This is a genomic window from Streptomyces sp. NPDC091289 (genome assembly GCF_044757365.1).
Taxonomy (GTDB): domain Bacteria; phylum Actinomycetota; class Actinomycetes; order Streptomycetales; family Streptomycetaceae; genus Streptomyces.
This window is the reverse complement of record NZ_JBIVUT010000017.1, coordinates 113234-167976: the sequence shown is the minus strand read 5'-3', so window position 1 is coordinate 167976 and position 54743 is coordinate 113234. Positions and strand designations below refer to the sequence as shown.

The window sequence follows — 54743 nt, the reverse complement described above, 5'->3', positions numbered from 1 at the left end:
GCGGCACCGTGAGGCCGACGACCGCTGCGAGCGCCGCCTGTACGACGATCGGCATCCCGGTCAGGGCCGACGCGATGAAGAGGGCGATGGCCGTGGCATTGGCGAGGGAGGCGGCCAGGATGACCGGCCGGTGGCCGCGGCGGTCGGCGTAACGACCGAGGAACGGTCCGCCCACGGCCTGCCCCGTCCACAGCATCCCGGCGGCGATGCCCGCTGTGCCGATGCTGTTGAGTTCCGTCAGCATCAGGAGGGTGGCGATGGGGCATATCGCGGCGGGCAGGCGTGCCGCGAACGAGATCGCGGGCAGTGCGGGACCCGCTATCCGCGTAACTGTCGTGAGGCTTGCGAACGCTGACACCTGATCGTTTCCTGTCATCGTGCGACATGCGCCGCTCAGTGGTGGTCCATCGCATCGGTCAGGGGCTGGTCCTGCTGCTTCCGGACGTCGTTTCCGGGTGCGGAGTCGCCCAGTGCGGAGTCGCCCAGGCTCAGCACCAGCGGCACCGCGAGCAGGTTCACCGCGCCCAGGGCCACCCAGGGCCAGGCAGGCCCGTGTCCCAGGAGCATGGTGAGCACGGCGGGGGCAACGGCGTTCCCGAGACTCCAGGAGAGCTGGAAGACGCCGAGATAGCGGCCCCGGATGTGATCCGGCGCCAGGGAGGCGCTGAGTTCGCTGCTCGACGGCATGCTGAGCATTTCGGCCACCGTGAAGACCGCCATCGCCAGCAGCAGGCCGCCGGCCACCAGCCAGCCGGGGACCGCGAGCAGCAGGCCGAAGACGGCGAAGGCGACCGCGTTGACCACGCCCGCCAAGGCCAGGACGCGGGCCGGGCGGCGGCGTTCGATCAGGCGGGAGACCAGCGTCTGGACCAGGGCGACGAGGACCATGTTGCCGACCATGCACGCGCCCACCAGCCAGGTGGCGGCGTGCAGGACCTTGGTGATGTAGAGGGCGAGAAGGACCGGCAGCATGCTCGCGGCCAGCACGAAGGCCAGGTTCGCCAGGACCAGCCGCAGGTAGCGCATATCGCGCAGCACCGCGCCGTAGCCCCCGCTCTCAGCCGTGCGGACGGGTCGGGGCGCGTCCTCCTCGGCTGCGGGGCGCCAGCCGGCGAGCAGACAGGCCGCGATCACGAAGCTCAGCGCATTGGCCAGAATCAGCGCCCGTACCCAGTCGCTTCCCCAGGCGATCGCGAGGGAGGCGACCGCGGCTCCGAAGCCCCCGCCGATGTTGCGCAAGGCACTGACGAAGCCGAACCAGCGGGCGTGGTCCCGGCGGCGGGCCGCGAGGAGGACGAGGCTGCGGCTGGAGGTCCAGTAGATGCTCGCCCCGGCCTGGACGACGAACTGGACCACCACGATCTTCCACACGCTGTCCGCGGCCAGGAAGGCACAGAAGCCGATGGCCGACAGGACATTGGCGGCGATGACCACCGTGCGGGAGCCGAACCGGTCGATCAGCAGGCCGGCCACGACGGGAGTGGGCAGGGCGAGGAGCTGTCCGAGCGAGAGTGCGGCACCGATGGAGCCGAGGGACAGCGAGGTCGTGGTGGTGAAGTAGAGGACGGTGAAGGCCAGGACCAGTCCGTTGCCGAGGCTGTCCATGACGTTCGCGGAGACGAAGCGGCCGTTCCCCGTCAGGTCGGGCAGCCCCCACTTGTCCAGGAGATCGCGCCCTGTCATCGCGGATCGGGACAGCGGTGGGACCCCGCCCCGGCATCGCGGGGGAAGAAGTCGACCAGCATCATGTCCCGGACCCCCACGGGCATGCCGTCGGCGACCTCCACGGCCGACACACCGTGGAACACCCGCCGGTCGTCGATGACGACCGTCTCGAACGGCTCGGTGAGCAGGGTGCGGAACAACGGGGTCATCTCCCGGTCGTACAGCTGGGAGACCCCGCCCTCGACGTTCTCGCGGCGCATCAGCACCTGGGCCACGAAGTGGTGGCCGTCCTCGTGGATGCCTTCCGGGGCCGGCAGGCCCTCCGCGCCGCGGGAGGCGATGACGCGTATCTGGTGGACCCCGATGGCGCCGGTGGAGACGTCGAAGCTGCCGGGGAGGCGTTCGAGGAGCGTCCGGACGAGTGCGTCGAGGACCGGCGAGTCGGCCACCCCCTGCTCGATGGGGGCGAATTCCCGGGCCGCTCCGCCGTGCAGGGGGTTGATCTCCGCCGCCTGCCGGAAAGCTCCGTGCGGGACGCGCTCCAGGCCGGTGCGCGTCACATGGAACTCGCTGTAGCGGCGTCGGCGATAGCCCGCGCCGTCCTTCAGGTAGCGATCGGCCTGCAGGCCGTCCCAGGACTCGCGCAGGTGCTTGACAGCGATCTCGTCGTGTTCGGCGAGGGCTTCGCGGATCTCGGCGGCGGGCACGTGGACGTACGGCTCGGGCATGGCGAAGGGGCCTTTCGTGCGGGGCGGTGCGGGAGGTGCTGGTTCCGCCTGTCAGCGGACGGCCTGCGCGGCAGGGCTGGTGAGCAGCTTCTCGAGCTGCGCGAGCATGTCCGGCGAGAGAACGTCATGGTCGGCGTCCAGGGCCGTGATCACCTGGAGGAAGCCGGCCTCGGCGCCGTACTCGCAGGTGGCGATCATCAGGCCGCCGTACTCGCGCCCGTCGACCACGAGCTTCGGGGTGATCTGGACGACGTCCAGGGCCTGCTCGGCCTCCTTGACGAAGGCGTCGGTCACGTTGTTGACGGGGAATTCCAGGGACCAGCGGCGCCGGGGCAGCACCGGTTCGGCCGGGGCCTTCCACCGGCCGAGAAGGATCTCGGTCATGATCAGGTAGCTGTTGAGGCCCGAGGCGGCCACACCGAGGGCGGTGGCGCCGGAGACGCGGGGGTTGATCTCCAGGACGTAGTAGGTGCCACGGCTGTAGATGATGTCCAGGTTGATCACACCGGTGATGCCCAGGGTGGTGCACAGCTTCTTCAGCTTCTCCGCCACCGGTGCGAAGGCGGCGTCGTCCGCGGCCCTGGGGGCGGACGACCGCAGCTCCCAGAAGGCGAAGGTCGGCTCGCCGCCGGTCGGGCCGGTGAAGCAGAGCGGCTGAACGGCGTACTCGCCTTCGGCGCCGACGAGTTCGACCGTGCACAGCTCGCCGGTGATGCACCGCTCCAGGACGAAGTTCCCCTCGTCGGGGGTGGCCAGATACTGCTCCAGGTCCGCCCTGTCGCGGATGAAGCGGATGCCGTTGCCCGAGCTGCCCCACACGGCCTTGGTCAGCAGCGGGTAACCGATCTCCTCCGCCTTGAGGCGGATGATGTCCGCGTAGACCGGCACCTCGGCCGCGCCGTTCTTCAGCAGCGTGCCGTCGATGAGCATGCCGTGCGGGGTGTCCAGGCCGTGGTCGGCCAGGATCTTCTTGGTCTCCCACTTGTCGGCGAGGAGCCGGGAGGGATCCAGCCCGTTGGAGACCATCGGTATGCCGTGCCGGGCCAGCTTCTCCTTCACCACGGCGTCCCGCAGACCGGCCTCGTCGGGGAAGGACAGCGAGACGACGCCGTCGGCTCCCCAGGCGCGGACACGCTCGACGATCTGGTCGGGGGTGGCATCCTCCGGCAGCTTCTCCCCTGTTCCGCCGGGGAAGTCCTCGGCACCGCAGTCACCGTCGGTGTAGAAGATGCGGGCTTCGCGACCGGTGCCGGTCACGGTCCGGGCCAGCTCCGGAATGTAGGGGCCGGCCCGCGAGATCGGGATCGATCGGATGTAGGCGATGCGCTTGATGTCCGACGCGGTCAAGGGGTTACTCCAGTTCGATCGGGCGATTCCTGGCGGCGGCGAAGGAATGGCCCTCGGCTCAGGGTTCCGCAGGTGACGGTCGTGTTCGGGCCACCTCTCCGTCAACTGTGCTGCTGTTCAGCGCTGTCAGGCTTTTCAGCACTCAACTCGCCTTCTTCTGCAGCAATCTTCAGCACCTCGCGGATCAACTCAGATGTGCTGCAGGTCAATTCGGCCCGGCGACCGTAACCATGCCGGGCCCCTCACGACCCCTCCGATATTCGCGATCTCACAGTGCGGACACATTTGGGAGGAGCTGACGAATCCCGCCCGGCGATCGTCGTAGGTTCTGTTCCTGTCGCGCACCTCGCGGCCGCCTGTCTACTGGCACCACCTCCGCCAACCGGCATACGTATAGGTCAACAGGCCTTTCATGCACGGTAGTTGGCAGGGAGTACGGCCTCCGGGGGGAGGCTTGCGGGGAAGCGGAACCGCCCCGCCCATCTCCAGGCGTGTCCTTGGACCACGCCTCTTCACTCCATGTCTCTTTCTGTGCCGCACGGATCTGCGGCACCGCTCCCCGTTGGCAGGCAGTTCGAAGTTGAACCTCCACAGGTAAGGAACAGGAACGTTGAGCGCTATTCGCGACGACCTCGCCCGGCACATCGAGCAGGGCGTGATTCCGCCCTTCAACTACGCGTACCCTTCCCGCTCCGCCTACCGCCCCCTGAACGGAACCCGGAACATCCAGGACATCTGGGCCGAGGATCTGCGGCGACACCCCGTTCCTGAGCTCAACCTGTATCTGCATGTGCCGTTCTGCAGGTACAAGTGCGGGTTCTGCAATCTGTACACCGTCATCTCCGAGGACATGGACGTCTACGACGCGTACATGGACGCCCTGTGTACCCAGATTCGCGACCACACGGAGATCATCCAGAGCCGCCGCCTGCGCACCATCTACATCGGTGGCGGAACGCCGAGCCTGCTGAACCTGCGCCACTTCGAGCAGCTCTTCGCCACCCTCGACGAGGTGTACCCCAACTGGCGGAGCACGGTGGAGGAGGTGGCCATCGAGGCCACTCCGGACTCCATCGTCAAGGAGCCCGGCACGCTGGAAGGCCTCATCGCGATGGGCCTCACCCGGGCCAATATCGGCATCCAGTCACTGGTGCCGTCGGAGATCCGGGAGGCCGGCCGCGGTCAGGCGGGCGAGAGCGTCATCCGCCGGGCCATCGAGATCACCCGCGAGAAACAACTGCCCAACCTCAGCACCGACCTGATCATGGGCTTCGCCGGTCAGACCGCGGAGAGCTGGCGGCACTCGGTCGACGAACTGGCGGCTCTCTCCCCTGAGACGATCAGCACCTATTTCCTGACCGTCAGGCCGGACGCGTGGTTCTCCAAGACCGGCGCGTACCAGTACATGATGAGCCCCGACCTGTACGAGCGGTACGACTACGCGAACGCCACGTTCCGTGCGGCCGGTTATGTGCAGGAGTCGAACGTCCGCTACAAGAAACTCGGACGCGGCGGCTATCAGCAGAAGGTCCTGACCTTCCACGGCGTTCCGCTGCTGGGACTGGGGGCCGGCGCCCGCAGCTACACCAGTTCGGTCGACTACATGGTCGGGAGCGTGAAGCCGAGCCTCACCGAGGTGGCGGACTACATCACCAAGGCCCGCAACCACGAGCTGACCCCTCTCACGGGGTTCGTCCTCAACGACGAAGAGATCATCCGGAAGCGGCTGGTCCTCGACTCCTTCGACCTGGACCTCAATGAACTCAACCGCTTCGGGTACCAGGAGATGGCGCATCTCTTCGAGCCGGTGCTCCAGGCGGCCGAGGACGTCGGCCTCCTTCGCCGGCTTCCCACGAACCGTATTCAGCTCACGCCGTCCGGCTTCAAGCACCGCGACACCCTGTCGTGGATGCTCTTCTCCAAGAACGTCATCGACCTGGACCGCGAGTACTACGCGGGCCTGCACAAGAGCAATAAGCGCGCTCAGAAGCACATGGGCAGCGAGCCCCTCAGCATTTCGGGCCTGAAGACCGCCCGGGCCTGACGGCTTTCACCGGCACGGAATTCCCCGGTGCGGCCGTCGAAAGGGTTTCGGCGGCCGCCCCGGGCGCCCGGCCGCACCCGTGAACCGGCCGCGTCCGTGAATCGGCCGCATCCGTGAACCGGCCGCGCTCTTGAACAAGCCACGCTCGTGAACCCGGAATAGAGAGCTCCATGACTCAGCTTCTTGTCGCCGCGGGCGGCGGCGGCGATGTGATCGGCACGACTCTGGTGCACCACGCACTCCACGGCGACGAGCCGGCGGTGGTGCTCAGCTACTCGTGGGAGCGGCTGACCGTCGACCCGATCCCCGGTCCGCGTTCCGAGCGGGACTTCACGGGGCTGCGGCCGCTCACCCCGCAAGTGTTCCAGATCACCGGGACCTCGTCCGCCATCGCGCCCGCCGGCTCCACGCTTCCGCGTCTGGCCGCCGAACTCCCGATCACTCTGGGCCTGTTGAATCCCTACGGGGGCGTCCCGCACCTGGCCCGGCAGATCGCCGAAGTAGCCGAGAAGTACGCCGTCGACGAAGTCCACGTGGTCGACGTCGGTGGGGACGTCTTCGCCCGCGGTGACGAGCCGACCCTGCTCAGCCCCCTGCCGGACGCCCTGGTGATCGCCGCCTGCGCCACCGCGGGTGTGCCGGCTCACCTCTTCCTCGCAGGCCCGGGTCTCGACTGCGAGATCCCCGAGCACGACCTGCTGCCTGCCCTGGGCACCGACTTCTTCACCCTCACCGAGCCCGACACCCGCCGGGTGGAGCACCTCTTCGACTGGCACCCCTCGGAGGCCAGCGCCCTGCTGGTCGCCGCTGCCCGTGGGCGACGCGGCGGCTGCCTCGTACGGGACACCGGCAGGCCGGTGGTCCTGAGTGACGCCAGTGCCCGGGTCCACCGGATCGCCCTCGACCGGGTACTGGCCCGCAACCGGCTGGCCCACGCGCTGCACACCCGTGGGGCCGACACCCTCGACGACGCCGAACAGACCGGTCGGGACGTCTGCGGCTTCTCCGAACTGCAACGCGAGCGCGACCGGTCGCTCCGGCTCCGCGATGAGGCTTCCCCCGAAGGTTCGGTGACCGAGGCCCTGGGCGCCCTCGACCCGTGGCTGGAGCAGTTGCGGGCCGCCCACCCCGGGACCCGGTACGCCACCTTCCGCTGCGTGGCCGAGGGGCTCGGCCTCACCGGCGCCGCGGCCCGGTCCCTGCGCACCCGCCTCATACGTCACCGTCCGCACCAGTACGCGGCGCCCCTGTTCGCCCTGTGATTCCCTCCGTCCTCCTCTCCCTTCCTCATCGCCCTCCGCCTTCACAGAACGGTCGCCACACCATGCCCAAACTGCTCCTGCTCGAAGCCATGGGGAACACCGCGGAATACGTCCTCGACGCCGCCCGGGACCTGAAGGTCGAGGTCATCGTCGTCACTCACGAGGACGTCCACGAGGACTGGTACTCCCCGGCGGTCAAACGCAAGATCGAGGAGAACGGGAAGCTCGTCTTCACCGACTTCTCCGACAGCGAAGGCGCCCTGCGGCAGCTCACGGAACTGGCCCGGGCCGAGGACGTCGGCGGCGTGGTCGCCTGCTGGGAGTTCCTCACTCCGCTGGTCGCCCGGCTCACCGCCGACCTCGGGCTGCCCGGCAACGACCCGTCGCGGGCGATCAGTTGCCGTAACAAGCGCATCATGGCGCGCGCCTTCGCCGAGCACGGCGTCCCGGCCCCCACGACCGTCACCCCGCGGACTCTCGAAGAGGCGTACGACTTGGTGGAGGCGGCGGGCCTGTCCTACCCCGTCGTCGTGAAGCCCGCCGAGCAGTCCGGCTCCTGGGGCGTATCGGTCGTCCACAGTGACGAAGAGCTGGCGACGGCCTTCGCGGCGGCCCAGTCCCACCTGTTCCAGATGCCGCACGGCATCCCGCTGGACCCTCATGTGATCGTCCAGGAGTACATCGGCGGTACCGAGTTCAGCATCGAGACGGTGGCGGTGCGCGGCGTGGTGACCCCGCTGTTCCCGTACGACAAGTTCACCACCGGGGGCGCCAGGCGGGCCGAGTTCGGACACACCGTCCCCGCGGAGCTGGACGACGCGTCGGTCGACACCCTGCAGCGGGCCGCGGTGTCGGCCGCGCAGGCCCTCGGCGTCACCGACGGCATCGCCCACATAGAACTCAAACTGCTCGCGGACGGCACCACCCGGGTCATCGAGCTCGGCGCCCGGCTGCCCGGTGACCACATCGTCGCGCTGATGCGGCAGGCGCGGGGCATCGATGAGGCGAGGATCTACGTCCAGGTCGCGCTCGGCCTGGAGCCCTCCCTCACCGCCACCGCGAACACAGCGGCGGGGATCCGCTTCCTGACCCCGTCGCGCGGCGGGGTCCTGCGCTCGGTCAGCGGGATCGGCAACGCGGGCGCGGTGGCCCTGAGCAGGCTCACCGTTCAGCCGGGCGGCTCGGTGCGCGCACCGGGGGACAACGACGCGCGGGTCGGTTACGTGATCCTGCACGCCGACACCGCCGCCGAGGTGAACGCGGCCGCGGCAGAGGTGCTCGCGGACGTCACGGTCGAAGTCGCCTGATGCGCACCGCCGCCCGGATGACGCGGGAGTATCTGCGGGGACTGCCGGCCGGATGCGCGCCGGAACGCTCCTGTGCGGACTCCCCCCTGGCCGGAGACATCTACGGGGACGCCTTCCTGACCCGGCCGGTCTTCCTCGGCCGCGGCGAGAGCCGCGAGCTGGGAGAGCGGGTCAGCCGGCTGTACGACCTGCTCCTGGCCTTGCCCCATCGGCTGCACGGCGGTGATCTGCGCGCGTTCACCGCCGCCCTCGGCTGGTCACCGGAGCAGCTCGACGCCACGCTGCGGGCCGACGGCAGGCCGCGCGAACTGCCCCGCAGCGCCCGCGTCGATCTCTACCGCGACGAGGAGGGCTTCCGCCTCCTCGAGCTCAACGGCGGCAGCCCCCTGGGCGGCTGGGACATCGCGGTGCTCAACCGAACGCTGCTCCAGGAGCCCTACATCGCCTCCTTCGCGCAGGAGCACGGCCTGGGGTTCACCGACGGGACCGAGGTTCTGCTGGACCTGTGGCGGCAGTCCTTCCCCGGCCTCCCCGCGAACCCGGTCGTCGCGCTCGTCGAGTGGCCGGACAGCTACGCCGTGATGGAGCCGCACCTCCGCCGGATGGCCGGGCTGCTCGCCGCACACGGCGTCGATGCCGTGCCCTGCCACCTCGGTCAGGTGGAGTACCGCACCGACGGAGTCCATGTGTCCGGGCGGCCGGTCGATCTCGTACATCGCTGGTTCGTCATCAACGACGTCGTCACCGCCGGGGACGTCGCCCTGCTCGCGCCCCTCTCCCGCGCCGCGGACCGCGGCCTGGTCCACCTGTTCACACCGCTGGAGAACGAGGTGTACGGCAGCAAGGCCGCGCTGGCCCTGCTCAGCGACGAGCGCAACCGGTGTCTGTTCGACCGGGCCGAGCGGGAGGTGATCGACGGTCTGCTCCCCTGGACCAGGCTGGTCCAGGACGGGAAGACAGAGGTCGCCGGGGAGCGGGTGGACCTCCTCCCCTACGCATCGGCACACCGGCACGATCTGGTGCTGAAGGCGAGCAGCTCGCACAGCGGTCTGGACGTGCTGGCGGGGTGGGAGACATCGGCCGACGCCTGGGACGCCGCCGTCCGCGCGGCGGTGGACGGCCCGTCCGTCCTCCAGCGCCGGGTCCGGCCCGTGGCGGAGGAGTTCCCCGTGCCGGGCGGGGGCGCCACCGAGCCCGTGGTGCTCACCTGGGGCGTCTTCCTGGCGGGCCGGGGCTACGGCGGGGCGTATCTGCGCGGCACCGCCGATCTCGACAGCGGGGTGATCAGCTCCGGGAGGGGTGGCCGTCTGGGCACCGTGTTCCTCTGCGACGACGACAACCGGGACCACCCCCGTGAGGAGGTCCCGGACGAGGCCGCGTGACCTTGACCTTCCCCTTGCCCGGTGCCCCTCGCGCCGGAGCGCGCCACGCAGGACACTTGACCCCGACGCTTGATATCCGACGCTTGGTATCTGACGCTCCGGAACCCGAGGTCCGGAGCGCGGCTCTCGGAGGGGGACACATATGCGGGACAGCCATCGGGCGGAAGCCGAGAGGCTGTTGGTGCGCGCCGTGGAGGAGGAGGCGCGGCGCACCGGCGGGCGGACCGATGCCGGTGCGCTGATGTCGCGGGCGCGGGCGGCGCTCGACACCATGGCCGCCGGCGCGGGCGAGGAGTACGCCGCGTACACGCAGGCACTGGACTCGGCGGCGGCGGGAGACCGCCCGCTCGCGGAGCGCTTCAGCAGAGCGACTCTCGGAACGCCCCTGCTGGTGACGGGAGTTGCCGCGGCTGCCGCGTTCGGCGCCGACCTGGCGCTCGGGACGAACACCGGGCTGGCGTTCGGCGCGGGCGCGGTCGTCGCGGTGGCCGGCGCGGCGACGACCGTGGCGAAGGCGACCGCCTCGCACTGGCCCGCCGCCCACCGCCGCGCCGGAGCCGCCGGACAGCCGGGCGGGGCGGAGCAGTTGAGGCTCCAGTGGCTGACCGCCCTGGAGGTACGGGGCATCCGCCCGTATCTGGACCAGCAGCGCATGCTGACGCCCGCCGCCCGCGCCCCGAAGAAGCAGGCCACCCCGGCGGGGCGGCAGTTGCGCGGCGGCGACCGCAGCGCGGCGGCCCGCACCCGGGTGGTGCTGGAGCAGTCGTTCGGCCATCTCCCCAAGGCCGAGGGCCCGTTCAGCGGGCGGCGGGCCGAGCTGGCGCAGATCGCCCAGTGGGTGCACGCGGCCCGCGCCTCCACGCAGACCCGGCCCACCGTCGTCGTTCTGCACGGCGCGCCGGGGTCGGGGCGCACGGCGCTCGCGGTGCGGGCCGCCCATGCGCTCAAGGACCAGTTCCGGGGCGCGTGCGTGGTCGATCTGCGCGGTCAGGTGGCGGGGGAGAGCCCGTTGCGGACCCGGGACGCGCTGCTGCACCTGCTGAACCGGCTGGGCGCGCCGCGCGAGCAGTTGCTGTTCCGGGAGGGCGCTTCGGCGGAGCAGCAGGTGCGGCGGCTCTCCGAGCTGTACCACCAGCACCTCACGGGGACGCCGGTCACCATCGTGCTCGACGACGCGACGGACGCCGGGCAGGTCCGCACCCTGGTGCCGGAGCGCTCGGACAGTCTGGTGATCGTCACCGCCCGGGAGCCGCTGGAGCTGCCCGACGACCTGCCGGCCTGGGTGCACCAGCTGCCGGTCGGGCCGCTGGACGCGGCGGGCGCGGAGGAGCTGCTGCGCGAGGTCGCCGAGGAGGAGGAGACCGGGCCCTACGACTACCCGTCCACGGACGCCGTCGTGGAGCTGTGCGGCGGGCTGCCGCTGGCGCTGCGGGTGGCCGGTTCCGCGCTGGGCGCGCGGAGTCGGCACACGCTGGCGGAGGATCTGGGCGCGTACGGTCCGGTGGACCCGGTCGAGCGGGCCCTGTGGCTGCGCTACACCGACCAGGGCGATCAGGCCCGGCGGCTGCTGCGGCGGCTCGCGCTGGCGGGCCGGGCGAGCCTGGGGGCGGCAGCGGCGGCCTCGCTGCTCGCGGCGGACGAGCAGGAGGCGGAGCGACTGCTGACCGTGCTGGCCCGGGCCGGGCTGCTCACCCGCGTACGGGGATCGCGCTACCGGCTGCACGATCTGGTGCGGGCCTTCGCACTGGCCCGGCTGCTGGACGAGGAGGAGCCGGCCGAGCGGACGGCGGCGCAGGAGCGGCTGCTGACGAACTACGCGGAGCTGGCCGACGCGGTGATCCGGATGGTCGACGGGAAGATGTCGACCCGCGCCGGGCAGTTCGGTTCGCACGGCTTCGGTTCGCTGGACTCGGCGCTGCGCTGGCTGGACGACGAGTCGAGCTTCATCACGGCGGCGCTGCGGCACGCGGAGGGCGTCGACCAGGGCACGGTGCTGCATCTGCTGGGCGCGCTGTGCGACTACTGCCTGCTGCGCGGCGACCTGTACCGCCTGGGCGAGATCAGCGAGCTGACGCAGGCCGTGGACCAGGGGCTGCTGGAGCGGTCGGTGCAGTGGCGTACGGGCATCGCGGCCCGGCAGCTCGGCGAGCTGGACAAGGCCCGCACCACGCTGTCCTCCGTCGTCGGCCTCTACCACGAGGCGCAGAACGACGCGGGCGAGGCGCTGGCCCTGTGTTCGCTCGGCATCACCCTGCACCACCAGGGCAATCTGACCGAGGCGGCGGCCCGGCTCGGTGAGGCGCTGGCCCTGCAGTCCTCCGCGTCGCAGGCCGAGGACCGGGCCTGGACCCTGCACGCGCTGGCCGCCGTGGAGCGCGACCGGGGCGATCTGGTCAGGGCGCTCGCGCTGCTGGACGACGCGCTGCGGCTGCACCGGGAGGGCGAGTCGCTGCACGGCGAGGCGTGGACGCAGTTCCAGCTGGGTCAGGTGCGGCTGCGGACGGGCGAGGTGGCGGCGGCCGAGGAGGCCCTGAGCACGGCCCTGGAGCTGTACGGGCGCACCCGCGACGAGCGCGGCGAGGCCTGGGCGATCACCCAGCTGGCCCGGGCCCGGCTGCTGGACGGCGATCCGGCGGCCGCGCTGGAGCAGTTGCGCGAGGCCCTGGAGCGGCACCGGGACAACGAGGACGCGCGCGGTGAGGCGTGGACCCTGTACTACCTGGGTCAGGCGCTGGAGGAGGACGGGGACACCGATCAGGCGGTGCGTGAGCTGGAGCGGTCCCGCACGATGTTCTCCCGGATGCGGGACGTGTACGGGCTGGCGTGCGCCCGGCACCATTCGGGCCGGGTGACCCGGGACCAGCGGGCCGCGCAGACGGGCAACCTGCGCAATTCGGGGTTCGCCCGGCAGTTGCTGATGGACGCGCGGGCCGATTTCCGGCGGATCAAGGTGCCGTACGGGGAGGCGTGGGCGTGCGTGGAGCTGGCGTTGATCGACGCGGGCAACGGGCGGGCCCCGCAGGCGCTGGAGCTGTGCGGTGAGGCGGCGGAGCTGTTCGCCTCGTACGGGGACGCGCGGGGCGGCGACTGGGCCCGGTTCCTGCGGTGCACGCTGCTGCCGTACGCCTCGCCCGGGGGCAGCGAGGTCGGCACGGTGGTCGCCCAGCAGGAGCTGGCCGAGCTGATCGAGGCCCGGCACCCGGCGCGGGACGGCAAGCTGGAGCAGTCGGCCGCGGCGTTCGCGGTGGCCCTGGAGCGGGGTGTGGACCTGGAGGACGGCTGGCAGGCGTGGCGGCTCGGGCTCACCCCGACCCGTACCGCCGGCCAGATCATGGGCGTGCCGACGGAGCCGGCCCGGCCGTGACGACGGTGACGGTGACGGTGACGGCACAGCCGTGACCGTCACGGGCGCCGGAGACCCGGCGCCCGTGCCCGTACGCCGTGAAGGGCGCGCGGCTACTTCCGGGGAGCGGCCGCCCCGTCGCCGACCGGTTCGGCGGCGGCCGCCGCCGGGTCGGGGGCCTCCTCGAAGTTGACCCTGCCCATGTGGCGGTTCATCGACTTCATCAGCATCCACACGCCGACGGCGAGCGCCGCGAAGACGAGGAAGCCGAGGACGCCGGGGGTCACCTTGTTCTTGTCGAGCTCTTCGGCGGCGAACGGGACGAGGTGCGTCAGTGCCTGGGTCGCGTACATATCAGGCATTGTCGCGGATGCCCGCGAAGAGGTCGCTCTCGGGGAGGGAGGTATCGACCAGAGACTTCGCCAGCTCGTACTCCTCGGTCGGCCAGACCTCGCGCTGGATGTCCATCGGAACCCGGAACCAGCCGCCCTCCGGGTCGATCTGCGTGGCGTGCGCGATGAGCGCCTTGTCGCGGATCTCGTAGAACTCGTCGCAGGGAACGTGCGTGGTCAGCGTGCGCTCCACGCGCTCGAACTCCTTCCAGCGCTCCAGCCACTCGCCGTACGGGGACTCCAGGCCCCGGGCGAGCAGCGCCTCGTGCAGCGCCACGGTGCGCGGCCGGTTGAAGCCCTGGTTGTAGTAGAGCTTCCGGGGCGTCCAGACCGGGCCGAACTCGTCCTCGGGGAAGCGCTCCGCGTCGGCCGCACCGTCGAACGCGATCATCGAGATCGTGTGCGTCATGATGTGGTCGGGGTGCGGGTAGCCGCCGTTCTCGTCGTACGTGGTGATGACCTGCGGCCGGAACGCGCGGATCTTCGCCACCAGGCGCCCCGCGGCGACCTCGGGGTCCTCCAGGGCGAAGCAGCCCTCGGGCAGCGGCGGCAGCGGGTCGCCCTCGGGCAGCCCCGAGTCGACGAAGCCGAGCCACTCCTGCCGGACGCCCAGGATCTCCCGGGCCTCGTCCATCTCCTTCTTGCGTACCTCGTGGATGTTCTTCTCGATGTACGCGTCGCCCTGGAGCTTCGGGTTGAGGATGGAGCCGCGCTCGCCTCCCGTGCAGGTCACGACCAGCACGTCCACCCCCTCGGACACGTACTTGGCCATGGTGGCCGCGCCCTTGCTCGACTCGTCGTCGGGGTGGGCGTGAACGGCCATCAGTCGCAGCTGCTCAGTCAAAGCTCGATCCTCAGTCATTGGTCGCTCTGGTCGTCGAAGAGAGGTGCCGGCCCGCGCGACATCGGTGTGGGGCGCGGTCGGGTGACGGGCGGGCGGCTTCTATAGTGACTGACCGAGGGGCCGGAAAATTCCTCGATGCCCGGTCCGGAGGGAACGATCATGACGGCGGTTCGCGAAGCTGCGCCCGACGGGCGGTACGGCCGGACCGAGGATCAGCATGCGGACCGCAAGCTGAAGATCGTCGGATCGGTCCTGGGCGTCGCCCTGCTCGGCGTGGTCGGCTGGATCGGTTTCGACTACGTGGGCGGCCAGGGCATCAGCGCCGAGATGATCAAGTTCAAGGTCGTCTCCGACACCCGGGCCGACGTCCACCTGGAGGTCCGCAAGGACCGCGAGGGCCACGGCTACTGCGTGGTGCGCGCGCTCAGCGAGGACGGCTCCGAGGTGGGCCGCAAGGAGGTCCGGTTCGACCGGGCCGAGGACCGGATCGACGAGGTCGTGAAGGTGGTCACCCGGTCCAGGGCGACCGCGGTTGAGCCGATGGGCTGCACCGCCGACGACGGTCCGACCGGCTGATCCGGATCGCACCCCATGTGACCTGCGACGATACGGGTCGCGGTAGCCGGTTCGGGCGTGTGACGGTTTACCTTCTCCCCCTTTTCCTACGGAATTGTTAGGCTCGTGGTTTCGCCCACCCGGAGAAGCACATGCTTCTGGGTAGGGCGATGCTTTGTATTCCCAGCACCGACGAGGAGCACCTGTGACCCAGACCAGCGAAAACGTCACCTGGCTCACGCAGGAGGCGTACAACCAGCTGAAGGCCGAGCTGGAGTACCTGTCTGGTCCCGCGCGCACGGAGATCGCCGTCAAGATCGCGGCGGCCCGTGAGGAGGGTGACCTCCGGGAGAACGGCGGGTACCACGCGGCCAAGGAGGAGCAGGGCAAGATGGAGCTGCGGGTGCGCCAGCTGACCCAGCTCCTGGAGCACGCGAAGGTCGGCGAGGCGCCGGCCGACGACGGCGTGGTCGAGCCCGGCATGGTCGTCACCATCGCCTTCGACGGCGACGAGAGCGACACGATGACCTTCCTGCTCGCCTCCCGCGAATACGCCAGCACGGAGATCGAGACGTACTCCCCGCAGTCCCCGCTCGGCATCGGTGTGAACGGCAAGCGGACGGGCGAGGACGCGGACTACGAGCTGCCGAACGGCAAGACCGCCACGGTGAAGATCCTGGCGGCGAAGCCCTACACCGGCTGACCCGGCCCACGACGACGGAACGACGCGGGAGCCCCGGCCTCAGGGAGGCCGGGGCTCCTGTGCGTCGTCGCCCGCCCCCGGGCCGTCCCGGCGGGCGGGGTCAGGAGGGGTCGCCGGTGCGGCCGAGGGTCTTCTCCGGGGTCGCGCCGGGGCGGGTCCACTGCGGGGTGGGGCGGCTGGTCTCGCCCCAGCTCGCGGTCCCGTCCGCGTCGGTGCGCCAGTACCAGCAGACCTGGCCGCCATCGCCCGGATACCCGTCGCGGACGTGGCCGATCACCCGCCGGCCCTCGGGGTTCTCCTCCCACGCCTCGCCGCGGCCGTAGGGCGTGATGTCGAGCAGGCCGAAGGAGCCGTTGGCCGCCTCGATTCCGCGGCCCGTCGTGGAGTAGGTGAGGAACACGCGTCCGCCCTCGCGCAGGAAGCAGAGGAGGTGCCCCATCCGCCCGCCGATCGGCGCGTCCAGGCCGCGCACCGAGTACCAGGGCTGGGTGTAGCCCATGAACGCGGTGTAGGCGGCCACCTCCTCCCAGGACCCCGTGGTCACGACAGCGAACGAGACGCCCCGGGCGTTGAGGTAGACGGCGTCCTTCATGTGCCAGACCGCGTCGGTGCAGCCCTCGCACTGGCCCTGGTGCGGGGCGCCGTCGTACCACATGTGCTGGTAGACGACGAGCTCGTCGCGACCCTGGAAGAGGTCCAGGAACGGGACCGGGCCCTCGGGCCCGACGACCTCGACGGTCCCGTCGATCTCCACCATCGGCAGCCTTCGGCGGGCCGCTGCGATCGCGTCGCCCTGGCGGGTGTGGGCCTTCTCGCGGACCAGGAGCTCGTCCCGGGCGGCCTGCCAGGTGGCCGGGTCGACGACGGGCGGGAGGCCGGGCTGCGGGGTGGGGGCCGGGTCGTCGGGTGCGGTGGTCATGGTGTCCTCCGTGGTGTCTGCTGCGTCCCCCATCTCTCTGGAATGACTCGCACCGCCGCCGGAACTCATCGCTCCGCCCGACGCCGCTGTCAGACGGCGGCCGAGCGGTACTTGCGGACCGCGAGGGTCCGGAAGACCACGATGATCAGCACCGACCAGATGACCGAGGCGAGGATCGGATGCTCCATCGGCCAGGCCCCGGTGACGGACTTCGGCATGTTCGGCATCGTGTTGCCGAACAGCTCACGGGCCCCCGCCACCGTGGCGCTGAAGGGGTTCCACTCGGCGACGTGCTGGAGGAACGTCGGCATGCCGGTGACCGGCACGAAGGCGTTCGAGATGAACGTCAGCGGGAACAGCCAGATCAGCCCGCCGGAGGTCGCCGCCTCCGGGGTGCGCACGGACAGGCCGATCAGGGCCCCGATCCAGGAGAACGCGTAGCCGAGCAGGAGCAGCAGCAGGAAGCCGCAGAGCACCTTGCCGATGTTCTCGTGGGTGCGCCAGCCGACGATCAGCGCGACCCCCGCGAGGACAACGAGCGTGAGCGTGGTCTGTACGAGGTCGGCGAGGGTCCGTCCGGTGAGGACCGCGCCCCGGGCCATCGGCAGCGACCGGAAGCGGTCGATGAGCCCCTTGTGCATGTCATCGGCGATGCCCGCGCCGGCGCCCGCGGTGGCGAAGGTGACGGTCTGGGCGAAGATGCCCGCCATCAGGAACTCCTTGTACAGCTGCGGATCGGTGGAGCCGCCGATGCTGATCGAGCCGCCGAAGACGTAGGTGAACAGCACCACGAACATGATCGGCTGGATCAGTCCGAAGATCACCATCTCGGGGATCCGGGTCATCCGGATCAGATTCCGCTTGGCGACGACGAGGGAGTCCTTCACGGACTGGGTGACGCCCCCGGAGGGACGGGGAACCAGCGCCGGGGCGTTGTCCTTGGCGATCGCGCTCACTGGGCGTCCTCCTTGCTCGGCTCGCTCCGGTCGCCCTGCTCGCTCTGATCTCCCTGATCTCCCTGATCTCCCTGCTCGGAAGCTTCGGCCGCATGGCCGGTGAGGGAGAGGAAGACATCGTCCAGGGTGGGCCGGCGCAGGGCGATGTCGTCGATCTCCACGCCCTGGGCGTCCAGGTCCCGGATGATCTCGGCCAGCAGCTTGGCCCCGCCGCTCACCGGGACGGTCAGCTTGCGGGAGAGCTGGACGACGGCGACCTCTCCCTTGCCGAGGGCGGTCAGCACGGACCGGGCGCGCTCGATCTCGTCGGGGCGGTGCACGACGACCTCGACGCGCTCGCCGCCGGTGCGGGCCTTGAGCTGGTCGGAGCTGCCGCGGGCGATGACCTTGCCGTGGTCGATGACGCAGATGTCATGGGCCAGACGGTCGGCCTCCTCCAGATACTGCGTGGTCAGCAGCAGGGTCGTGCCGCCCGCCACCAGGTCCTCGATCACGTCCCAGAGCTGCTGCCGGTTGCGCGGGTCGAGACCGGTCGTCGGCTCGTCCATGAACATCACGGGCGGCGAGACGACGAGCGCCGCCGCGAGGTCGAGGCGCCGGCGCATACCGCCGGAGTACGTCTTGGCGGTGCGGTCGGCGGCGTCGCCGAGGTTGAACCGGTCCAGCAGGACGCCCGCGCGGGCCTTCGCGTCCCGGGCGCTCAGCTGGTAGAGCTGCCCGACCATCTGGAGGTTCTCGCGGCCGGTCAGATACTCGTCGACCGCGGCGAACTGCCCGGAGAGCCCGATCGAGCGGCGTACCTCGTTGGGCTTCTTCAGTACGTCGATCCCGGCCACGAAGGCCGTTCCGCTGTCCGGGCGCAGCAGCGTGGTCAGCACCCGTACGGCGGTGGTCTTGCCCGCGCCGTTGGGCCCGAGCAGTCCGAGGACGGTGCCCTCGGGGACGTCGAGATCGACGCCGTCGAGGGCTCGTACGTCGCCGAAGGTCTTCACCAGACCCTCGGCGTGGATCGCACCTGGCATAGCGGAACTCCCCCGTCATCGCGGCTGACCGCACCCGTACGTGGCCTCTTCGCGATCCTAGGATTCGCCGGGCTCCACCGCGCGGCGAATACCGAGATCCGGCCAATCGGCGCGAAGCGGGCGGTCAGCCCATCACCCGGTAGCCCGCCGCGCGCAGCGCCGCCTCGACCTCCGCGCAGTGCTGCGGGCCCTTCGTCTCCAGATGCAGGTCGACCTCCGCCTCCGTCAGCCCCAGGCGCGGGTCGGTCCGCACATGGCTGATGTCGAGGACGTTGGCGTCGGCCACGGTCAGTGCGGCCAGCAGGGCGGCCAGCGCCCCCGGCCGGTCGGTGAGCCGCAGCCGCAGGCTCAGATAGCGGCCCGCCGCGGACATCCCGTGCCGCAGGATGCGCTGCATCAGCAGCGGGTCGACGTTGCCGCCGGACAGCACGGCCACCACCGGTCCCCGGAACGCCTTCGGGTCGCTGAGCAGCGCGGCCACCGGGCTGGCCCCGGCCGGCTCGACGACCAGCTTGGCCCGCTCCAGGCAGAGCAGCAGCGCACTGGACAGCTCGTCCTCGGTGACCGTACGGACCTCGTCGACCAGCTCCTCCACCAGCGCAAACGGTACGTCGCCGGGGCGGCCCACCTTGATGCCGTCGGCCATCGTGACCGGGGAGTCGAGCGAGACCGGATGCCCGGCGGCCAGGGAGGGCGGGTAGCAGGCGGCGCCCTCGGCCTGGACGCCGACGATCCGGACGTCGGGGCGCAGGGCCTTCACCGCGACGGCGACGCCCGCCGCGAAACCGCCGCCGCCGATGCCGAGGACGATCGTGCGGACCTCCGGGCACTGCTCCAGGATCTCCAGCCCGACGGTGCCCTGGCCCGCGATGATGTCGGGGTGGTCGAAGGGGTGGATGAAGACCGCGCCGGTCTCCTCCGCGTACTCCTGCGCGGCGGCGAGGGTCTCGTCGACGACCTGGCCGTGCAGCCGCACCTCCGCCCCGTACTCCCGGGTCGCGGCGACCTTGGGCAGCGGCGCCCCGACGGGCATGAAGACCGTGGAGCGTACGCCGAGGAGCGAGGAGGCGAGCGCGACGCCCTGGGCGTGGTTCCCGGCGCTGGCGGCGACGACCCCGGCCGCCCGCTCCACCGGGGTGAGGCCGGAGATCCGGACGTAGGCGCCGCGCAGTTTGAAGGAGCCGGTGCGCTGGAGGTTCTCGCACTTGAGGTGGACCGGGGCGCCGACCAGTTCGGTCAGATGGCGGCTGCCCTCCAGTGCGGTCACCCGCGCCACCCCGGACAGCATTTTCTGCGCGCCCCGGACGTCGTCGAGGATCAGGGCCGGGTGGGGGGCGGTCGCGCGGAAGCTCATGTCCGCAAGTCTTGCAGCTCGAAGAGCACGCGGCAGACTTGTCTCATGGCGGCCTGCGGTGATGTCCGCAGGTTTGTGCGGCACTGGTACGCGTTGCCCCGGGGCCGCGTACTCTGTCCCCCACCCATCCGACACCGCACTGAAGAGAGCCCCCGGCCATGCCCCCTCAGGACATGACGACTGCTGCGTCTCCTTCCGGGGGCGCCGCCCCCGAACACCCGGGCCCCGACCGCCTGCTGGACTCGCTCCAGCACCAGGTGGCGGTCTTCGCCCGCCGTGCCGAGCAGACCCGCCTCGGCGGTGTCGGCCAGGTCCGCAACTCGATGGACCGGGCGGCCTATCTGCTGCTGAACAGGCTGGACCGGGAAGGTCCGATGGGCGTCAAGGCGCTGGCGGCCGGGATGGGTATCGACTCCTCGACGGTGACCCGGCAGGTCGCGCCGCTCGTCGACACCGGTCTGGTCAAGCGCACCTCGCATCCGGAGGACGGCCGGGCCGTGGTGCTCCAGCTCTCGCCGCGCGGCCAGGCCCGCCTCGACGAGGTCCGCGCCTCGCGGCGCGAGCTGATGTCCCAGGTGACGGACGGCTGGTCGGAGGAGGAGCGGGACGTCTTCTGCACCCTGCTCACCCGTTTCAACGGATCGCTGGCCGCCCGCCAGGCCGCGTACCAGCCGCCGCAGTCCGACTGACCGCGGCTCCTCCCCCTACCGGGCGCGTCCGGGCTCTTGACCGGGGCGGTGCGCCGGGGCTCGTATGTGGTCCATGGCTGAGCGGGCGACCCGACGGGACCGGCTCCGCGCCCTGGAGTTCGAGGACTTCGTGGCGGGCGCGGGCGGCCGCCTGCTGCACACGGCGACGCTGCTCACCGGCGAACCGTCGCAGCCGCCGGGCGCGTACGGGCGGGCCGAGCGGCTGCTGCACGCGGCGCTCTCCCGTACGTACGCCGACTGGGACCGGCTGCACGGCGGCGACCCCTACGACCGGGCCCGGCGGGAGCTGGCCCTCCGGTTCGCCCGGGAGGCCCGGCGCCATCAGCGGCCGCGCGGCGGTCTGCTGGACCGGCTGACGCCCATCGAGCGGCTCGTTCTCGTCCTGCGGATGTACGAGGAGGTCGGCGAGGAGCAGACGGCGGCGCTGCTCGGGCTGCCGGCCGACCGGATCCGCGCGGTGTGCGCCCGCGCGGTGGCGACGCTGCGGGCGGGCAGGCCCCGGCGCGGGGCAGCAGGGGTGACGCCGTGAGTGCCGACCACCGCCGGGATCCGCGTGAGGAGCAGGTCCGCCGGATGCTGGACGGCCCGCACCCGGTCCTGCCGCCGGATCTGGTCGCGCGGGCGGTCCGGCACGGCGGACGGCGTATGCGGCTGCGACGGGCGGCGGGCCGGACGGCGGCCTGGCTGCTGGGCGTGGCGCTCGCCGTGTTCCTCGTCTGGGTCGGCGTCGAGCAACCGTGGGCGACCGAGCCCGCCCAGGTCACTCCGCCGCTGGAGGGCTGGTGAGCCGGGGCCGCCCAGGAGCGGCCCCGGCCCCTGGGATCAGCCCAGCGCCTGGGTGAGGTCGGCGAGCAGGTCGTCGCCGTTCTCGATGCCGACGGAGATCCGGACCAGGTCGGCCGGGACCTCCAGCAGGGAGCCCGCGACGGAGGCGTGCGTCATCCGCCCCGGGTGCTCGATCAGCGACTCCACGCCGCCGAGGGACTCGCCGAGCGTGAAGAGCTTCGCCCGGTTGCAGACCTCGACCGCCGCCTCCTCGCCGGCCGCGACGCGGAAGGACACCATGCCGCCGAAGGCCTTCATCTGCTTGGCGGCGACCTCGTGGCCCGGGTGCTCGGGCAGGCCCGGGTAGAGGACCTGGGAGACCTTGGGGTGCCGGGTCAGCAGGTCGGCGACCTTGGTGGCGTTCTCGGTGTGCCGGTCCATGCGGACGGCCAGCGTCTTGATGCCGCGCAGCACGAGCCAGGCGTCGAAGGGTCCGGCGACCGCGCCCATGGCGTTCTGGTGGAACGCCAGTTCCTCGGCGAGCTCCGGGTCGCTGACGACGAGCGCGCCGCCGACGACGTCGGAGTGGCCGCCCATGTACTTGGTGGTGGAGTGCACGACGACGTCCGCGCCGAGCGCGAGGGGCTGCTGGAGGTAGGGCGAGGCGAAGGTGTTGTCGACGACGAGGCGGGCCCCGGCCTGCCGGGCGACCTGGGCCACGGCGGCGATGTCGGTGATGCCGAGCAGCGGGTTGGACGGGGTCTCCACCCAGACCGCCTTGGTGCGCGGGGTGATCGCGGCCCGTACGGACGCCACGTCCGAGGTGTCGGCCACGGAGAACTCCACGCCCCACCGCGCGGCCACCTTCGCGAACAGCCGGAACGTGCCGCCGTAGGCGTCGTTCGGGATGACCACGTGGTCGCCGGGGGTCAGCAGCGTACGCAGGAGGCAGTCCTCGGCGGCGAGGCCGGAGGCGAAGGCGAGACCGCGGCGGCCGCCTTCGAGCGCCGCGAGGTTCTCCTCCAGCGCGGTGCGGGTCGGGTTGGCGCTGCGGCTGTACTCGTAGCCGCCGCGCAGTCCGCCCACGCCGTCCTGCTTGTACGTGGACACCTGGTAGATCGGCGGAACCACCGCGCCGGTGAGGGGGTCGGCGGTGTTCCCCGCGTGGATGGCGAGGGTTTCGAAGCTGTGCTGGTCGCTCATGAGGCCGAGCGTAGTTCGTGAAGAGGGCCCTTACCGGCCACTCGCCGCTCCGGGGACAATGGAGCCATGGAGATTCTGTTGTTCCTGCTCGCGATGTGCATGCTCGCGGCGATCGTCGGCCCCTGGGTCATGCGCCGCCGGGGCGGTATCCGCCAGGTCGCCCCCGGTTCGCCGGACGCCGCCGACCCGGACACCTACGGTTTCGCCCGCCAGGAGGAGCTGGACGTCCGGATGCCGGGCCCCGACCAGGACCTCCTGGACGTGCTCGACGTCGTCCAGGCCACCCAGGACTGGCGGGCGGCCGCCCAGCTGCTGGCCGGGACGCCCAAGGAGGGCGAGGTGCGCTGGCAGCGGATCCAGGCCTTCGCGGGCGCGGCCTCGCTGGAGCTGGCGCAGCGGCCCGGGGTGGGCGGCGCGTGGCTGCGGACCTGGCGCGCGGAGTCCCCGAAGGACGCGGGCGGCGCGGCGGTGCACGCGGAGTTCCTGGTCCAGCAGGCGTGGCGGTCCTCGGCCGCGGGCAGCGACGACTTCCGGATCATCCTGGAGGAGGCCCGTACGGTCTGCGGCGAGGCGGCCCTGCTCGCGCCGGGCGACCCCGTCCCGTACATCGTGGAGCTGGCGGTGGCCCGGGGCCTGAACTACACGCCCGAGCAGTTCGACCAGCTCTGGGTGAAGATCATCGACCGGGCCCCGGCGCACTTCGGCGCGCACATCGCGGCGCTGCACTTCCACTGCGAGAAGTGGCACGGCTCGCGCAAGGACGCCGACGCGTTCGCCACGGCCGCCGCCGCCCGCGCCCCGCAGGGTTCGCTGCTCGCGGCGCTGCCGCTGTTCGCGGTGTACGAGCACCTGCCCGAGGTCAACCTCGTCCAGGGCTTCTACCGCGGCCAGGTGGTGACCAAGGCGGTCGAGGGCGCGATGTTCGCGGTGCACGCGGCGCGTCCGGACGACCCGATGCTGGCCCACGTACGCCACCTCCTGGTGCTGTTCCTGGTCCACATGGAGCGCTGGTCGGAGGCGATGCACCAGCTGGTCCGGATCGACGGTCACGTGGGCGCGCTGCCGTGGACGGCGGGCCCGGACCCGGCGGCGCAGTACACGGTCTACCGGGCGCTGGCGGTCGCGGGGTACGAGGCGAACGGCGGCAACCCGGCGACGCTGCCGCACTGATCTCCGTACGGCTTCACGGCTTCACGGCTTCACGACTTCACGGCTTCACGGCTTCACGACTTCACGGCTTCACGACTTGGCGCGGGCGGGGGCGGGGGCCCGGCCCACCGCGACGGTCACCAGCGCGCCCGTCACGAGGGCCGCGCCGGTGACCGTGACGGCCGTGATCCCGATGCCGTCCGCCACCAGACCGCCGGCCAGCGCCCCGAGCGCGATGGCCCCGTTGAACACCCCGACGAACAGCGAGGAGGCGGCCTCGCGGGCGTCGGGGGCGGCGAGCAGCACCCAGGTCTGTGTGGACACCGAGACACCGCCGTAGCCGAGGCCCCAGACGGCCATCAGTACGGCCGCGAGGGCGGGGGAACCGCCCAGCCACGGCAGAGCGGCCACGGTGGCCGCCAGGACCGCGCCGATCACCAGCAGCGTCCTGCGCGGCGAGCGGGCCGCTCCGGCCCCGGCGAGGAAGTTCCCGGCCACGCCGGCGATCCCGTACACCAGGAGCAGGACGCCGATCGTGCCCGCGCCGACGCCGGAGACGTCCTCCAGGACCGGCCGGATGTACGTGTACGCGGCGAAGTGCCCGGTGACGAGGAAGCCGACGACGAGGAGCCCCGTACGCAGCCGGGGGTCCCGGGTCAGCCGCAGCACACCGCCGAGCGGAACCGTGCGCTCCGCGGGCAGCCGGGGCAGCAGGAGCGCCACCGCGACCAGCACCACGGCTCCGAGCCCGGCGGCCGCGAGGAACGCGGCGCGCCAGCCCGCGAGAGCGCCCAGGTACGTACCGGCGGGGACGCCCAGGACGGACGCCACGGCGATGCCGCTGAAGACCAGGGAGGTGGCGGCGCCGGCGGACTTCGCCGGGACCAGGCGCACCGCGAGCCCGGCCGCGACGGCCCAGACGCCGCCCATGCCGATGCCGACCAGGACGCGGGCGGCGACCATGGTCCCGAAGCCGGGCGCCCAGGCCGCCCCGAGATTGCCGACGACCAGCACGGCGACCAGCGCGCACAGGGCCGTACGCCGGTCGGCACGGCCCAGCAGCGGGACGAGGGCCGGGGCCGAGAGCGCGGCGACGAGGCCGGTGATGGTCAGCGTCAGACCGGCCACGCCCTCCGGGACGCCGAGCGAGCGGCCCATCGGGGTGAGCAGCCCGACGGGCAGCATCTCGGAGGTGACCACGGTGAATGTGCCGAGCGCGAGGGCGGCCACGCCCCACCAGCCGTTGCGCGAGGGCGCCGGGCGGGCGGCCCGGGCGCCTGAGGATTCCTGAACCTGCGTCATGCCCCCAGCCAAGCGAGGCCGGTGGCCGGGAACAACGGCCGAACTCTCATCCTTCTATGAGCTGGACCAATGGATCCGGCCGGTGACGCGGAGGAGGGGGAGGAGACGGGTGAGCAATCCGGAGATCCGGGAACTGGAGGCCTTCCTCGCGCTGGCCCAGGAGCTCCACTTCGGCCGGGCCGGGGAGCGCCTCTACCTCTCGCAGAGCCGGATCAGCCAGCTGCTGCGGGCGCTGGAGAGCAGGATCGGCGGGCGGCTGGTCGACCGCACGAGCCGCCGGGTCCGGCTCACCCCGCTCGGCGAACAGCTCCAGGCCGGGCTGCGGCCCGCCTTCGATGCGATCATCGCGACGATCGACGAGGTCCGGGACGTGGCACGCGGCGTCGGCGGGCTGTTCCGCGTCGGCTTCCAGGGGACGGCGAACGACCCGTTCATGCGGGCGGTCGTGGCCTTCCGGGACGGACATCCCGACTGCGCCGCCGAGATCGTGGAGATCCCGCTCGCCGACCCGTTCGGCGCGGTGCACCGCGGGGAGGTGGACGCGGCGGTGGTGCTGATGCCGGTGCGGGACGAGGAGTTGGTGCTCGGCCCGGTCTTCTCCGCCCGGCCGCTGACCCTCGCCGTCTCCGACCGGCACCCGTACGCGCGCCGCCCCGGCATCGACGCCGAGGACCTGGCGGGCTGCGCGCTCATCGGCGTCCACGGGGCGGCCCCGGACTACTGGCGGCTGGCCCAGGCCCCGGCCGTCACCCCCGGCGGCCGTACGATCCCGGCCGGGCCCGCGGTGAGCAGCCTCCAGGAGGGCCTCGCCCTGGTGCGGGCGGACCGGGGCGCGATGCTGCTGTGCGACCCGACGGCCGACTACTACGGCAGCCACGCGGTGGTGTTCGTCCCGGTGACCGGCCTGCCGGAGTCCTCGCTGGCGCTGGTGTGGCACCGGAACCACGAGACGGCCCGGACGCGGGGCTTCGCACGGGCCCTGGCGGACGTCGCCGGGGCCACAGGATGAGCGCCGGGGCCCGGAATCCCGGCGGCCGCTCCCTTGTTGTACGTACCGAACACCGACCCCCGGAGGAGCCCCCGCATGTTCCTGAACCACCGCACCCCCGAGCTCCCCACCCCGGAGCAGGCCCTGCGCGGCCGCCCCGTCCCCGAATTCACCGTCCCCTCCCGCCACACGGTCCTCGGCAACCCCCTGGTGGGCCCGTATCCGGAGGGCCTGGAGGTGGCGGACTTCGCGCTGGGCTGTTTCTGGGGCGCGGAGCGGAAGTTCTGGCAGACCGAGGGCGTCTGGACGACGCTCGTCGGCTACCAGGGCGGCTACACGGAGAACCCGACGTACGAAGAGGCCTGCTCGGGTCTGACCGGCCACACGGAGGCGGTACGGGTCGTCTTCGACCCGGCCATCGTGTCGTACGAGGAGCTGCTGAAGCTCTTCTGGGAGTCGCACAACCCGACCCAGGGCTTCCGCCAGGGCAACGACGTGGGCACCCAGTACCGCTCCGCGATCTACACCCACTCCCCCGCGCAGGCAGCGGCCGCCGACGCGTCCCGTGAGGCGTACCAGAAGGTCCTGACGGCCTCGGGCCACAAGGAGATCACCACGGAGATCCTCCCGGCCGAGGGCCGCCCGTTCTGGCCGGCGGAGGCGTACCACCAGCAGTATCTGGACAAGAACCCGGGCGGCTACTGCGGCATCGGCGGTACGGGAGTCTCCTGCCCGATCGGTGTGGCTCCGGTCGACGGCAGGTGAGTGCCGAGCCCACCCCCGAGCTGTCGGCGGAGTTGTGGCGGGAACGACGGCCATCGGGCCCGCCCATCGCCCACACCTTCCGGAGTACGTACGCGGACCGCTGGGTGCGCTTCCACAGCCTGCCCGGCTCGAAGCGCTACCCGGAGTCCGAGGACGAGTACGCGGTCGTACTGGACCGGTACAACACGGTCCTGGACGCACTGTTCGCGGGCACGGACCTGTTCGTGGTCACGATGGACTGGTCGTACACGCCGACCGGGCCCGCCGGGTACCCGGAACCTCGCGAATCGCTCCACCCGGGCGGTACGCGCTGGTGGACGGAGCCGGATGTGGAGGACCCTGATCCCGCGTTCCACTCCCACACCCGGCTGTACGCCGACCTGCGTCCGTGGAAGCGCGGCTGTGTCGACGATCTGCTGCGCGCCGTCGCGGACGACACTCTGGGCGACGTGTTCTTCACCGATACGGAACTGCGGCGCATCCACCACCCGTACGAGGGGGGCGCCGACATCGTCCTGACGACACCCGAGGAGCGCGACAGATTCCGCGAGCTCCACTCCGGGTGGCTCCCCGGCCATCCGGCGGGCCTCTGATCAGCCGGGGTCGAGCACGTACACGCGCAGGCAGCGGAGGCAGAGGCGCGCCGGACGAGGGGCCGTTCTGATTCCGGCCCGCTTCTCCGTCAGCCGGCCCGCTTCTGCGTCAGCCGGTCAGCATCGCCGGAAGCAGCCGCCGCAGCAGCCGTACGAACAGGGCGTCCCGGTCGGCGGGGCCGGCCGCGGGCGGTGCGCCCGCCGCGGTGAGGGCGGCGAGCAGGTGCGGGTGGTGGCCCTCGGCGGCGACCGTGGCCAGGTGGGCCGCCCGGGCGGGCACGGAGCCGTCGGCCGTGGCGAGGGCCTCCCGGCGGGCGAAGAGGGTGGCCAGGGCGCCGAGGAGGCCGATGGCCTCCAGCTTCTGCCCCGCGGTGCCGGGTGCGGAGGCCAGGATTCCGAGCGCGTGGTCGAGGTAGTCGATCGCGTGCGGGCCCAGCACCTCGCCGCGCCGGTCGTTCAGATCGGCCAGCCACGGGTGCCGGACGTGTGCGGCTTTGGACTGGAGGGCCAGGCCGACGAGGTCGTCCAGCCAGTCGCCGCCGGAGGCACCAGTGGCCCCGGAGGCCCCGGAGGCCCCAGTGGCCCCCGAGAGGTCCAACTCGCCCGCGACCGCGTCCGCCATGAGGTCCAGCAGCTCGTCCCGGCTGCCCACGTAGCGGTAGAGCGAGGCTGGCCCCGTGCCCAGCCGCTGCGCCAGCGCGCGCATCGACACGGCCGCCAGGCCCTCCGCGTCGGCGAGGGCGAGGGCGGCCGTCGTGATCTGGGTGCGGCTGCGCTCGGGTGCGGGTCCGCGCGCGCCCCGCTCGGGGCGTGACCAGACGGTCGTCGGCCGGGTCTCGCGGTCGGCCACGGTCCGCCACCTTCCCTTCCCTCGGGTCCCCGTCCGGGGTCCGGAACTGGCTGTAGTCTAATACCGCGAACGTCGTTCGCAGTAGTCTCACCACCGGAGGAGCCCGCCATGACCTGGACCGAACGCCGCTTCGCCCGCAACGGTGCGGTCGAGCTCGCCCACGACCGGCTCCAGGAGGGCGCGGACGGCGAACCGCTGCTCCTGGTGATGGGCCTTGCGGTCTCCCGGCACTGGTGGCCCGGGGAGCTGTGCGCGGCCTTCGCCGACGCCGGGTTCGCCGTCGCCCGCTACGACCAGCGGGACGCGGGCGAGTCCACCCGGCTGCCGAAGCCCGCCGCCCGGAGCAACCCCTTCGCGGCGCTGGCCGCCGGCCGTGGCGCGGCCTACACCGCCGAGGACATGGCCGACGACGCGGTCGCCGTCCTGGACGCGCTCGGCTGGGAGTCGGCGCACCTCTTCGGCCACTCGCTGGGCGGGGTCGTCGCCCAGCGCGTCGCCCTGCGCCACCCGGACCGGGTGCGCACGCTCACCTCGTCCGCCGCGCTGCCCAGCGATGTCGGCGGGCTGAGGGCCTTCCGTCATCTGCGGCTCGGCACACTCGCGAAGTTCGCCCGTATCAAGCCCGCCCGGGACCGGGAGGAGCGGATCGCGACGGGGCTCGCGGTGGCGCGGCTCTGCGCGTCGCCCGGCTACCCGTTCGACGAGGCGGAGGCCCTGGAGCGGATCACCGCCGACGTGGACACCGGCATCGCCGACCCGGACGCCCAGTCCCGCCAGATCGGCGCACCCTGGAACGGCCCGGACCTGGCCGAACTGCGCCTCCCCGCGCTGGTGTTGCACGGCACGGACGACCCGCTGCTCAAGCCCTCCGCGGGCCGGGCCACCGCCGCCGCGATCCGGGACGCCCGGCTCGTCCTCCAGCCGGGCGTCGGCCACGACATCCCGCGTGAGCGGCACACCGCCGTCGCCGCCGAGGTGCGGGCCCTCGCGGACCGGGCCGCCCGGGCCGACGGCCGCGCGTAACGCCCCTCCGCCCGTCGGCTCCTCCCGCCCGCCGCCCGGCGGTCCGGTCAGGCGGCCGCGCAACGCGAGCGGCGGATGTCAGGCCGCCAGCAGCACGCCGCCCATCGGGCCCGCAGGGCCCACCGGGCCCACGGACCGGTGACGGCCGGCCGCCCCGAGCGACCGGGACCCGCTCCGGGACCGCACCGCCGCGAGACTGACCAGCCGCTCCCCGGCCAGCGCCAGGACGTCGGCGAGGCTCAGGCCGAGCGCCTGGGCCGCGGCGGCCAGCACCTCGGAGGAAGCCTCCTTACGGCCGCGCTCCACCTCGGAGAGGTACGCCATGGAGATCCGGGACGCCTCGGACACCTCCTTCAACGTCCGCCCCTGCGCCCGGCGTTCGCGGCGCAGCACCTCCCCGACGAGGTCACGCCAGAGCGGCTCCCGGGGCAGGGCGCCGGTCGGGTTCGAGTTCGGGTTCGGGTTCGGGTTGGTGCTCGTGCTCGGGTACGGGGTCTGCGCCGGCGTCGGGAGCGGGCGCAGGGGGATCACGTCGGCCTGGTTCGTCGCTCGGATGCTCACCGTCCCAGCCTAGGAGCGCGGTGCCGCCCCGGCACGGGTCGGGCGTTGCGCTCCGGGCGGATCTGCTGACGGCGAAGTCGCGTGACAGCCCGCCGGTCCCCGAAGGGCAAGGGCGGACGTCGTGGTCACGCCCGGGCTATCGTCACGCCCGACAGCGGGTTCTCTTCAGGGGGTTCGGGATGACGCGAGAGCACCAGGCACCAGGGCGTGCGGGGCACCACGATCCGCACGCGCTCCGGAAACACCCCTGGTTCGCCGCCAACGAAGCCCTCGCCTTCCTGCTGGAGCTCGCGGCGATCGGCTGCCTGGCCTGGTGGGGCTTCACCGCCCTGGACGGAGTCCTCGTATCGGTCCTGCTCGGCCTCGGGGTGCCTGCGGCGGCCGTGACCCTGTGGGGGCTGTTCGCCGCGCCCCGCGCCCGGTTCGGGCCGCCGCTCGCGGGGGTGCTCGCGGTGAAGGTGCTGGTCCTCGGCGGCGGCGCGGCGGCGGTGTACGGGGTGGGGCACCCGGTCGCGGCCGGGGTGTTCGCCGTCGTGCTGGCCCTGAACACGGGCTGTGCGGAGTACTACCGCCGTCGCCCGCGCGCCTGAACGAGCTGGTCCGGTGCTCACCCGGCGACGCCGCGGGTTCGGCGGCGGTAGTAGGCGATCGCGAGAGCGATGGTGATGGGCCCCCAAGCGGCGAGGGGGGTGCCAACCAGCGTCGCCAGCGCGTTCCAGGCGTCGTTGGAGTACCTGACGGAGTCGATGACGCCGTACAGGGTGAGGTCGCGATCGCCGCCCAGCGGGACGGCGGTGAACAGGAAGGTGAGGATCAGGCCGCCGAGCACGGCGGGGACGACGGCAGCCATCGGCCGGACGCGTCTGCCGCCGATGAGCGGTATCCAGGCGGGTGTTATCTCTCCCCAGCCCCGGACCAGTCCGATGGTCAGGATCGCGATCGCTTCCGTCAACACGCTGAGCCCGAGAACGTACGGGATGCTCAGCCATACGGCCGGCAGGCTGCCCTCCTGAGGCTCCTGCCCCATCGTGTAGTGCAGAGCGAAGGGCAGCCGCCACAGGCACGCCGGCAGCAGTAACAGCGGTAGCACGTAGGCCAGGCGCATCGCCCAGCGGGGAACGGGCCGCTCGGTGTCATCGACGGACGGGGGCCGGTGAAGGATCTTCAGCGTCATGACTCCACCCTCGCGGAGCAGGCACGACGAGTAATCCCCCACGGGAGCCAACCCACTCCCCCGCGCGGGGGAGACCACACCTGGCGGCCTCGCCCGCGCGGGGTAACCGCGCCGGCGGCGACACGACACCGACGCCGACACCTGCACCCGCACCCGCACTGGGCACCGGGCACCGGCGCCTCCCCGCGTGCGGTCAGATCAGACCCTGCGCCAGCATCGCGTCCGCGACCAGTTCGAAGCCCGCGATGTTCGCGCCCACCACGTAGTTGCCGGGGCTTCCGTACCGTTCGGCGGTCGTGTAGCAGGAGTCGTGGATGTGCCGCATGATCTCGGCGAGGCGCTCCTCGGTGTGGGAGAAGGTCCACGAGTCCCGGGACGCGTTCTGCTGCATCTCCAGCGCGCTCGTGGCGACTCCGCCCGCGTTGGCCGCCTTGCCGGGGGCGAAGGCGACGCCCGCCTCCTGAAACACCCGGACCGCCTCCGGGGTGGTGGGCATGTTGGCGCCCTCCGCGACGGCCTTGACCCCGTTGCGTACGAGGTCCAGCGCGTCGGCCTCGTGCAGTTCGTTCTGCGTGGCGCAGGGCAGGGCCACGTCCACGGGGACCGACCACACCCCCGTGCCGGCCACGAACCGGGCGTGCGCGCCGCGCCGCTCGGCGTACTCCGAGACCCGGCCCCGGCCGGCCTCCTTGATCTCCTTGAGGAGGGCGAGGTCGATGCCCTTCTCGTCGACGACATAGCCGCCGGAGTCCGAGCAGGTCACCACGGTCGCGCCGAGCTGCTGGGCCTTCTCGATGGCGTAGATGGCCACGTTGCCGGAGCCGGAGACCGCGACGGTCTGACCCTCCAGCGACTCGCCCCGGCTGCGCAGCATCTCGGCGGTGAACAGGACCGTGCCGTAGCCGGTGGCCTCCGTACGGGCCTGTGCGCCGCCCCAGCCGAGGCCCTTGCCGGTGAGGACGCCGGACTCGTAACGGTTGGTGATCCGCTTGTACTGGCCGAATAGGTAGCCGATCTCGCGGCCGCCGACGCCGATGTCACCGGCCGGGACGTCGGTGTACTCCCCCAGGTGGCGGTGGAGTTCGGTCATGAAGGACTGGCAGAACCGCATGATCTCGGCGTCGGAGCGGCCCTTGGGGTCGAAGTCCGCGCCGCCCTTGCCGCCGCCGATGGGCATGCCGGTGAGGGCGTTCTTGAAGATCTGCTCGAAGCCGAGGAACTTCACGATGCCGAGGTTGACCGAGGGGTGGAAGCGCAGCCCGCCCTTGTAGGGTCCGAGCGAGCTGGAGAACTCCACCCGGAAGCCGCGGTTGACGTGGATGTCGCCGGAGTCGTCCGACCACGGCACCCGGAAGATCAGCTGGCGCTCGGGCTCGCATATCCGCTCGATGATGCGCGCGTCGACGAACTCGGGCCGCTGGGTCAGCACCGGCCCGAGCGTCTCCAGGACCTCGCGGACCGCCTGGTGGAACTCCTGCTCGCCCCGGTTGCGGCGCAGGATCTCGGCGTAGAGCGGCTCGATGACGCGGTCCGCGGCACCGGTCGTGCGGGCGGAGTCGTGCGAGTCGGGGATGACCGGCATCTGATCAAGACCTTCCGTGGTCGGGCTCGTGCGCGTCGGCGCCCCCGTCCCGGAGAGCGCCACCGGTCCGCCTCCCCCGCCGGAGCCCCGCGGACTCCCGCTCGGGAGGACCGCGCGGCCGTCGCCCGGCCGGGCGATGCGCAGGACCGTCGTACGGTCCGATTCTCCCGTGCTACCCGATGATCTTCGAGTGCCATCCACATATTGACCATGATCAGCCGTTTTGATCAGCGTCCGGGCCTCTCACCAGGCCCCTTCACCGCCCCCGGCCCACCGCTCCGGACGGGCCCGTGCGGCCCGGGCCCGCCCCCGGGCCGCCGACCGCCGAGTGGCGAAGGTCACCTTCCGGATCAGCTCTCGTGCGGGTCGCGCAACACCCAGAGTCCGACCCCGCAGGCAAGCGCGGTGACGCCCGCGGCGACGCTCAGGGCGACCTGGAGGCCGCTCTCCTCGACGGCCAGGCTGAGGAAGACGTTGGCGGCGAGTGCGGCGCACAGGACGAGCCAGAGCAGGAATTTCATGACGGCGATGCCTCCGTGGTCGGTGATGCCTCGATTCTGTCGGCCGGGGCGCGCCGCGGGGAGGGAGGGTGCCCCCGTATCGGGGGTGGAGCGGGCTACACCCCGCCGTTCCCGGGCCGACCGGGAACGAGGCATCCGCGCGGCCCAGGACCGGCAACCGTAAGGGTCCCGTGAAAACAACGCCGGGGCGCGGGAGTTACCCGTCAGGAACAGGGACACCTCCCCTGACGATCAGTCATGATGCCCCCATGACGAAGCCGCGGGGGCGTCGGAGAGGGCAGCCTCCTGACGAGTTACGGGCGCTGTACGGAGTGCGCCGGGCCGGGAACGGCCCCGCGCGCTCCCGCTCTGCCCCGACCGTGGCACCGCCCCCGCCGCCGTACGAGCAGGCGCTCCCGAGGGCGGCGTACCCGGCGTACGCCCGCACCTCGGCGTACCCCGCCCCGGCGCCCCGGGGTCAGCCGCGCATCCCCAAGGGCACGGGCGACATGCGGCGCTATCTGGCGGTCGGGCTCGACGCCTATCTGTGCCTGCTGGCCGTCGGACTGCTGGTGCGGTCCTGCCTGAACGCCGGCGGGGCGGGGCGCGCGGTCGCCCTGCTGGTCGTCCAGCTGATCGCGCTGTCGTTCGCGAACCAGGTGCTGCTGACGATGGCCGTCCGGGCGAGCGCCGGAAAGCTGATCATGGGCGTCCGGGTGATCCGGCTGCCCGACGCGGGCCGGCCGGGATTCCGCCGGCTGGTGCTGCGCTGGCTGTACGGGCTCCTCTGGCTGCCGCGCCAGCCCTGGCGCCGGCTCCGGGGCCCATCGGCTCCGCCCCCCGCCGAGCGCCCCCCGGGCCGCCCCGCCGAGGTGCACGAGGACCTCGCGGGGGTGCGCCAGGTGCGGCGCAGCGACCTGCGGTACTACCGGGCGGCGGTGGAGGAGGAGCGTACGGGCTGAGCCTGCTCCGTCGAACCTTCAGGTGAGAAGGCTCCCTTCAGCGCCGGTCGCCTCAACGCCGGTCACCTCAGCGCCAGTCACCGGTGATCCAGGCAGCGAGGCGGGGGCTGGCCGAGGTACCAACCACAGACGAAGACGGCGTACAGGGCGGCGGTGGCGCCCAGGCGGCGCGGAGTTGTCCAGGCTATCCAGTGAGGCACCTGCCGGAGTGTTCCACGAACCGGGTTCCGGGGACGCGGCGTGCCGTCACCACCGCCTTCCCGCTGGATCCGCTTCACGGACGGATCCGGATCGGCAGACTGTCGGAGAGACACCGCGGGGCAGCTCGCGCAGACGGTGCGTCCACTGGGAGACCTCGGCCCGATGGGGTTCCTCGCCAGTCGATAGGGTCATGTTCCATGACTGCTTCGGAGCCCACCATCGTCGCCACGTCGGGTGGACATCGTGCGGGTGGTCGCACGATGGTGATGTTCGATGCGTTGGTGCACCACGCGGTCGACCTGTCAGGAGTGCATGGACGCCGCCCCCGCATCATGTACGTCGGTACGGCCATTGGCGATGCCGAGCACTTCACCGCACGTATGGCAGAGGCCGCCCGGGTCGCCGGGTTCGACCTGACACCGCTTCACCTCTTTCCGATGCCCAACCTCGATGACGTCGAGGGCGCGGTACTTGATCAGGATGTCGTCTGGGTCATGGGTGGCTCGGTGGCAAACCTGTTGGCCGTGTGGCGCGTCCACGGCCTGGACCGTGTCATGCGGCGGGCGTGGGAGGCCGGCGTCGTGCTCAGCGGGGTCAGCGCGGGTTCGATCTGCTGGTTCCAGGGCGGCGCCACCGACTCCTTCGGACCTGCGCTCCAGCCGCTCACGAACGCCCTCGGCTTTCTGCCGTACGGCAATGGCGTGCACTACGACACCGACAAGGGCCGCCGTCCGATGGTCCACCGGCTCGTCACCGAGGGCACCTTGCCTGTGACGCACTGCACCGATGACGGGGTGGGCCTGGTCTACCGCGGCACTGAGCTGGCTGAAGCTGTCACAGAAGTACCCGGGAAGGGCGCCTACGTAGTCGTGCGCGAAGGGGACTCGGCTGTTGAGGAACGCATCGAGCCTCGCCGGTTGCCACCGTTGCGGTTCTGAATGCGTCGGGCGAGGGCGGCGGGGCGGGGCGTACGGGCCGAGCCTGTTCCTAGGCCTCCCGGGCCGCCCGCTCCCGCGCCGCCCGCATCGCCGCCGCGGTGGCCGATGCGTCGTACTCCGGGCCGACGCCCGGGACGATCACCACGTCACCGTCGAGATGCCGGGTGCGCAGCGGCAGGATCTCCTGGTAGGCGGGCGACGCGTACCAGGCGTGGGCCTCCTCGGCCCCGGGAAAGCCGACGATGACCAACTCGACCGGCCAGCCCCCCTCCAGCACGTCCGCCTCGCCGCCGTGCACCAGGAAGCGGCCTCCGTAGGGCTTCATGGTGGCCTGGACCCGCTCGATGTAGCTCAGCACCTCGTCCTCGACGGGGCCGTTGGTGGGGCGCAGGTGGGCGATGGCGTACGCGGTCATGGGTCGGTCCTCCGTGCAGTCGAGGTGGTTCTCGTCGGGTGCTCTCTTCGTGACACCCACGATGCTGCCGGGCGGGGTGGAGGACGTCGATTACCTCCGGGGTCATGTGCCTCCGGAGGTGCGCCCCCAACGCCGAAGGCGGCGGCCCCGGAGTCTTCCGGGGCCGCCGCCTTCGGGCGGGGACGGGGTGGTGCGATAGGGAAACGGGTGGGGCGGGTGGGTCAGGCCTGGGAGCCGGCCGTCCACTCGGCCCAGCTCATGTTCCAGCCGTTGAGGCCGTTGTCCGGGGTGATGGTCTTGTCCGGGGAGTTCTGGACGATGACCACGTCGCCGACGATCGAGTTGTCGTAGAACCAGGCGCCCGGCGCGTTGGGGTCGTTCGCGCCCTTCACGTCGGCGAGGCCCACGCAGCCGTGGCTGGTGTTGGCGTTGCCGAAGATGCCCTTGCCCCAGTAGTTGCCGTGGATGAAGGTGCCCGACGTGGACAGGCGCATGGCGTGCGGCACGTCCTTGATGTCGTACTCGCCCTTGCCGTCGTCATCGGTGAAGCCGACGGTGGCGCCGTTCATCCGGGTCTCCTTGTGCTTCTCGGAGATCACCATCTGACCGTTGTACGTGGGGTTGTCGGGGGAGCCCGCGGAGATCGGGATCGTCTTGATGGTCTTGCCGTCGCGGGTGACCGTCATCGTCTTGGTCTTCGCGTCGACGGTGGAGACCTGGTTGCGGCCGACCTTGAAGGTCACGGTCTTCTGCTGGACGCCGAAGACGCCGTCCGCGCCCTCGACGCCGTCGAGCGCCAGCTTCAGGGTGACGGTGGAGCCGCCCTGCCAGTAGTCCTGCGGGCGCAGGTCCAAGCGCTGGGCGTTGAACCAGTGGCCGACGACCTCCTGGCCGCTGCTGGAGGTCACGGTGATGCCGTCCTGGACGGCCTTCTTGTCCGTGATCGCCTTGTTGAAGTTGATCGAGACGGGCATCCCGACGCCGACCGTGGAGCCGTCCTCGGGGGTGAAGTTCCCGATGAAGCTGTTGTCGGGCGAGACGGTGGTGAAGGAGCTGTTCTCGTGGGCCTTGCGGCCCTTCGAGTCCTCCGCCGTGGCGTCGATCTTGTACGTGGTGGACCGCTCCAGCTGGCCCGCGGGCTTCCAGCTGGACCCGTCGGCCGCCAGGGTGCCCTCGACCGGGGTGCCGTCCGCCGTGGTCATGACGACCTCGGTCAGCTTGCCCTTGGCGACGGTGACCTGGGCCGCGTTGTTGATGCTGGCGTTGGTCGCGCCGTTCTTCGGCTTGATCGCTATCTGCGCCTCGGAGGCGTCCTCGGCTGCCGCCTTGTCCACCTCCTGCTGCGACGACTCCGAACTCCCGGCGCTCGTCTTTCCGCCCTTGTCGCCGTCGTCGGTACAGGCCGAAAGCACCAGCACGCCGCCGAGCAGTGCGGACACGGCCATGAGGCCCTTGCGCCGCTTGCTGTCCGTCATCACACGCTTCTCCATCGTTGCCGATTCCCCAAAATCCCCGGACGGGGACCGCCAGGCGGCTATTCCCCGTCAATGTTCCAAGAACACCCGGAAAGGGTGCTCCGTTCCGCATCCACGACAGATGTGGGGAACACCACTCATCGACGCGCATCCGGCAGCGGTGGTTCCCGTGGCCGGGCCCCGGTTTCCGTCGCCGCACGGCGCGGCCCCGGTCCGCACGTGAGCGGGGCCGGGGCCGGTGTTCTCACACGTCACACCCGCTGCGCGGGGTCACCGTCCTCGCCGTCGTTCTTCCCATTGTGCGCGACCGTGTCGCCGTACCCCTCCTCGTCGCCCCCGTCCCGTGGCAGGAAGAGGTCCTCGTCGCCGTCGTCCGCGTCGTCCCAGCCCTCCGCGTCGGGGTCGTACTCGATGCTCTCGCTGCTCCAGGAGGCCTGGGCCAGCTCGACCCCGGGCACCTCGCTGACCAGGTCGAAGGGGTCGACCAGCGAGGCGAGCGCCTCTGCACCGTCTGCCCGGACCGTGGCCTCGGCATGCATCCGCTCCTCGGCGGTGTCGGTTCCGGCGACCGCCGCGACGGGCTCCCCGTACTCGGCGGCGATGGATTCGAGGGCGGTGCCGGTCAGGGCGTCGAGGTCGGTGACCTCCAGCACCATCTCCACGCGAAGTCGAACAAACCTGGATGTCTCTTCTGTGCTCATAGGCCGGAGCGTAAGGCTCGGCGGGGCCACGACTTTCCACCGACCCGCTGCTTTGCTTAGCATCGGCCCACGGGGCTAACTCATGGTTGTCGCAAGGGGATCGAATCTGTGTCCGTCGCTCGTCGCACACTGCTGACCGCCACCGCCTCAGGCACGCTGCTGGCCGCTCTCTGGTTCGTCCCGTCGGCCAATGCGACCGGGGAGACCGGCGAGCCCACGGAGATCGGGGAGAACCGCCCGCAGTCCGCTCCGGCTGCTCCCGCAGACGGCCGGACGACCGGTGGGCAGGCCGCCGGCGCCCCTGACGACGCCTCCGGCGCGCGGCTCGCCGACACCGGGACCGGCCCGGACACCACCCCGTATCTCGTCGGCGGCACCGCCCTGTTGGGCCTCGGCACGGCCTTCGTCACCTACTCCGTGCGCCGCTCCGTGACGGGGACGCGCCCGGCGCTCTGATCCTCGTACGCACGAGGATCCCGTACGCACGAGGAGCTCGTACGCGCGAGGATCCCGTACCTACGAGGATCCCGTACCTACGAGAGGGCTGCCGCGCCCGTCCGGAGCGGCAGCCCTTCGTCGTGGGTACGGCGGTGGCCTCAGGCCAGCGGTCCCGTGACCGGTTCCACGGCCGCGACCAGGCGCCCTTCCCGTACGAACGTATCGGCGGCGGCCAGGTCCGGCGCGAGGAAGCGGTCCGGGCCCGGGCCCTCCGCTCCGGCGGCCCGCAGCGCGTCCACGGCGGCCTGCGAGGCGGGGGCGGGGGTCAGGCCCTCGGCGGCGCGGATCTCCACCGCCCGGGTGGCCGCGTACAGCTCGACGGCGACGATGCGGGCCAGGTTGTCCACGGCGGTACGGAGCTTGCGTGCGGCGGACCAGCCCATGGAGACGTGGTCCTCCTGCATCGCGGAGGACGGGATGGAGTCGGCGGAGGCCGGGACCGCGAGCCGCTTCATCTCGCTGACCAGGGCGGCCTGCGTGTACTGGGCGATCATCAGGCCCGAGTCGACCCCGGCGTCGTCCGCGAGGAACGGCGGCAGGCCGTGCGAGCGGTTCTTGTCGAGCAGCCGGTCGGTGCGGCGTTCGCAGATCGAGCCGAGGTCGGCGGCGACGATCGCGAGGAAGTCCAGGACGTACGCGACGGGCGCGCCGTGGAAGTTGCCGTTGGACTCGACCCGGCCGTCGGGGAGCACCACCGGGTTGTCGACCGAGGAGGCCAGTTCGCGGCCCGCGACGACGGCCGCGTAGTCGAGGGTGTCGCGGCCGGCGCCGTTGACCTGGGGGGCGCAGCGTACGGAGTAGGCGTCCTGGACCCGGGGCGCGTCGCCTGTGACGTCGGCGTGCCGCCCCGTCTGTCCCGAACCGGCCAGCACCCGCAGCATGTTGTCCGCGCTGACGCCCTGGCCGGGGTGCGGGCGGATGGCGTGCAGTTCGGGGGCGAGGACCTTGTCCGTGCCGAGCAGCGCCTCCAGGGAGAGGGCGGCGGTGATGTCGGCCGAGGTGTAGAGGTTCTTCAGGTCGGCGAGGGCCATGACGAGCATGCCGAGCATGCCGTCGGTGCCGTTGAGGAGGGCCAGGCCCTCCTTCTCGCGCAGCTCCACCGGGGCGATGCCGTGCGCGGCGAGCAGCTCGCCCGCCGGGCGGACCGTGCCGTCGGGGCCCTCCGCGTCGCCCTCGCCCATCAGGGTGAGCGCGCAGTGCGAGAGCGGGGCGAGGTCGCCGGAGCAGCCGAGCGAGCCGTATTCGTGGACGACGGGCGTGATGCCCGCGTTCAGCACGTCGGCCATGGTCTGGGCCACCTCGGGGCGTACGCCGGTGTGGCCGGAGGCGACCGTCTTGAGCCGGAGGAACATCAGCGCGCGGACGACCTCGCGTTCGACGCGGGGGCCCATGCCGGCCGCGTGCGAGCGGACGATGTTGCGCTGGAGCTGCGCCCGCAGCTCGGGGCTGATGTGGCGGCTGGCGAGCGCGCCGAAGCCGGTGGAGACGCCGTAGACCGGCTCGGGCTTGGCGGCGAGCGCGTCCACGATGAGACGGGCGGCGGTCAGGGCTTCCACGGCGGCGGCGGAGAGCTCGACCCGGGCGCCGTGGCGGGCCACGGCGACGACGTCCTCGGCGGTGGTTCCGGACGTCCCCACCACAACAGTGTGCATATCCATATTCAGCAGCGTACGGATTGAAAGCCTTCATGTCACTAGTGGTTCGGTACGGAGCCCCTTACGGCACCGGCCGGGTACGGGGGCGGCTTGCCAGCCGCGCGCGCTGCCGGAATCCTGCATCCATGCGCCGACTCCTGCTGCTCACCCCGTTGTTGCTGGTCACCGTCTCCGGCTGTGGCGTACTCCAGTCCTCCGAGGGCGAGGCGACGGACGCGGCACGGGATGTGGCCAGGAGCGCGGGCGAGCGGCTCCACGACCAGCGTCCGCGGACGGCGGAGGAGGTCGGGTACACCGCCTCCCACATCGACGGGGTGGAGGTGCTGCGGGTGAAGGGCGGCTCGACCCACGACGGGGACGGCATCGAGGTGACCGTCCGTACGTCCGGCTCGGCGTACAACCAGCTGTTCGATCCCGAGCCGGTCACCTTGCTGCGCTGTTTCGCGATACGGGTGTCGCCGAAGGCGAAGTGGCGCGCGGACCCCCGTGACGTGGACTGCCCGGACGGCCCCCGGCTGACCTTCGCCCCGCCGCCCGAACCGCCCCGGCTGCCGTCCGAGGAACTCCACGCCAAGCTGCCCCGAGTGCCGGAGGGCGGCCGGGTGGACGAGGCCGAGGTGCGCCGGGCGGTCGCCGCGCTGGATCTGGACGCGGCGATACGTACCGAGGTGAAGGCGGGCGGCGGGCGGGTCGGCGTCCTGCTGTCGCTGGAAGGCGACGGCTACGGCCCGCAGGACTGCCTCCTCGGCCGTGTGAGCCCCGGCACCACCGAGGTGTGGGTGCCGTCCCGGATCCAGCGGATGCGCGGAGAGGGCGGCTGCACCATCGAGAACGCCCTGCAACGGATGCCGCCACCGCACTGAGACCCGGTGCCGCCGACGCGCCGGGCCCGAGGCCGCCACCACTCACAGGCGGTTCACGGCCTGTTGCCGCGCAGCCTGCGCCGGTCGTGCGCGGACTTCGGCGGGGAGTCCGCGAGCCGGATGACCTCGCCGTCCCGTCCGGCCACCACAGGCCCCAGCGAGCGGGCCGCCTTGGCGCGGTACTGGGCGGCGTCCGCGAGCCGGAACAGCCGGCGGGCCGAGCGCACCGGGCCGATCGGGTCGCCGGTCGACGCGACCCCGCAGGCGACCCCGTTGCCCAGCTCGATCACCGCCGCCCGGTCGCAGAGCTCGGTGGCGACGCCCACCACCGCGTCGGCCGGCGGGCCCGCCGCGAGCAGGCAGAACTCGTCGCCGCCCAGCCGGGCCGCCAGTGCCTCAGGGAGCATCGCCCCGCACAGCGACAGCACCGAGCCGAAACGTTCCAGCAGACGGTCGCCGACGGCGTGGCCATGGGTGTCGTTCACCGCCTTGAGGCCGTTCAGGTCGCAGACGACGAGGCTCACGACGGTGTCGTCGGTACGGTGCCGCTCGACGGCCTCGTCGAGCCGGATGTCGACCGCGCGGCGGTTGGCCAGACCGGTCAGCGGGTCGGTGAAGGCCAGCTTGCGGACCTCCTCCAGGCGCTCGGTCTGGGCGATCCCGGAGGCCACGACGGCGGCGAGCACGGTCGCGAAGTCCGCGTCGGCCCGGTCGAAGACGGGCTGCCCGGCCGGCCGCGCCACATACAGCTCGCCCCACGCCCGGCCGTGCAGCACGATCGGCGCGACCACGCAGCAGCCCCGGCCGCGCCGCCGGAGCGCGGCGACCCGCTGGTGGCAGTACGGGCGGGCGCCGCGGGCCGGGCCGCCCGCGCCGGGCAGCCCGTCGGCGGTCTCCACCCAGGCGTCGGGCTCGCCACCGCCGGCCCACCGCTCGTGCAGGAACTCGGTGATCTCCGGGAACTCATGGACCGGGTAGGCCTCCTCCTCGGGGAACTCCTCCTCCCCCTCGGCCCGTTGCCCCGCGTTCACCAGCACCCGCAGCCTGCCCCGGTCCCGCTCCCACACGGAGAGCGCGGCGAAACTGCCGCTCAGCGCCTCGCAGGCGCCCAGCGCCGCCGCCCGCCACGATTCACGCGGCGTGTAGGCCGCGGCCATGGTCTGCGCCAGCGAAACCACGGCCCTCAGCCGCGCATCGTCACCACCCATTTCTCCAGTTTATGTAGATTTGTCCCCTTTTGATCAGCTTGATCAGCTCGATGCGTAACTAATTTCAACTATTTCTTCGCGCCGCGCTCACCCTGCGTGATGGACGCGCGTCGTCACTCGCCGGGCCAGTCGGGGCGCCGCTTCTCGTTGAACGCGGCCACCCCCTCCGCCCGGTCCCCGGAGAAGGCCACCGACCGCCAGGCCGCGTCCTCGACCTCCAGGCCCGCCCGCAGGTCGAGCCCGTGGCCCAGCCGGAGCGCCTTCTTGGCGGCGCGCAGCCCGACCGGCGAGTTGGCGGCGATCCGGCCGCCCAGCGCGAGGGCCTCCTCGCGGTCCTGGCCCGCCTCGACCAGCTCGTCCACCAGGCCCAGTTCGCGCGCCTCGGCGGCCTCGACCCGGCGGGCGCTGAACACCAGCTCGGCGGCGCGCGCCGCGCCCACCCGGCGCGGCAGCAGCTGCGTACCGCCGCCGCCGGGGATGACGCCCACGGACACCTCGGGCAGTCCGACCAGGGCGGTGGTGTCGGCGACGATCACATCGCAGGCGAGGGCGAGTTCGAAGCCGCCGCCGAGGGCGAAGCCGTGCACGGCGGCGATCACCGGCATCGGCAGCTCCAGGACCCCGGTGTAGGCGGCGCGGGCGGTGGGCCGCTGGCGTACGAGGTCGGCGTCGGTGAAGGAGTTGCGCTCCTTGAGGTCCGCGCCCACGCAGAAGGCCCGGTCGTGGCTGGAGGTGAGGACGGTGACCCGGACGTCCCGGTCGGCGCCGAGCGCCTCGCAGGCGGCGGCGAGGGAGCGGGCCATGTCGGTGGAGACGGCGTTCATGGCCTTGGGCCGGTCGAGGACCAGCTCGGCGACGTGGTCCTGCCCCTCGTGCCGCCGTACGACGACGAACTCCCCGTACCGCTGCTCGGACGTGACGGTCATGACTGCACCCCTGTCGGTCGACGGCGCCCGCTCGACGACGCCTGTTAACGAGCGTTACCGACAGGGATCCTAGACAGGGCGACCGCCGGACCGACAGGGCGAGCGGGGAGCGAAGCCGTCACCGCTCAGGAACCGGTCTTCCCGCGCCGGGCCAGCAGCCACGGCTCGACGACACCCAGTCCGCGCACCGGGCGCTGCCACATCGGCTGGAGACCGAAGCGGTACGTGGGCAGCGGCGGCTCGTCGTCCGGCTCGCGGCCCTCCTTCTCGGCGAGCCTGGCCCGTTCGGCGGCGGCCGCGACGGCCTCGGCGGCCTGCGCCTCGGACTCCGGGGCGTCGCCGTGCCGGACCAGCTCCTTGGCGAACGCCCCGTCGACCAGGACGGCGTCCTTCGGAGCTATCGAGGTGAGCCGGCTGGCGAGGTTCACCGTGGTGCCGAAGACATCGCCCATCCGAGTGGTGACCGTGCCGAAGGCGATGCCGACGCGCAGGGCGGGCATCGTCTCGTCCTGGGACATCGCCTCGATGAGCCGGAGCGCTATCTCGGCGGCCGTGCCCGCGTCGTCGGCGGCGAAGAGGACCTCGTCGCCGAGGGTCTTGATGAGCCGGCCGCCGTGCGCGGCGACCAGGTCGGCGGCGGTCGTCTCGAAGGACTCGACCAGCTCGCCGAGCTCCTCCTCCTCCAGCCGCCGGGTCAGCCGGGTGAAGCCGACCAGGTCGGCGAAGCCGACGGCGAGCCGCCGGTCGACCATCTCCTCGTCGTCCGCGGCCTGCACGACCCGCCCGGTGGCGGCGGCCAACTGGCGCCGCCACACGTAGACGAGGAACTCCTGGAGCTCCGGGAGCAACAGCTCGACCAGCGGATACGTGACCTCGGTGCGGGTCATGCCGGGCTCGGGGGGCTCGGTCAGGCCCTCCAGGAACGAGTCGATCTGCCATTCGGCCAGCCGGGCGGTGGTCTGCCCGGTGGAGCGGGCGACCTGGATCGCCATCGGCTCGCTGAGCAGCCCCGCCTCGACGAGACCGGCGAGCCGCCGCAGGGCGAGCACGTCGGCCTCGGTGAGCGCCTTGGCCTGGCCGATGTCGGCGAAGCCCATGGCCCGCCAGAACCGGGAGGCCAGATCCATGGAGACCCCGGCGGTGCGGGCCGCCTGGAAGGGCGTGTAGCGCCGGTCGGCCCCCAGGATCAGCGCTTCGAGGCGGATGGCGAGGGGGTCGTCGGTCGGTTCCACCGTGTGGTCGACCTCGTGGTGGGGTGTGGCGTGGACCGAGGAGTCCGACCCGGGCTCCTCACCCGCGCCGGACGTCGTGTCGCCGACGGTCACCAGCCGCCTCCTGCCCGTTCCCTGCGCACTGCCCTGCCGATCTGTCGCTGGATCGCCTCAACGATACGGCAGGTGTGCCCCAGCTCACGTCCTTGGTTGTCCGTCATCGGTGGGTCGCGCGTGACATCTCAGGCATACGCGGTATCCACCCGTACGCCCATCGGGGGCAACCCCCCTCTCAGGTCAGGCCGCCCGCCGCGCCCCGCAGGTGGACGATGTCGCCGGCCGACACCGGCTGCTGGAGCCCGTCCTCGGTGGAGAGGACCAGGCGCCCGTCCCCGTCGATCGCGACGGCCTCGCCGACCAGGGACGTACCCCCCGGGAGCTCGGCCCGCACGGTCCGGTCCAGCGTCGCGCAGCCCGCCGCGTAGGCGGCCTGGAGCCCGCTCGCGGCCGCGTCGCCGCCGGCCGCCTTCCACCGGCCGTACCAGTCCTCCAGCGAGCGCAGGACGGCGCGCAGCAGGGTCTCCCGGTCGGTGGAGACCGCTCCGGCGAGGGTCAGCGATCCGGCGGTGGGGGCGGGCAGCTCGTCGGCGCGCAGGGAGACGTTGACGCCCAGGCCGACGACGATGCCGTCGCCGGCGAACTCGCCGAGGATGCCGCCCGTCTTGCGCTCCTGTCCCTCCACGGAGACCAGCAGGTCGTTGGGCCACTTCAGCGACATGTCGACACCCGCCGACTTCGCCAGTCCGGTCGCGGCGGCCACCCCGGCCAGCAGCGGCACCCACCCCCATCGCTCCACGGGGATGTCGCCGGGCTCCAGGTAGACGGAGAAGAAGAGCCCGGAGCGGGGCGGTGCGGTCCAGGTCCGCTCCAGCCGTCCGCGCCCGGCCGTCTGCTCCTCGGCGACCAGCACCGTGCCCTCGCCCGCCGCGCCGGTACGGGCCTGTCCGGCGAGGTCGGTGTTGGTGGATCCGGTGGACTCCACGACCTCCAGGGACGTCCACAGCGCGTCCGGTCGCAGCAGCCCGCGGCGCAGCGCGGTCACGTTGAGGGGCGGCCGGTCGAGGTCCGACCAGCGGTTGTGTGGCGCATCCGGTGGTGTCATGCAACCCAGCCTAGGTGTGGCAAAGGACGCACTGCCTTTCCGGAGGCGCGCCGATACCCTACGAGTCAGTAGCCAGAGCCGGACAGACGGCTGGCCGTCCCCCCGTGACCGGTGCCAGACGTCGTCCCCGTGACCAGGCAGGGAGCCGCCCCCCGATGTCCGAGCCGCTAAGCGACATCCACACCACCGCGGGCAAGCTCGCGGACCTGACGCGCCGCATCGACGAGGCGACGCACGCCGGGTCGGCCCGCGCGGTCGAGAAGCAGCACGCCAAGGGCAAGCTGACGGCCCGTGAGCGGGTCGAGCTGCTGCTGGACGAGGGCTCCTTCGTGGAGCTCGACGAGTTCGCCCGGCACCGGTCCACCAACTTCGGCATCGAGAAGAACCGTCCGTACGGGGACGGCGTCGTCACCGGTTACGGCACGGTCGACGGCCGCCCCGTCTGCGTGTACTCGCAGGACTTCACCATCTTCGGCGGTTCGCTCGGCGAGGTCTACGGCGAAAAGATCGTCAAGGTCATGGACTTCGCGCTGAAGACCGGCTGTCCGGTCATCGGCATCAACGACGGCGGCGGCGCGCGGATCCAGGAAGGCGTGGCGGCCCTCGGGCTGTTCGCCGAGATCTTCCGCCGCAATGTGCACGCCTCCGGGGTGATCCCGCAGATCTCGCTGATCGTCGGCCCGTGCGCGGGCGGCGCGGTCTACTCCCCCGCGATCACCGACTTCACGGTGATGGTCGACCAGACCTCGCACATGTTCATCACCGGTCCCGACGTCATCAAGACGGTCACCGGCGAGGACGTCGGCTTCGAGGAGCTGGGCGGCGCCCGTACGCACAACACCACCTCCGGGGTGGCGCACCACATGGCGGGCGACGAGAAGGACGCCATCGAGTACGTCAAGTCGCTGCTGTCGTACCTGCCTTCGAACAACCTCTCGGAGGCCCCGGCCTTCCCGGAGGAGGCGGATCTCGCCACCACCGACGAGGACCGCGAGCTGGACACGCTCATCCCGGACTCGGCGAACCAGCCGTACGACATGCACACCGCGATCGAGCACGTCCTGGACGACGGTGAGTTCCTGGAGACCCAGGCCCTGTTCGCACCGAACATCATCACCGGCTTCGGCCGGGTCGAGGGCCACCCCGTCGGCATCGTCGCCAACCAGCCGATGCAGTTCGCCGGCTGCCTGGACATCAACGCCAGCGAGAAGGCGGCCCGCTTCGTCCGCACCTGCGACGCGTTCAACGTCCCCGTCATCACCTTCGTGGACGTGCCGGGCTTCCTGCCGGGCGTGGACCAGGAGTACGGCGGCATCATCCGGCGCGGCGCGAAGCTGATCTACGCCTACGCGGAGGCGACGGTCCCGCTGATCACCGTCATCACCCGCAAGGCGTTCGGCGGCGCGTACGACGTGATGGGCTCCAAGCACCTGGGCGCCGACCTGAACCTGGCCTGGCCGACCGCGCAGATCGCGGTCATGGGGGCGCAGGGCGCGGTGAACATCCTGCACCGCCGCACCATCGCCGCCGCCGAGGACCCGGACGCGACCCGTGCCGAGCTGATGACGGCGTACGAGGACGCGCTGCTGAACCCGTACGTGGCGGCCGAGCGCGGCTACGTCGACGCGGTGATCATGCCGTCCGACACCCGGGCCCACATCGTCAAGGGGCTGCGTCAGCTGCGGACGAAGCGGGAATCACTGCCTCCGAAGAAGCACGGCAACATCCCGCTGTAGCAGCAGCCCTACGTTCGCCCGCTCGCAGAAAGGTCTGCCCATGATCAAGGTCGTACGGGGCAACCCCACCCCGGAGGAGCTGGCCGCCGCACTGGCGGTGGTCCGGGCGCGCGCCGCGGCGGCGTCCGCCGTGACGTCCGGCGCGCCACTGCCGCCCGAGCAGTGGTCCGACCCGGGGCGCATCGCCCGCACCGGCCGCCCGCAGCCGGGCCCCCGGGCCTGGGCCCGGACGTACTGGCCGGCCTAGCGGGTCTCCGAGGCCGCCCCCGGTTCGCCGGGGGCGGCTTTGAGTACCCGTACTCAGGCGTAGGGACGGGCGGCGCAGCAGGATCGGAAGCATGCTGTGGTCCGACCCCGAGAACAAGCCGCCGAAGGAACTGCGCGACGCCCAGGCGATGATGCGCAGAGCGGGCGTCCTGCTGGCGCTGGCGATGCTGGTGGCGATGTTCGTGCTCGGCATCCACTGAACCGTCGGACCCGTGGCCGTTCTCCCCCGTGGCCCTTCTACGATGGCGCGCATGACTGATCAGCGCCGTCTCGTGCTCGCCTCCGCCTCCCCCGCCCGTCTCGGTCTGCTGCGCCAGGCCGGGTTCGCCCCCGAGGTGATCGTCAGCGGTGTGGACGAGGACGCCCTGAGCGCACCGACCCCCGCCGAGCTGGCGCTCGTCCTGGCCCGGGCCAAGGCCGCGGCGGTCGCGGAGCGCCCCGAGGCGGCGGGCGCCCTGGTCATCGGCTGCGACTCGGTGCTGGAGCTGGACGGCGAGGCGCTCGGCAAGCCCGCCGACGCCGAGGAGGCCACCGCCCGCTGGAAGGCGATGCGCGGCCGGGCGGGAGTGTTGCGGACCGGGCACAGCGTGATCGACACCGCCTCCGGCCGTACGGCGTCGGCGACGGCGTCCACGGTCGTACGGTTCGGCGAGCCGAGCGACGCCGAGGTCGCCGCCTATGTGGCCTCGGGCGAACCGCTCCACGTCGCGGGAGCCTTCACCCTGGACGGCCGCTCGGCGCCGTTCGTCGACTCCATCGAGGGCGACCACGGCAATGTCATCGGGCTCTCGCTGCCGCTGCTGCGCCGGCTGCTGGGCGAGCTGGACGTCTCCGTCACGGAGCTGTGGGTCTGAGACCGACGTCGCCGGACGGCGGCTCGGGGCCGGGACCGGAGTCGCCGGGCGGCGGCTCAGGCCGGTGCCGGGGCCGTCTTCTCGCTCGCCGTGTCGTCGGTGCCGCCGGCCCGGGGCTCGGGCCCGTACGCCAGCAGGGTGAGCACCAGCAGGGCCAGCACGGCCATCATGAACGCGAAGGCCCACCACCCCACCAGGCCGACCGTGACCGCGCCGAGGACGCCGTGCACGACCGCGCAGCCGATCAGGACGATCCGTCCGGCGCGTCCCGGAGCGCGGTCACGTATCCCGGCGATCAGCGCCAGCAGCCCGCACAGGAGCAGCAGCAGCCCGGAGACACCGCCCATCACCCAGGTTCCGGTGGACATGGCGTCCGGGTCCAGGCCGGCGAGCGACATGTTCTGGTTCTCGGCGACCGTGGCCAGGACGGCGTTGATGAGCACGATGCCCACGGCCTCCCCGAACAGCACGAGCGCGGTCACGATCGCCACCGGTCTGCGCATCAGCGTCCCACCCCTGCCCCTGTTACCTCTGGTACGTGCGTAGCGCGGACCCTACTCATGGGTATTCCTTCGGACAAGGGGTCGGACGGGTCCGGGCGCCGGGCAAAGAAACCATCGGCCGTTCGTAGAGACCCCACAAAGAAACGCCATGAGGCGTTGACCTTAAGGACAGAGACCTGCACCACACCGGGTGGTTACTGTGCGGTTGAGGATCGCGGCGTACCGTGGTGCCACAAGGGATTTCACTACTGGGGCAAGCCTCGGATCACACTCCGTGTGGGCAAGCTCACCATTGGGGACGGGTCGTACGGCCGTGTCGGTAGTCCCTAAACTCAGCTTGTTTCGAGGAGGGAGTCATCGTGCGCAAGGTGCTCATCGCCAACCGTGGCGAAATCGCAGTCCGCGTTGCTCGGGCGTGCCGGGACGCGGGGATCGCGAGCGTCGCGGTCTACGCCGAGCCGGACCGGGACGCTCTGCATGTCCGGGCCGCCGACGAGGCGTTCGCTCTGGGCGGTGACACCCCGGCCGCCAGCTATCTGGACATGGCCAAGGTGCTGCAGGCCGCCGCTGACTCGGGGGCGGACGCGATCCACCCCGGTTACGGATTCCTGTCGGAGAACGCGGAGTTCGCCCAGGCCGTCCTGGACGCCGGGCTGACCTGGATCGGCCCCCCGCCGCAGGCCATCCGCGACCTCGGCGACAAGGTCGCCGCCCGGCACATCGCCCAGCGCGCGGGCGCCCCGCTGGTGGCCGGCACCCCGGACCCGGTCTCCGGGTCCGCCGAGGTCGTCGCCTTCGCCGAGCAGAATGGCCTGCCCATCGCGATCAAGGCCGCCTTCGGCGGCGGCGGCCGCGGTCTGAAGGTGGCCCGCACGCTGGAGGAGATCCCGGAGCTGTACGACTCCGCGGTCCGCGAGGCCGTCGCCGCGTTCGGCCGGGGCGAGTGCTTCGTCGAGCGCTATCTGGACAAGCCGCGGCACGTGGAGACCCAGTGCCTGGCCGACTCCCACGGCAATGTGGTCGTCGTCTCCACCCGCGACTGCTCGCTGCAGCGCCGCCACCAGAAGCTCGTGGAGGAGGCCCCGGCCCCCTTCCTGACCCAGGCGCAGAACGACGAGCTGTACGCCGCCTCGAAGGCGATCCTGAAGGAAGCCGGCTACGTCGGCGCCGGGACCGTGGAGTTCCTCGTCGGGGTGGACGGCACGATCTCGTTCCTGGAGGTCAACACCCGCCTCCAGGTCGAGCACCCCGTCACCGAAGAGGTCACCGGCATCGACCTCGTACGCGAGATGTTCCGCATCGCCGACGGCGAGGAGCTCGGTTACGGAGACCCGGCCGTGCGCGGCCACTCCTTCGAGTTCCGCATCAACGGCGAGGACCCGGGGCGCGGCTTCCTCCCCGCCCCCGGCACCGTGACGACGTTCGCCCCGCCGACCGGCCCGGGCGTCCGTCTGGACGCCGGCGTCGAGTCCGGCTCGGTCATCGGCCCGGCGTGGGACTCGCTCCTCGCCAAGCTGATCGTGACCGGCGCGACGCGTGAGCAGGCGCTCCAGCGCGCCGCCCGTGCGCTGGCGGAGTTCCAGGTCGAGGGCATGGCCACCGCCATCCCCTTCCACCGGGCCGTCGTCGCGGACCCCGCGTTCACCGCGGACCCGTTCACCGTCCACACCCGGTGGATCGAGACCGAGTTCGTCAACGAGATCAAGCCCTTCGCCGCACCCGCCGACGCGGACGCGGAGGACGAGGCCGGACGGGAGACCGTCGTCGTCGAGGTCGGCGGCAAGCGCCTCGAGGTCTCGCTGCCGTCCTCGCTCGGCATGTCGCTGGCCCGCACCGGTCTCGCCGCCGGCGCGAAGCCCAAGCGCCGCGCCGCGAAGAAGGCCGGCTCGGCCGCATCCGGCGACACCCTCGCCTCGCCCATGCAGGGCACCATCGTCAAGATCGCGGTGGAGGAGGGCCAGGAGGTCAAGGAGGGCGACCTCGTCGTCGTCCTGGAGGCCATGAAGATGGAGCAGCCGCTCAACGCGCACCGCTCCGGCACCGTCAAGGGCCTCACCGCCGAGGTCGGCGCCTCCGTCTCCTCCGGCGCCCTGATCTGCGAGATCAAGGACTGACCGCTCGGCATTCCGGGAAGGGGCCCGGCCCGCGTCGTGAGACGCGGGCCGGGCCCCTTCCTCACCAGTGGCATCCTGGAACCCACGTAGGTCCCGAGGACCGAGGGAGGGGCGGAAGCCATGGCAGGGGCGATCCCGATGGAGACGAGTACGGCGCAGCCGCCGGCCCGGCCGATGCGCGCGGACGCGCGCCGGAACCACGACCGGCTGGTGGGCGAGGCGCGCAGGTCCTTCGCCGAGCACGGCACGGACGCCTCGCTGGAGGACATCGCCCGGCGGGCGGGCGTGGGCATCGGCACCCTCTACCGGCACTTCCCGAACCGGGACGCCCTGATGAACGCGGTCTTCCAGGACGCCCTGTACTCGCTCCTGGACCGCTCCCGGGAGCTGGCGGCGGCGGAAGCGCCGTGCCGGGCGCTGGTGGACTGGCTGGGCGCGATCGTCACTCATGCGGGTGAGTACCGCGGGCTGGCGCACGCCCTGATGTCCGCCTCGCGCGACGAGACGTCGGCGCTCGTGCAGTGCCATCTGCCGCTCCGGGAGGCGGGCGCGGGGCTGTTGCGCCGGGCCCAGGAGAGCGGGTCGGTGCGGGGTGACGTCTCGATCGACGATCTGCTGCAGCTGACGAACGCGATCGCGTTGGCGGCGGAGCAGTCGCCGGATGATCCGGAGTTGGCGGAGCGGTTGCTGCGGCTGACGCTGCGCGGCCTGAAGTAGGGGGCCCTGCGGCCGGGCTCGGCGGCCGCTGCGCGGGGCCTCTCCCCACCCCGCCCCTTCCCGTAACCGGGGCTCCGCCCCGGAGCCCGCTCCTCAAACGCCGGAGGGGCTGAAAAGGCGAACGCCGGAGCCTCTGTTGCGGCTGACTCCACGCGGGCTCACGTAACGGGCCTCGGCGGCGGCGCATCCAGCCCCTCCGGCGTTTGAGGAGCGGGGGTTCGGGGGCAGGGCCCCCGACGTGGGCCTACCGGCGTCGCAGGTCCGCCACGCGTGCCCGCTCGCCCGGGACGTCCGCCAGGGCGGAGGCGCTGCGGAGCTGCGGGCCGAGGCCGCCGTTCTGCGTGCGCCGCTGGCCGGGCAGGGGCATGTCGCGACGGGGCCGGCTCCCCGGTGGGGGGCCGTCACCGCCGGACGCGTCCGCCCCCGGACCGGCCACCGTGATCTCCACGCCCTGGTCCGCCAGGGACTGGAGCTCGGCGGCGGCCCGCTCGTCATGGAGTGGCGGCTCGTCCGTCACCAGGCGGGTGATCAGCTCGGTGGGCACCGTCTGGAACATGGTGTCCGAACCGAGCTTGGTGTGGTCCGCCAGGACGACCACCTCCGCGGCGGCCTGGACGAGAGCCCGGTCGACGCTGGCCGAGAGCATGTTGGAGGTGGACAGGCCACGCTCCGCCGTGAGGCCGCTCCCGGAGAGGAAGGCCCGGGAGACCCGCAGCCCCTGGAGGGACTGCTCGGCCCCGCTGCCCACCAGCGCGTAATTGCTCCCGCGCAGGGTGCCGCCGGTCATGACGACTTCGACGCGGTTGGCATGGGCCAACGCCTGGGCCACCAGCAGGGAGTTGGTGACGACGGTCAGACCGGGGACCCGCGCGAGCCGACGGGCCAGCTCCTGCGTGGTCGTGCCGGCGCCGACCACGATGGCCTCGCCCTCGCCGACGAGACCCGCGGCCAGGTCGGCGATTGCTGTCTTCTCCGCGGTGGAGAGATGGGATTTCTGCGGAAAGCCGGACTCCCGCGTAAAACCGCCCGGCAAGACCGCACCGCCGTGCCGGCGGTCGAGGAGTCCTTCTGCCTCCAGTGCCCGCACGTCCCGCCGTACGGTCACTTCGGAGGTCTGGACGACGCGGGCGAGCTCACGGAGCGATACCGCCCCGTTGGCACGCACCATTTCGAGGATCAACTGACGACGTTCTGCAGCGAACACGAAACTGACAGTAACCTGACCGTCGGTGAGTTTTCAGCAGTTTGCGCCGAATAACAGAAGTTGTACTTCAAAGGGGCCTCCAAGTGGTATAGGAGGCCCCTTTGTTGTTCGGGGGTGATCGTCAGGCGGTCACAGCACCGCCCGGACTGCCGGGGGTTGCCGGGGAATGTCGGGTTTCCCGGCCCCTCAGCCCTCGCCCGTGAGCTTGCGGGTGTGCAGCTGCCGGGCCACCTCGGCGATCGATCCGGACAGGGACGGGTACACGGTGAATGCGTTTGCGATCTGTTCCACCGTCAGGTTGTTGTCGACCGCGAGCGAGATGGGGTGGATCAGCTCGCTGGCGCGCGGCGCGACCACACAGCCGCCGACCACGATCCCCGTACCGGGACGGCAGAAGATCTTGACGAAGCCGTCGCGGATGCCCTGCATCTTGGCGCGCGGGTTGCGCAGCAGCGGGAGCTTCACCACCCGGGCCTCGATCTTGCCCGCGTCGACCTCGGCCTGGCTGTAGCCGACGGTGGCGATCTCCGGGTCGGTGAAGACGTTGGCGGAGACGGCCTTGAGGTTCAGCGGGGCGACCGCGTCGCCGAGGAAGTGGTACATCGCGATCCGGCCCTGCATCGCGGCGACCGAGGCCAGCGCGAAGATGCCGGTGACGTCGCCGGCCGCGTAGACGCCGGGGGCGCTGGTGCGCGAGACCCGGTCGGTGAGGACGTGCCCGGAGTCCTTGAGCCGTACGCCGGCCTCCTCCAGGCCCATGCCCGCGGTGTTCGGGATCGCGCCGACCGCCATCAGACAGTGCGAGCCGGTGATGACCCGGCCGTCGGCCAGCGTCACCTCGACCCGGTCGCCGACGCGCTTGGCGGACTGGGCGCGGGAGCGGGCCATGACGTTCATGCCGCGGCGGCGGAAGACGTCCTCCAGGACGGCGGCGGCGTCCGGGTCCTCGCCGGGCAGCACCCGGTCGCGGGAGGAGACGAGGGTGACGCGGGAGCCGAGCGCCTGGTAGGCCCCGGCGAACTCGGCGCCGGTGACACCGGATCCGACGACGATGAGCTCCTCGGGGAGCTCGTCGAGGTCGTAGACCTGGGTCCAGTTCAGAATGCGCTCGCCGTCGGGCTGCGCGTCCGGGATCTCCCGGGGGTGGCCGCCGGTCGCTATCAGCACGGCGTCGGCGGTGAGCCGCTCCTCGGTGCCGTCGGCGGCGGTGACGACGACCTGGCGGGAGCCGTCGGCGGCCTGGAGCCCGTCGAGCCGGCCCCGGCCGCGCATCACGCGGGCGCCGGCCCGGGTGACGGAGGCGGTGATGTCGTGGGACTGGGCGAGCGCGAGGCGCTTGACCCGGCGGTTGACCTTGCCGAGGTCCACGCCGACGACCCTCGCGGCCTGCTCCGCGTGCGGCGTGTCGTCGGCGACGATGATGCCGAGCTCCTCGTAGGAGGAGTCGAAGGTGGTCATCACCTCGGCCGTGGCGATCAGGGTCTTCGAAGGCACGCAGTCGGTGAGGACCGAAGCTCCGCCGAGGCCGTCGCAGTCGACGACGGTCACCTCCGCGCCGAGCTGGGCGCCCACCAGGGCTGCCTCGTAGCCGCCGGGGCCGCCGCCGATGATCACGATCCGGGTCACGAAAAGTCCGCCTCGCGTTGTGTAACCCGCGGCCGTCTGCCGCCCCGGCCGGGGGTCCGGGGGATCGCCCCGGGGGAATGCAGTACGTACTCCATTGTCCCGCACGCGCCAAAGTGCTTCGCCCCGGGGCCCTCCATACGGGAAAGAGGGCGTCCGCCGTACGGGGACGAGCGCCCCGCACACCGAGGTACGCGCCGCTCCGCACTCCCCCGACCGGGGCCTTCGTCACAGGAACCGCCGCTCCCGCGCCCACCTCCCGTACCCTCGGTCCCATGTCGCTCTACGCCGCGTACGCCGGCAACCTCGACGCGCGGCTGATGACCCGCCGCGCCCCGCATTCCCCGATGCGCAGCACCGGCTGGCTCAACGGCTGGCGGCTGACCTTCGGCGGGGAGCAGATGGGCTGGGAGGGGGCGCTGGCCACCGTGGTGGAGGCGCCGCGCTCCCAGGTCTTCGTCGCGCTGTACGACCTGGCGCCGATGGACGAGGACTCCATGGACCGCTGGGAGGGCGTCGGTC

At 71.9% G+C, this 54743-nt stretch carries 55 protein-coding genes (2 of these 55 running past the window's edge); 27 read left to right on the top strand and 28 right to left on the bottom strand.

The genetic code is table 11. The features are described 5' to 3' along the window. The 4 genes in view from ACIQPT_RS23575 to ACIQPT_RS23560 are tightly spaced (at most 51 nt apart) and all read right to left on the bottom strand, a layout consistent with a single transcriptional unit that may run on beyond the window. A protein-coding gene (locus ACIQPT_RS23575) for an MFS transporter (protein ID WP_401158124.1) crosses the window boundary here: on the bottom strand, positions 1–358 show its beginning. 899 nt of this gene lie to the left of the window's left edge; 358 of the gene's 1257 nt are visible here — the first part of the coding sequence; the start codon lies at positions 356–358; its stop codon lies off the left edge, out of view. Between the two features lie 35 nt (positions 359–393). Beyond that, positions 394–1683, bottom strand: coding sequence for an MFS transporter (locus ACIQPT_RS23570; RefSeq protein ID WP_401158122.1), 1290 nt, complete (start codon positions 1681–1683; stop codon positions 394–396). After that, the gene (locus ACIQPT_RS23565; protein ID WP_401158120.1) at positions 1680–2393 is read right to left on the bottom strand and encodes a 2OG-Fe dioxygenase family protein; all 714 of its coding nucleotides are present in this window, start codon (positions 2391–2393) and stop codon (positions 1680–1682) included. The genes ACIQPT_RS23570 and ACIQPT_RS23565 overlap by 4 nt, the downstream gene beginning before the upstream one ends. A gap of 51 nt (positions 2394–2444) precedes the next feature. After that, positions 2445–3740, bottom strand: a complete 1296-nt coding sequence (locus ACIQPT_RS23560; RefSeq protein ID WP_401158118.1) for an acetyl-CoA carboxylase biotin carboxylase subunit family protein — start codon at positions 3738–3740, stop codon at positions 2445–2447. Between the two features lie 610 nt (positions 3741–4350). Between ACIQPT_RS23560 and ACIQPT_RS23555 the strand changes: the two genes are divergently transcribed. The 5 genes from ACIQPT_RS23555 to ACIQPT_RS23535 all read left to right on the top strand — a co-directional run bounded on the left by ACIQPT_RS23555 (position 4351) and on the right by ACIQPT_RS23535 (position 13099). Further along, positions 4351–5784: a coproporphyrinogen-III oxidase family protein gene (locus ACIQPT_RS23555; protein ID WP_401158116.1), complete on the top strand. Its 1434-nt coding sequence runs from the start codon at positions 4351–4353 to the stop codon at positions 5782–5784. A 170-nt stretch (positions 5785–5954) separates the two neighbouring features. Continuing rightward, a complete protein-coding gene (locus tag ACIQPT_RS23550; RefSeq protein ID WP_401158114.1) occupies positions 5955–7046 on the top strand; it encodes a DUF1152 domain-containing protein in 1092 nt (363 codons plus the stop codon). A gap of 62 nt (positions 7047–7108) precedes the next feature. Next, positions 7109–8353 (top strand): ATP-grasp domain-containing protein, encoded by a 1245-nt coding sequence (locus tag ACIQPT_RS23545; RefSeq protein WP_401158113.1) that lies wholly within the window; start codon positions 7109–7111, stop codon positions 8351–8353. After that, entirely contained in the window at positions 8353–9735 is a 1383-nt protein-coding gene (locus tag ACIQPT_RS23540; RefSeq protein ID WP_401158111.1) for a hypothetical protein, read from the top strand. Before ACIQPT_RS23545 ends, ACIQPT_RS23540 begins: the two co-directional genes overlap by 1 nt. A 142-nt stretch (positions 9736–9877) precedes the next feature. Then, positions 9878–13099, top strand: a complete 3222-nt coding sequence (locus ACIQPT_RS23535) for a tetratricopeptide repeat protein (protein WP_401158110.1) — start codon at positions 9878–9880, stop codon at positions 13097–13099. Positions 13100–13191: 92 nt separating this feature from the next. Here ACIQPT_RS23535 and ACIQPT_RS23530 read toward each other — a convergent pair whose 3' ends face one another. Both ACIQPT_RS23530 and mca read right to left on the bottom strand, forming a co-directional pair. Next, positions 13192–13431 (bottom strand): hypothetical protein, encoded by a 240-nt coding sequence (locus ACIQPT_RS23530; protein ID WP_401158108.1) that lies wholly within the window; start codon positions 13429–13431, stop codon positions 13192–13194. Between the two features lies 1 nt (position 13432). Continuing rightward, positions 13433–14314 carry a mycothiol conjugate amidase Mca gene (gene mca, locus ACIQPT_RS23525; RefSeq protein WP_401158107.1) on the bottom strand — a complete coding sequence of 294 codons (882 nt, stop codon included), beginning with the start codon at positions 14312–14314 and terminating at the stop codon, positions 13433–13435. A gap of 159 nt (positions 14315–14473) precedes the next feature. On the opposite strand from mca, the gene ACIQPT_RS23520 reads away from it, so the two are divergent. Together ACIQPT_RS23520 and greA are read left to right on the top strand one after the other, a co-directional pair. Then, a complete protein-coding gene (locus ACIQPT_RS23520) occupies positions 14474–14890 on the top strand; it encodes a DUF4307 domain-containing protein (protein WP_401158105.1) in 417 nt (138 codons plus the stop codon). A gap of 184 nt (positions 14891–15074) precedes the next feature. After that, the gene (gene greA / locus ACIQPT_RS23515; protein WP_401158103.1) at positions 15075–15572 is read left to right on the top strand and encodes a transcription elongation factor GreA; all 498 of its coding nucleotides are present in this window, start codon (positions 15075–15077) and stop codon (positions 15570–15572) included. A gap of 100 nt (positions 15573–15672) precedes the next feature. On the opposite strand, the gene ACIQPT_RS23510 is transcribed toward greA, so the two are convergent. The 4 genes from ACIQPT_RS23510 to ilvA form a co-directional block, all read right to left on the bottom strand. After that, the gene (locus tag ACIQPT_RS23510; protein ID WP_401158101.1) at positions 15673–16491 is read right to left on the bottom strand and encodes a DUF899 domain-containing protein; all 819 of its coding nucleotides are present in this window, start codon (positions 16489–16491) and stop codon (positions 15673–15675) included. 89 nt (positions 16492–16580) lie between these two features. Next, positions 16581–17447 carry an ABC transporter permease gene (locus ACIQPT_RS23505; RefSeq protein WP_401158099.1) on the bottom strand — a complete coding sequence of 289 codons (867 nt, stop codon included), beginning with the start codon at positions 17445–17447 and terminating at the stop codon, positions 16581–16583. Beyond that, entirely contained in the window at positions 17444–18469 is a 1026-nt protein-coding gene (locus tag ACIQPT_RS23500; RefSeq protein WP_401158097.1) for an ATP-binding cassette domain-containing protein, read from the bottom strand. The genes ACIQPT_RS23505 and ACIQPT_RS23500 overlap by 4 nt, the downstream gene beginning before the upstream one ends. Before the next feature lie 124 nt (positions 18470–18593). Beyond that, positions 18594–19823, bottom strand: a complete 1230-nt coding sequence (gene ilvA / locus ACIQPT_RS23495) for a threonine ammonia-lyase (RefSeq protein WP_401158096.1) — start codon at positions 19821–19823, stop codon at positions 18594–18596. Between the two features lie 158 nt (positions 19824–19981). Between ilvA and ACIQPT_RS23490 the strand changes: the two genes are divergently transcribed. The 3 genes from ACIQPT_RS23490 (at position 19982) to ACIQPT_RS23480 (ending at position 21319) form a co-directional block, all read left to right on the top strand. After that, positions 19982–20512: a MarR family winged helix-turn-helix transcriptional regulator gene (locus ACIQPT_RS23490; protein ID WP_401158094.1), complete on the top strand. Its 531-nt coding sequence runs from the start codon at positions 19982–19984 to the stop codon at positions 20510–20512. A 73-nt stretch (positions 20513–20585) separates the two neighbouring features. Further along, positions 20586–21062 (top strand): sigma factor-like helix-turn-helix DNA-binding protein, encoded by a 477-nt coding sequence (locus ACIQPT_RS23485; RefSeq protein WP_401158092.1) that lies wholly within the window; start codon positions 20586–20588, stop codon positions 21060–21062. 44 nt (positions 21063–21106) lie between these two features. Next, positions 21107–21319: a hypothetical protein gene (locus tag ACIQPT_RS23480; protein WP_401158225.1), complete on the top strand. Its 213-nt coding sequence runs from the start codon at positions 21107–21109 to the stop codon at positions 21317–21319. Positions 21320–21355: 36 nt separating this feature from the next. Here ACIQPT_RS23480 and ACIQPT_RS23475 read toward each other — a convergent pair whose 3' ends face one another. Beyond that, entirely contained in the window at positions 21356–22501 is a 1146-nt protein-coding gene (locus ACIQPT_RS23475) for a cystathionine gamma-synthase (protein WP_401158091.1), read from the bottom strand. 66 nt (positions 22502–22567) lie between these two features. On the opposite strand from ACIQPT_RS23475, the gene ACIQPT_RS23470 reads away from it, so the two are divergent. Then, the gene (locus tag ACIQPT_RS23470) at positions 22568–23671 is read left to right on the top strand and encodes a hypothetical protein (protein ID WP_401158089.1); all 1104 of its coding nucleotides are present in this window, start codon (positions 22568–22570) and stop codon (positions 23669–23671) included. A 69-nt stretch (positions 23672–23740) separates the two neighbouring features. On the opposite strand, the gene ACIQPT_RS23465 is transcribed toward ACIQPT_RS23470, so the two are convergent. Next, entirely contained in the window at positions 23741–24952 is a 1212-nt protein-coding gene (locus tag ACIQPT_RS23465) for an MFS transporter (RefSeq protein ID WP_401158088.1), read from the bottom strand. A gap of 109 nt (positions 24953–25061) precedes the next feature. Here ACIQPT_RS23465 and ACIQPT_RS23460 point away from each other — a divergent pair, with 109 nt between their 5' ends. The 3 genes from ACIQPT_RS23460 (at position 25062) to ACIQPT_RS23450 (ending at position 27298) form a co-directional block, all read left to right on the top strand. Continuing rightward, positions 25062–25961: a LysR family transcriptional regulator gene (locus tag ACIQPT_RS23460; protein ID WP_401158086.1), complete on the top strand. Its 900-nt coding sequence runs from the start codon at positions 25062–25064 to the stop codon at positions 25959–25961. A 75-nt stretch (positions 25962–26036) separates the two neighbouring features. Next, positions 26037–26705 (top strand): peptide-methionine (S)-S-oxide reductase MsrA, encoded by a 669-nt coding sequence (gene msrA / locus ACIQPT_RS23455; protein WP_401158084.1) that lies wholly within the window; start codon positions 26037–26039, stop codon positions 26703–26705. Then, a complete protein-coding gene (locus ACIQPT_RS23450) occupies positions 26702–27298 on the top strand; it encodes a hypothetical protein (RefSeq protein WP_401158082.1) in 597 nt (198 codons plus the stop codon). The genes msrA and ACIQPT_RS23450 overlap by 4 nt, the downstream gene beginning before the upstream one ends. 109 nt (positions 27299–27407) lie before the next feature. On the opposite strand, the gene ACIQPT_RS23445 is transcribed toward ACIQPT_RS23450, so the two are convergent. Continuing rightward, positions 27408–28148 carry a TetR family transcriptional regulator gene (locus ACIQPT_RS23445; RefSeq protein WP_401158080.1) on the bottom strand — a complete coding sequence of 247 codons (741 nt, stop codon included), beginning with the start codon at positions 28146–28148 and terminating at the stop codon, positions 27408–27410. A gap of 108 nt (positions 28149–28256) precedes the next feature. Here ACIQPT_RS23445 and ACIQPT_RS23440 point away from each other — a divergent pair, with 108 nt between their 5' ends. Continuing rightward, a complete protein-coding gene (locus ACIQPT_RS23440) occupies positions 28257–29171 on the top strand; it encodes an alpha/beta fold hydrolase (RefSeq protein ID WP_401158078.1) in 915 nt (304 codons plus the stop codon). Between the two features lie 78 nt (positions 29172–29249). Here ACIQPT_RS23440 and ACIQPT_RS23435 read toward each other — a convergent pair whose 3' ends face one another. Beyond that, the gene (locus ACIQPT_RS23435; protein ID WP_401158076.1) at positions 29250–29732 is read right to left on the bottom strand and encodes a helix-turn-helix domain-containing protein; all 483 of its coding nucleotides are present in this window, start codon (positions 29730–29732) and stop codon (positions 29250–29252) included. Positions 29733–29911: 179 nt separating this feature from the next. On the opposite strand from ACIQPT_RS23435, the gene ACIQPT_RS23430 reads away from it, so the two are divergent. Continuing rightward, positions 29912–30322, top strand: coding sequence for a YrdB family protein (locus tag ACIQPT_RS23430; protein ID WP_401158074.1), 411 nt, complete (start codon positions 29912–29914; stop codon positions 30320–30322). Between the two features lie 17 nt (positions 30323–30339). Here ACIQPT_RS23430 and ACIQPT_RS23425 read toward each other — a convergent pair whose 3' ends face one another. The 3 genes from ACIQPT_RS23425 to ACIQPT_RS23415 form a co-directional block, all read right to left on the bottom strand. Continuing rightward, the gene (locus ACIQPT_RS23425) at positions 30340–30906 is read right to left on the bottom strand and encodes a hypothetical protein (RefSeq protein WP_401158072.1); all 567 of its coding nucleotides are present in this window, start codon (positions 30904–30906) and stop codon (positions 30340–30342) included. Positions 30907–31099: 193 nt separating this feature from the next. Continuing rightward, positions 31100–32488: an NADP-specific glutamate dehydrogenase gene (gdhA, locus tag ACIQPT_RS23420; protein WP_401158070.1), complete on the bottom strand. Its 1389-nt coding sequence runs from the start codon at positions 32486–32488 to the stop codon at positions 31100–31102. Between the two features lie 350 nt (positions 32489–32838). Beyond that, positions 32839–33009 (bottom strand): hypothetical protein, encoded by a 171-nt coding sequence (locus ACIQPT_RS23415; RefSeq protein ID WP_401158068.1) that lies wholly within the window; start codon positions 33007–33009, stop codon positions 32839–32841. Between the two features lie 488 nt (positions 33010–33497). Between ACIQPT_RS23415 and ACIQPT_RS23410 the strand changes: the two genes are divergently transcribed. Together ACIQPT_RS23410 and ACIQPT_RS23405 are read left to right on the top strand one after the other, a co-directional pair. Next, positions 33498–33950, top strand: a complete 453-nt coding sequence (locus tag ACIQPT_RS23410; RefSeq protein WP_401158224.1) for an RDD family protein — start codon at positions 33498–33500, stop codon at positions 33948–33950. 398 nt (positions 33951–34348) lie between these two features. After that, complete coding sequence (locus tag ACIQPT_RS23405) at positions 34349–35089, top strand: Type 1 glutamine amidotransferase-like domain-containing protein (protein WP_401158065.1); 741 nt, start codon at positions 34349–34351, stop codon at positions 35087–35089. A gap of 49 nt (positions 35090–35138) precedes the next feature. On the opposite strand, the gene ACIQPT_RS23400 is transcribed toward ACIQPT_RS23405, so the two are convergent. The 3 genes from ACIQPT_RS23400 to ACIQPT_RS23390 all read right to left on the bottom strand — a co-directional run bounded on the left by ACIQPT_RS23400 (position 35139) and on the right by ACIQPT_RS23390 (position 37635). Beyond that, positions 35139–35504: a DUF1330 domain-containing protein gene (locus ACIQPT_RS23400; RefSeq protein ID WP_401158063.1), complete on the bottom strand. Its 366-nt coding sequence runs from the start codon at positions 35502–35504 to the stop codon at positions 35139–35141. 221 nt (positions 35505–35725) lie between these two features. Continuing rightward, the gene (locus tag ACIQPT_RS23395) at positions 35726–36994 is read right to left on the bottom strand and encodes an Ig-like domain-containing protein (protein ID WP_401158061.1); all 1269 of its coding nucleotides are present in this window, start codon (positions 36992–36994) and stop codon (positions 35726–35728) included. Positions 36995–37230: 236 nt separating this feature from the next. Beyond that, positions 37231–37635: a hypothetical protein gene (locus ACIQPT_RS23390; RefSeq protein WP_401158223.1), complete on the bottom strand. Its 405-nt coding sequence runs from the start codon at positions 37633–37635 to the stop codon at positions 37231–37233. Positions 37636–37788: 153 nt separating this feature from the next. Between ACIQPT_RS23390 and ACIQPT_RS23385 the strand changes: the two genes are divergently transcribed. Then, on the top strand, positions 37789–38136 hold the full coding sequence (locus tag ACIQPT_RS23385) for a hypothetical protein (RefSeq protein ID WP_401158060.1): 348 nt from the start codon (positions 37789–37791) through the stop codon (positions 38134–38136). Between the two features lie 140 nt (positions 38137–38276). Here ACIQPT_RS23385 and hutH read toward each other — a convergent pair whose 3' ends face one another. Further along, the gene (gene hutH / locus ACIQPT_RS23380; RefSeq protein WP_401158058.1) at positions 38277–39836 is read right to left on the bottom strand and encodes a histidine ammonia-lyase; all 1560 of its coding nucleotides are present in this window, start codon (positions 39834–39836) and stop codon (positions 38277–38279) included. A 122-nt stretch (positions 39837–39958) separates the two neighbouring features. On the opposite strand from hutH, the gene ACIQPT_RS23375 reads away from it, so the two are divergent. Next, positions 39959–40696 (top strand): translation initiation factor IF-2, encoded by a 738-nt coding sequence (locus tag ACIQPT_RS23375; RefSeq protein ID WP_401158056.1) that lies wholly within the window; start codon positions 39959–39961, stop codon positions 40694–40696. 53 nt (positions 40697–40749) lie between these two features. Here ACIQPT_RS23375 and ACIQPT_RS23370 read toward each other — a convergent pair whose 3' ends face one another. The 4 genes from ACIQPT_RS23370 to ACIQPT_RS23355 form a co-directional block, all read right to left on the bottom strand. Next, positions 40750–41904: a diguanylate cyclase domain-containing protein gene (locus ACIQPT_RS23370; RefSeq protein ID WP_401158054.1), complete on the bottom strand. Its 1155-nt coding sequence runs from the start codon at positions 41902–41904 to the stop codon at positions 40750–40752. Positions 41905–42017: 113 nt separating this feature from the next. Next, complete coding sequence (locus ACIQPT_RS23365; RefSeq protein WP_401158052.1) at positions 42018–42830, bottom strand: enoyl-CoA hydratase/isomerase family protein; 813 nt, start codon at positions 42828–42830, stop codon at positions 42018–42020. Positions 42831–42955: 125 nt separating this feature from the next. Then, complete coding sequence (locus ACIQPT_RS23360) at positions 42956–44155, bottom strand: adenylate/guanylate cyclase domain-containing protein (RefSeq protein ID WP_164616882.1); 1200 nt, start codon at positions 44153–44155, stop codon at positions 42956–42958. 178 nt (positions 44156–44333) lie between these two features. After that, positions 44334–45203, bottom strand: coding sequence for a biotin--[acetyl-CoA-carboxylase] ligase (locus ACIQPT_RS23355; protein ID WP_401158050.1), 870 nt, complete (start codon positions 45201–45203; stop codon positions 44334–44336). Positions 45204–45358: 155 nt separating this feature from the next. Here ACIQPT_RS23355 and ACIQPT_RS23350 point away from each other — a divergent pair, with 155 nt between their 5' ends. The 4 genes from ACIQPT_RS23350 (at position 45359) to ACIQPT_RS23335 (ending at position 48060) form a co-directional block, all read left to right on the top strand. Further along, positions 45359–46939, top strand: a complete 1581-nt coding sequence (locus ACIQPT_RS23350; protein WP_401158048.1) for an acyl-CoA carboxylase subunit beta — start codon at positions 45359–45361, stop codon at positions 46937–46939. Between the two features lie 40 nt (positions 46940–46979). After that, positions 46980–47186: an acyl-CoA carboxylase epsilon subunit gene (locus tag ACIQPT_RS23345; RefSeq protein ID WP_401158046.1), complete on the top strand. Its 207-nt coding sequence runs from the start codon at positions 46980–46982 to the stop codon at positions 47184–47186. Positions 47187–47277: 91 nt separating this feature from the next. Continuing rightward, positions 47278–47406 carry a morphogenic membrane protein MmpB gene (mmpB, locus tag ACIQPT_RS23340; protein ID WP_010058523.1) on the top strand — a complete coding sequence of 43 codons (129 nt, stop codon included), beginning with the start codon at positions 47278–47280 and terminating at the stop codon, positions 47404–47406. Positions 47407–47448: 42 nt separating this feature from the next. Continuing rightward, on the top strand, positions 47449–48060 hold the full coding sequence (locus ACIQPT_RS23335; RefSeq protein ID WP_401158044.1) for a nucleoside triphosphate pyrophosphatase: 612 nt from the start codon (positions 47449–47451) through the stop codon (positions 48058–48060). Between the two features lie 56 nt (positions 48061–48116). Here the strand turns inward: ACIQPT_RS23335 and ACIQPT_RS23330 are convergent, their stop codons facing one another. Continuing rightward, complete coding sequence (locus ACIQPT_RS23330; protein ID WP_401158042.1) at positions 48117–48563, bottom strand: hypothetical protein; 447 nt, start codon at positions 48561–48563, stop codon at positions 48117–48119. 359 nt (positions 48564–48922) lie between these two features. On the opposite strand from ACIQPT_RS23330, the gene ACIQPT_RS23325 reads away from it, so the two are divergent. Together ACIQPT_RS23325 and ACIQPT_RS23320 are read left to right on the top strand one after the other, a co-directional pair. After that, entirely contained in the window at positions 48923–50677 is a 1755-nt protein-coding gene (locus ACIQPT_RS23325) for an acetyl/propionyl/methylcrotonyl-CoA carboxylase subunit alpha (RefSeq protein WP_401158041.1), read from the top strand. Between the two features lie 120 nt (positions 50678–50797). Beyond that, positions 50798–51394: a TetR/AcrR family transcriptional regulator gene (locus ACIQPT_RS23320; protein ID WP_401158039.1), complete on the top strand. Its 597-nt coding sequence runs from the start codon at positions 50798–50800 to the stop codon at positions 51392–51394. 244 nt (positions 51395–51638) lie between these two features. Here ACIQPT_RS23320 and ACIQPT_RS23315 read toward each other — a convergent pair whose 3' ends face one another. Continuing rightward, positions 51639–52598, bottom strand: coding sequence for a DeoR/GlpR family DNA-binding transcription regulator (locus ACIQPT_RS23315; RefSeq protein ID WP_401158037.1), 960 nt, complete (start codon positions 52596–52598; stop codon positions 51639–51641). A 186-nt stretch (positions 52599–52784) separates the two neighbouring features. Next, positions 52785–54224, bottom strand: coding sequence for an NAD(P)H-quinone dehydrogenase (locus ACIQPT_RS23310; RefSeq protein ID WP_401158035.1), 1440 nt, complete (start codon positions 54222–54224; stop codon positions 52785–52787). A 272-nt stretch (positions 54225–54496) separates the two neighbouring features. Here ACIQPT_RS23310 and ACIQPT_RS23305 point away from each other — a divergent pair, with 272 nt between their 5' ends. Beyond that, positions 54497–54743, top strand: partial view of a gamma-glutamylcyclotransferase gene (locus ACIQPT_RS23305; RefSeq protein WP_007458837.1) — the 5' portion only. 191 nt of this gene lie beyond the right edge of the window; only the first 247 of its 438 coding nucleotides appear in the window; the start codon lies at positions 54497–54499; its stop codon lies beyond the right edge, outside the window.

What these genes read in the sequence shown, in the direction of transcription:
- ACIQPT_RS23570 (WP_401158122.1), bottom strand. Translation starts at nt 1,683, where the DNA reads ATGACAGGGCGCGATCTCCTGGACAAGTGGGGGCTGCCCGACCTGACG.
- ACIQPT_RS23565 (WP_401158120.1), bottom strand. Translation starts at nt 2,393, where the DNA reads ATGCCCGAGCCGTACGTCCACGTGCCCGCCGCCGAGATCCGCGAAGCC.
- ACIQPT_RS23550 (WP_401158114.1), top strand. Translation starts at nt 5,955, where the DNA reads ATGACTCAGCTTCTTGTCGCCGCGGGCGGCGGCGGCGATGTGATCGGC.
- ACIQPT_RS23545 (WP_401158113.1), top strand. Translation starts at nt 7,109, where the DNA reads ATGCCCAAACTGCTCCTGCTCGAAGCCATGGGGAACACCGCGGAATAC.
- ACIQPT_RS23540 (WP_401158111.1), top strand. Translation starts at nt 8,353, where the DNA reads ATGCGCACCGCCGCCCGGATGACGCGGGAGTATCTGCGGGGACTGCCG.
- ACIQPT_RS23535 (WP_401158110.1), top strand. Translation starts at nt 9,878, where the DNA reads ATGCGGGACAGCCATCGGGCGGAAGCCGAGAGGCTGTTGGTGCGCGCC.
- ACIQPT_RS23530 (WP_401158108.1), bottom strand. Translation starts at nt 13,431, where the DNA reads ATGTACGCGACCCAGGCACTGACGCACCTCGTCCCGTTCGCCGCCGAA.
- ACIQPT_RS23520 (WP_401158105.1), top strand. Translation starts at nt 14,474, where the DNA reads ATGACGGCGGTTCGCGAAGCTGCGCCCGACGGGCGGTACGGCCGGACC.
- ACIQPT_RS23510 (WP_401158101.1), bottom strand. Translation starts at nt 16,491, where the DNA reads ATGACCACCGCACCCGACGACCCGGCCCCCACCCCGCAGCCCGGCCTC.
- ACIQPT_RS23500 (WP_401158097.1), bottom strand. Translation starts at nt 18,469, where the DNA reads ATGCCAGGTGCGATCCACGCCGAGGGTCTGGTGAAGACCTTCGGCGAC.
- ilvA (WP_401158096.1), bottom strand. Translation starts at nt 19,823, where the DNA reads ATGAGCTTCCGCGCGACCGCCCCCCACCCGGCCCTGATCCTCGACGAC.
- ACIQPT_RS23490 (WP_401158094.1), top strand. Translation starts at nt 19,982, where the DNA reads ATGCCCCCTCAGGACATGACGACTGCTGCGTCTCCTTCCGGGGGCGCC.
- ACIQPT_RS23485 (WP_401158092.1), top strand. Translation starts at nt 20,586, where the DNA reads ATGGCTGAGCGGGCGACCCGACGGGACCGGCTCCGCGCCCTGGAGTTC.
- ACIQPT_RS23480 (WP_401158225.1), top strand. Translation starts at nt 21,107, where the DNA reads ATGCTGGACGGCCCGCACCCGGTCCTGCCGCCGGATCTGGTCGCGCGG.
- ACIQPT_RS23475 (WP_401158091.1), bottom strand. Translation starts at nt 22,501, where the DNA reads ATGAGCGACCAGCACAGCTTCGAAACCCTCGCCATCCACGCGGGGAAC.
- ACIQPT_RS23470 (WP_401158089.1), top strand. Translation starts at nt 22,568, where the DNA reads ATGGAGATTCTGTTGTTCCTGCTCGCGATGTGCATGCTCGCGGCGATC.
- ACIQPT_RS23465 (WP_401158088.1), bottom strand. Translation starts at nt 24,952, where the DNA reads ATGACGCAGGTTCAGGAATCCTCAGGCGCCCGGGCCGCCCGCCCGGCG.
- msrA (WP_401158084.1), top strand. Translation starts at nt 26,037, where the DNA reads ATGTTCCTGAACCACCGCACCCCCGAGCTCCCCACCCCGGAGCAGGCC.
- ACIQPT_RS23440 (WP_401158078.1), top strand. Translation starts at nt 28,257, where the DNA reads ATGACCTGGACCGAACGCCGCTTCGCCCGCAACGGTGCGGTCGAGCTC.
- ACIQPT_RS23430 (WP_401158074.1), top strand. Translation starts at nt 29,912, where the DNA reads ATGACGCGAGAGCACCAGGCACCAGGGCGTGCGGGGCACCACGATCCG.
- ACIQPT_RS23425 (WP_401158072.1), bottom strand. Translation starts at nt 30,906, where the DNA reads ATGACGCTGAAGATCCTTCACCGGCCCCCGTCCGTCGATGACACCGAG.
- gdhA (WP_401158070.1), bottom strand. Translation starts at nt 32,488, where the DNA reads ATGCCGGTCATCCCCGACTCGCACGACTCCGCCCGCACGACCGGTGCC.
- ACIQPT_RS23415 (WP_401158068.1), bottom strand. Translation starts at nt 33,009, where the DNA reads ATGAAATTCCTGCTCTGGCTCGTCCTGTGCGCCGCACTCGCCGCCAAC.
- ACIQPT_RS23410 (WP_401158224.1), top strand. Translation starts at nt 33,498, where the DNA reads ATGCGGCGCTATCTGGCGGTCGGGCTCGACGCCTATCTGTGCCTGCTG.
- ACIQPT_RS23405 (WP_401158065.1), top strand. Translation starts at nt 34,349, where the DNA reads ATGACTGCTTCGGAGCCCACCATCGTCGCCACGTCGGGTGGACATCGT.
- ACIQPT_RS23400 (WP_401158063.1), bottom strand. Translation starts at nt 35,504, where the DNA reads ATGACCGCGTACGCCATCGCCCACCTGCGCCCCACCAACGGCCCCGTC.
- ACIQPT_RS23395 (WP_401158061.1), bottom strand. Translation starts at nt 36,994, where the DNA reads ATGGAGAAGCGTGTGATGACGGACAGCAAGCGGCGCAAGGGCCTCATG.
- ACIQPT_RS23390 (WP_401158223.1), bottom strand. Translation starts at nt 37,635, where the DNA reads ATGGTGCTGGAGGTCACCGACCTCGACGCCCTGACCGGCACCGCCCTC.
- hutH (WP_401158058.1), bottom strand. Translation starts at nt 39,836, where the DNA reads ATGGATATGCACACTGTTGTGGTGGGGACGTCCGGAACCACCGCCGAG.
- ACIQPT_RS23375 (WP_401158056.1), top strand. Translation starts at nt 39,959, where the DNA reads ATGCGCCGACTCCTGCTGCTCACCCCGTTGTTGCTGGTCACCGTCTCC.
- ACIQPT_RS23370 (WP_401158054.1), bottom strand. Translation starts at nt 41,904, where the DNA reads ATGGGTGGTGACGATGCGCGGCTGAGGGCCGTGGTTTCGCTGGCGCAG.
- ACIQPT_RS23365 (WP_401158052.1), bottom strand. Translation starts at nt 42,830, where the DNA reads ATGACCGTCACGTCCGAGCAGCGGTACGGGGAGTTCGTCGTCGTACGG.
- ACIQPT_RS23355 (WP_401158050.1), bottom strand. Translation starts at nt 45,203, where the DNA reads ATGACACCACCGGATGCGCCACACAACCGCTGGTCGGACCTCGACCGG.
- ACIQPT_RS23350 (WP_401158048.1), top strand. Translation starts at nt 45,359, where the DNA reads ATGTCCGAGCCGCTAAGCGACATCCACACCACCGCGGGCAAGCTCGCG.
- ACIQPT_RS23345 (WP_401158046.1), top strand. Translation starts at nt 46,980, where the DNA reads ATGATCAAGGTCGTACGGGGCAACCCCACCCCGGAGGAGCTGGCCGCC.
- mmpB (WP_010058523.1), top strand. Translation starts at nt 47,278, where the DNA reads ATGCTGTGGTCCGACCCCGAGAACAAGCCGCCGAAGGAACTGCGCGAC.
- ACIQPT_RS23335 (WP_401158044.1), top strand. Translation starts at nt 47,449, where the DNA reads ATGGCGCGCATGACTGATCAGCGCCGTCTCGTGCTCGCCTCCGCCTCC.
- ACIQPT_RS23330 (WP_401158042.1), bottom strand. Translation starts at nt 48,563, where the DNA reads ATGCGCAGACCGGTGGCGATCGTGACCGCGCTCGTGCTGTTCGGGGAG.
- ACIQPT_RS23320 (WP_401158039.1), top strand. Translation starts at nt 50,798, where the DNA reads ATGGCAGGGGCGATCCCGATGGAGACGAGTACGGCGCAGCCGCCGGCC.